52 protein-coding genes (2 of these 52 only partly in view) are annotated in these 57,671 nt (G+C 35.7%); 32 read left to right on the top strand and 20 right to left on the bottom strand.

Annotation, left to right across the window (positions count from 1 at the left end; translation table 11 throughout):
* Window positions 1–407 carry the 5' portion of a lipocalin family protein gene (locus PXC01_RS11230; protein ID WP_276472392.1) on the bottom strand. The gene continues 73 nt to the left of window position 1, outside the view, so 407 of the gene's 480 nt are visible here — the first part of the coding sequence; its start codon is at window positions 405–407; the stop codon falls past the left edge of the window.
* Window positions 408–666: 259 nt separating this feature from the next.
* Window positions 667–2,643, bottom strand: coding sequence for an alpha-ketoacid dehydrogenase subunit alpha/beta (locus PXC01_RS11225; RefSeq protein ID WP_276472391.1), 1,977 nt, complete (start codon window positions 2,641–2,643; stop codon window positions 667–669).
* Window positions 2,644–2,765: 122 nt separating this feature from the next.
* On the opposite strand from PXC01_RS11225, the gene PXC01_RS11220 reads away from it, so the two are divergent.
* The 6 genes from PXC01_RS11220 (at window position 2,766) to PXC01_RS11195 (ending at window position 8,887) form a co-directional block, all read left to right on the top strand.
* Window positions 2,766–3,716, top strand: a complete 951-nt coding sequence (locus tag PXC01_RS11220; RefSeq protein ID WP_276472390.1) for an isopenicillin N synthase family dioxygenase — start codon at window positions 2,766–2,768, stop codon at window positions 3,714–3,716.
* 5 nt (window positions 3,717–3,721) lie between these two features.
* Window positions 3,722–4,051 (top strand): translation initiation factor, encoded by a 330-nt coding sequence (locus tag PXC01_RS11215; protein ID WP_276472389.1) that lies wholly within the window; start codon window positions 3,722–3,724, stop codon window positions 4,049–4,051.
* A gap of 108 nt (window positions 4,052–4,159) precedes the next feature.
* The gene (locus tag PXC01_RS11210) at window positions 4,160–5,092 is read left to right on the top strand and encodes a DUF1835 domain-containing protein (protein WP_276472388.1); all 933 of its coding nucleotides are present in this window, start codon (window positions 4,160–4,162) and stop codon (window positions 5,090–5,092) included.
* A gap of 1 nt (window position 5,093) precedes the next feature.
* Entirely contained in the window at window positions 5,094–5,960 is an 867-nt protein-coding gene (locus PXC01_RS11205; protein WP_276472387.1) for a nucleoside phosphorylase, read from the top strand.
* A 58-nt stretch (window positions 5,961–6,018) separates the two neighbouring features.
* Window positions 6,019–8,055: a polyphosphate kinase 1 gene (gene ppk1 / locus PXC01_RS11200; RefSeq protein ID WP_276472386.1), complete on the top strand. Its 2,037-nt coding sequence runs from the start codon at window positions 6,019–6,021 to the stop codon at window positions 8,053–8,055.
* Window positions 8,042–8,887: a substrate-binding domain-containing protein gene (locus tag PXC01_RS11195; RefSeq protein WP_276472385.1), complete on the top strand. Its 846-nt coding sequence runs from the start codon at window positions 8,042–8,044 to the stop codon at window positions 8,885–8,887. The genes ppk1 and PXC01_RS11195 overlap by 14 nt, the downstream gene beginning before the upstream one ends.
* 1 nt (window position 8,888) lies before the next feature.
* On the opposite strand, the gene PXC01_RS11190 is transcribed toward PXC01_RS11195, so the two are convergent.
* On the bottom strand, window positions 8,889–9,317 hold the full coding sequence (locus PXC01_RS11190; protein WP_276472384.1) for a response regulator: 429 nt from the start codon (window positions 9,315–9,317) through the stop codon (window positions 8,889–8,891).
* A gap of 81 nt (window positions 9,318–9,398) precedes the next feature.
* Window positions 9,399–10,064, bottom strand: a complete 666-nt coding sequence (locus tag PXC01_RS11185) for a uracil-DNA glycosylase (RefSeq protein WP_276472595.1) — start codon at window positions 10,062–10,064, stop codon at window positions 9,399–9,401.
* A 153-nt stretch (window positions 10,065–10,217) separates the two neighbouring features.
* On the opposite strand from PXC01_RS11185, the gene PXC01_RS11180 reads away from it, so the two are divergent.
* The 3 genes from PXC01_RS11180 (at window position 10,218) to PXC01_RS11170 (ending at window position 14,180) form a co-directional block, all read left to right on the top strand.
* Window positions 10,218–12,389, top strand: coding sequence for an endonuclease MutS2 (locus PXC01_RS11180; protein ID WP_276472383.1), 2,172 nt, complete (start codon window positions 10,218–10,220; stop codon window positions 12,387–12,389).
* Between the two features lie 159 nt (window positions 12,390–12,548).
* Complete coding sequence (locus PXC01_RS11175) at window positions 12,549–12,953, top strand: thiol-disulfide oxidoreductase DCC family protein (protein ID WP_276472382.1); 405 nt, start codon at window positions 12,549–12,551, stop codon at window positions 12,951–12,953.
* A gap of 132 nt (window positions 12,954–13,085) precedes the next feature.
* Window positions 13,086–14,180, top strand: coding sequence for a DUF748 domain-containing protein (locus PXC01_RS11170; protein WP_276472381.1), 1,095 nt, complete (start codon window positions 13,086–13,088; stop codon window positions 14,178–14,180).
* An 11-nt stretch (window positions 14,181–14,191) separates the two neighbouring features.
* On the opposite strand, the gene PXC01_RS11165 is transcribed toward PXC01_RS11170, so the two are convergent.
* Both PXC01_RS11165 and aroC read right to left on the bottom strand, forming a co-directional pair.
* Entirely contained in the window at window positions 14,192–15,493 is a 1,302-nt protein-coding gene (locus PXC01_RS11165; RefSeq protein WP_276472380.1) for a dicarboxylate/amino acid:cation symporter, read from the bottom strand.
* A gap of 60 nt (window positions 15,494–15,553) precedes the next feature.
* The gene (gene aroC / locus PXC01_RS11160; RefSeq protein WP_276472379.1) at window positions 15,554–16,618 is read right to left on the bottom strand and encodes a chorismate synthase; all 1,065 of its coding nucleotides are present in this window, start codon (window positions 16,616–16,618) and stop codon (window positions 15,554–15,556) included.
* A gap of 229 nt (window positions 16,619–16,847) precedes the next feature.
* Between aroC and PXC01_RS11155 the strand changes: the two genes are divergently transcribed.
* Window positions 16,848–17,720, top strand: a complete 873-nt coding sequence (locus tag PXC01_RS11155; protein WP_276472378.1) for a UDP-2,3-diacylglucosamine diphosphatase — start codon at window positions 16,848–16,850, stop codon at window positions 17,718–17,720.
* Here PXC01_RS11155 and PXC01_RS11150 read toward each other — a convergent pair whose 3' ends face one another.
* Window positions 17,721–20,636: an FAD-binding and (Fe-S)-binding domain-containing protein gene (locus PXC01_RS11150; protein ID WP_276472377.1), complete on the bottom strand. Its 2,916-nt coding sequence runs from the start codon at window positions 20,634–20,636 to the stop codon at window positions 17,721–17,723.
* A gap of 90 nt (window positions 20,637–20,726) precedes the next feature.
* Between PXC01_RS11150 and PXC01_RS11145 the strand changes: the two genes are divergently transcribed.
* Window positions 20,727–21,206, top strand: a complete 480-nt coding sequence (locus PXC01_RS11145) for a hypothetical protein (RefSeq protein ID WP_276472376.1) — start codon at window positions 20,727–20,729, stop codon at window positions 21,204–21,206.
* Window positions 21,207–21,309: 103 nt separating this feature from the next.
* Window positions 21,310–22,428: a TlpA disulfide reductase family protein gene (locus PXC01_RS11140; RefSeq protein WP_276472375.1), complete on the top strand. Its 1,119-nt coding sequence runs from the start codon at window positions 21,310–21,312 to the stop codon at window positions 22,426–22,428.
* Window positions 22,429–22,504: 76 nt separating this feature from the next.
* Here PXC01_RS11140 and PXC01_RS11135 read toward each other — a convergent pair whose 3' ends face one another.
* Both PXC01_RS11135 and PXC01_RS11130 read right to left on the bottom strand, forming a co-directional pair.
* Entirely contained in the window at window positions 22,505–24,169 is a 1,665-nt protein-coding gene (locus PXC01_RS11135; RefSeq protein WP_276472374.1) for an LVIVD repeat-containing protein, read from the bottom strand.
* A gap of 127 nt (window positions 24,170–24,296) precedes the next feature.
* Window positions 24,297–24,947, bottom strand: a complete 651-nt coding sequence (locus tag PXC01_RS11130; protein WP_276472373.1) for a rhomboid family intramembrane serine protease — start codon at window positions 24,945–24,947, stop codon at window positions 24,297–24,299.
* A gap of 57 nt (window positions 24,948–25,004) precedes the next feature.
* Here PXC01_RS11130 and PXC01_RS11125 point away from each other — a divergent pair, with 57 nt between their 5' ends.
* A complete protein-coding gene (locus PXC01_RS11125; RefSeq protein WP_276472372.1) occupies window positions 25,005–25,901 on the top strand; it encodes a lysophospholipid acyltransferase family protein in 897 nt (298 codons plus the stop codon).
* Between the two features lie 71 nt (window positions 25,902–25,972).
* Here PXC01_RS11125 and glmM read toward each other — a convergent pair whose 3' ends face one another.
* Complete coding sequence (gene glmM, locus PXC01_RS11120) at window positions 25,973–27,361, bottom strand: phosphoglucosamine mutase (RefSeq protein WP_276472371.1); 1,389 nt, start codon at window positions 27,359–27,361, stop codon at window positions 25,973–25,975.
* 95 nt (window positions 27,362–27,456) lie between these two features.
* Between glmM and PXC01_RS11115 the strand changes: the two genes are divergently transcribed.
* The 4 genes from PXC01_RS11115 to PXC01_RS11100 all read left to right on the top strand — a co-directional run bounded on the left by PXC01_RS11115 (window position 27,457) and on the right by PXC01_RS11100 (window position 31,509).
* Complete coding sequence (locus PXC01_RS11115; RefSeq protein ID WP_276472370.1) at window positions 27,457–28,053, top strand: acyl carrier protein phosphodiesterase; 597 nt, start codon at window positions 27,457–27,459, stop codon at window positions 28,051–28,053.
* A 62-nt stretch (window positions 28,054–28,115) separates the two neighbouring features.
* Entirely contained in the window at window positions 28,116–29,807 is a 1,692-nt protein-coding gene (gene ggt, locus PXC01_RS11110) for a gamma-glutamyltransferase (protein WP_276472369.1), read from the top strand.
* A 61-nt stretch (window positions 29,808–29,868) separates the two neighbouring features.
* On the top strand, window positions 29,869–30,567 hold the full coding sequence (locus PXC01_RS11105; protein ID WP_276472368.1) for a hypothetical protein: 699 nt from the start codon (window positions 29,869–29,871) through the stop codon (window positions 30,565–30,567).
* Window positions 30,568–31,083: 516 nt separating this feature from the next.
* On the top strand, window positions 31,084–31,509 hold the full coding sequence (locus PXC01_RS11100; RefSeq protein WP_276472367.1) for a GNAT family N-acetyltransferase: 426 nt from the start codon (window positions 31,084–31,086) through the stop codon (window positions 31,507–31,509).
* Between the two features lie 9 nt (window positions 31,510–31,518).
* On the opposite strand, the gene PXC01_RS11095 is transcribed toward PXC01_RS11100, so the two are convergent.
* Window positions 31,519–32,286: an XRE family transcriptional regulator gene (locus PXC01_RS11095; RefSeq protein WP_276472366.1), complete on the bottom strand. Its 768-nt coding sequence runs from the start codon at window positions 32,284–32,286 to the stop codon at window positions 31,519–31,521.
* A gap of 139 nt (window positions 32,287–32,425) precedes the next feature.
* On the opposite strand from PXC01_RS11095, the gene PXC01_RS11090 reads away from it, so the two are divergent.
* The 4 genes from PXC01_RS11090 (at window position 32,426) to PXC01_RS11075 (ending at window position 35,769) form a co-directional block, all read left to right on the top strand.
* Complete coding sequence (locus PXC01_RS11090) at window positions 32,426–33,685, top strand: putative DNA modification/repair radical SAM protein (protein WP_276472365.1); 1,260 nt, start codon at window positions 32,426–32,428, stop codon at window positions 33,683–33,685.
* Between the two features lie 208 nt (window positions 33,686–33,893).
* Complete coding sequence (locus tag PXC01_RS11085) at window positions 33,894–34,670, top strand: TIGR03915 family putative DNA repair protein (RefSeq protein WP_276472364.1); 777 nt, start codon at window positions 33,894–33,896, stop codon at window positions 34,668–34,670.
* A gap of 91 nt (window positions 34,671–34,761) precedes the next feature.
* A complete protein-coding gene (locus PXC01_RS11080; protein WP_276472363.1) occupies window positions 34,762–35,220 on the top strand; it encodes a DUF3291 domain-containing protein in 459 nt (152 codons plus the stop codon).
* Window positions 35,221–35,361: 141 nt separating this feature from the next.
* Window positions 35,362–35,769, top strand: a complete 408-nt coding sequence (locus tag PXC01_RS11075) for an OsmC family protein (protein ID WP_276472362.1) — start codon at window positions 35,362–35,364, stop codon at window positions 35,767–35,769.
* Between the two features lie 8 nt (window positions 35,770–35,777).
* Here the strand turns inward: PXC01_RS11075 and PXC01_RS11070 are convergent, their stop codons facing one another.
* A complete protein-coding gene (locus PXC01_RS11070; protein WP_276472361.1) occupies window positions 35,778–36,782 on the bottom strand; it encodes a sugar kinase in 1,005 nt (334 codons plus the stop codon).
* Between the two features lie 180 nt (window positions 36,783–36,962).
* On the opposite strand from PXC01_RS11070, the gene PXC01_RS11065 reads away from it, so the two are divergent.
* The gene (locus tag PXC01_RS11065; protein ID WP_276472360.1) at window positions 36,963–37,604 is read left to right on the top strand and encodes a GyrI-like domain-containing protein; all 642 of its coding nucleotides are present in this window, start codon (window positions 36,963–36,965) and stop codon (window positions 37,602–37,604) included.
* A 31-nt stretch (window positions 37,605–37,635) separates the two neighbouring features.
* Entirely contained in the window at window positions 37,636–38,676 is a 1,041-nt protein-coding gene (locus tag PXC01_RS11060) for an alpha/beta hydrolase (protein WP_276472359.1), read from the top strand.
* A 9-nt stretch (window positions 38,677–38,685) separates the two neighbouring features.
* Here PXC01_RS11060 and PXC01_RS11055 read toward each other — a convergent pair whose 3' ends face one another.
* The gene (locus tag PXC01_RS11055; RefSeq protein ID WP_276472358.1) at window positions 38,686–39,216 is read right to left on the bottom strand and encodes a hypothetical protein; all 531 of its coding nucleotides are present in this window, start codon (window positions 39,214–39,216) and stop codon (window positions 38,686–38,688) included.
* Window positions 39,217–39,371: 155 nt separating this feature from the next.
* On the opposite strand from PXC01_RS11055, the gene PXC01_RS11050 reads away from it, so the two are divergent.
* Complete coding sequence (locus PXC01_RS11050; RefSeq protein WP_276472357.1) at window positions 39,372–40,415, top strand: ThuA domain-containing protein; 1,044 nt, start codon at window positions 39,372–39,374, stop codon at window positions 40,413–40,415.
* Between the two features lie 4 nt (window positions 40,416–40,419).
* Here the strand turns inward: PXC01_RS11050 and PXC01_RS11045 are convergent, their stop codons facing one another.
* A complete protein-coding gene (locus PXC01_RS11045) occupies window positions 40,420–40,896 on the bottom strand; it encodes a nuclear transport factor 2 family protein (RefSeq protein ID WP_276472356.1) in 477 nt (158 codons plus the stop codon).
* 123 nt (window positions 40,897–41,019) lie between these two features.
* Between PXC01_RS11045 and panB the strand changes: the two genes are divergently transcribed.
* The 3 genes from panB (at window position 41,020) to PXC01_RS11030 (ending at window position 43,176) form a co-directional block, all read left to right on the top strand.
* Window positions 41,020–41,838, top strand: coding sequence for a 3-methyl-2-oxobutanoate hydroxymethyltransferase (gene panB / locus PXC01_RS11040; protein ID WP_276472594.1), 819 nt, complete (start codon window positions 41,020–41,022; stop codon window positions 41,836–41,838).
* A gap of 77 nt (window positions 41,839–41,915) precedes the next feature.
* Window positions 41,916–42,614: an RluA family pseudouridine synthase gene (locus PXC01_RS11035; protein WP_276472355.1), complete on the top strand. Its 699-nt coding sequence runs from the start codon at window positions 41,916–41,918 to the stop codon at window positions 42,612–42,614.
* Window positions 42,615–42,645: 31 nt separating this feature from the next.
* Entirely contained in the window at window positions 42,646–43,176 is a 531-nt protein-coding gene (locus PXC01_RS11030) for a DUF4252 domain-containing protein (protein WP_276472354.1), read from the top strand.
* Window positions 43,177–43,185: 9 nt separating this feature from the next.
* Here the strand turns inward: PXC01_RS11030 and PXC01_RS11025 are convergent, their stop codons facing one another.
* Together PXC01_RS11025 and PXC01_RS11020 are read right to left on the bottom strand one after the other, a co-directional pair.
* Window positions 43,186–44,052: a DMT family transporter gene (locus PXC01_RS11025; protein WP_276472353.1), complete on the bottom strand. Its 867-nt coding sequence runs from the start codon at window positions 44,050–44,052 to the stop codon at window positions 43,186–43,188.
* A gap of 9 nt (window positions 44,053–44,061) precedes the next feature.
* The gene (locus PXC01_RS11020; protein ID WP_276472352.1) at window positions 44,062–45,606 is read right to left on the bottom strand and encodes a hypothetical protein; all 1,545 of its coding nucleotides are present in this window, start codon (window positions 45,604–45,606) and stop codon (window positions 44,062–44,064) included.
* Window positions 45,607–45,751: 145 nt separating this feature from the next.
* Here PXC01_RS11020 and PXC01_RS11015 point away from each other — a divergent pair, with 145 nt between their 5' ends.
* On the top strand, window positions 45,752–46,924 hold the full coding sequence (locus tag PXC01_RS11015) for a 2-isopropylmalate synthase (protein WP_276472351.1): 1,173 nt from the start codon (window positions 45,752–45,754) through the stop codon (window positions 46,922–46,924).
* 2 nt (window positions 46,925–46,926) lie between these two features.
* Window positions 46,927–48,045 (top strand): 3-isopropylmalate dehydrogenase, encoded by a 1,119-nt coding sequence (gene leuB / locus PXC01_RS11010; protein ID WP_276472350.1) that lies wholly within the window; start codon window positions 46,927–46,929, stop codon window positions 48,043–48,045.
* Between the two features lies 1 nt (window position 48,046).
* Here the strand turns inward: leuB and PXC01_RS11005 are convergent, their stop codons facing one another.
* Complete coding sequence (locus tag PXC01_RS11005; protein ID WP_276472349.1) at window positions 48,047–49,270, bottom strand: TlpA family protein disulfide reductase; 1,224 nt, start codon at window positions 49,268–49,270, stop codon at window positions 48,047–48,049.
* Window positions 49,271–49,397: 127 nt separating this feature from the next.
* On the opposite strand from PXC01_RS11005, the gene pheT reads away from it, so the two are divergent.
* Window positions 49,398–51,827, top strand: coding sequence for a phenylalanine--tRNA ligase subunit beta (pheT, locus tag PXC01_RS11000; protein WP_276472348.1), 2,430 nt, complete (start codon window positions 49,398–49,400; stop codon window positions 51,825–51,827).
* On the opposite strand, the gene PXC01_RS10995 is transcribed toward pheT, so the two are convergent.
* Window positions 51,828–52,400 (bottom strand): fasciclin domain-containing protein, encoded by a 573-nt coding sequence (locus tag PXC01_RS10995; protein ID WP_276472347.1) that lies wholly within the window; start codon window positions 52,398–52,400, stop codon window positions 51,828–51,830.
* A gap of 203 nt (window positions 52,401–52,603) precedes the next feature.
* On the opposite strand from PXC01_RS10995, the gene PXC01_RS10990 reads away from it, so the two are divergent.
* Complete coding sequence (locus tag PXC01_RS10990; RefSeq protein WP_276472346.1) at window positions 52,604–53,326, top strand: hypothetical protein; 723 nt, start codon at window positions 52,604–52,606, stop codon at window positions 53,324–53,326.
* A gap of 8 nt (window positions 53,327–53,334) precedes the next feature.
* On the opposite strand, the gene PXC01_RS10985 is transcribed toward PXC01_RS10990, so the two are convergent.
* Window positions 53,335–54,459, bottom strand: a complete 1,125-nt coding sequence (locus PXC01_RS10985; RefSeq protein WP_276472345.1) for a hypothetical protein — start codon at window positions 54,457–54,459, stop codon at window positions 53,335–53,337.
* A 32-nt stretch (window positions 54,460–54,491) separates the two neighbouring features.
* Window positions 54,492–56,114, bottom strand: a complete 1,623-nt coding sequence (locus tag PXC01_RS10980) for an ABC-F family ATP-binding cassette domain-containing protein (protein ID WP_276472344.1) — start codon at window positions 56,112–56,114, stop codon at window positions 54,492–54,494.
* A gap of 179 nt (window positions 56,115–56,293) precedes the next feature.
* On the opposite strand from PXC01_RS10980, the gene PXC01_RS10975 reads away from it, so the two are divergent.
* Window positions 56,294–57,671: the 5' portion of a transaldolase gene (locus PXC01_RS10975; protein ID WP_276472343.1), read on the top strand. Its footprint extends 5 nt past the window's final position; only the first 1,378 of its 1,383 coding nucleotides appear in the window; it begins with the start codon at window positions 56,294–56,296; the stop codon falls past the right edge of the window.

The raw sequence follows: 57,671 nt of genomic DNA, 5'->3' as shown, positions 1-57,671 counted from the left end.
GCGTATTCTGTAAGGTTCTCTATATTTAAACGATATCCTACGCCTCCAGATATATCTTGATTTTTCTCATTAATAAATTTAAACTGCAACTGGCTCGTATAGTTTTCTTCACGCTCAACTACAGACCATCTAATATAACGATCGCCACCGGTACAAAAAGTAGATGGACTAATTGTATACCTTCCCGTACTGTTGTTATCACGAAAGAACCATTCACTGCCTTCTAGGCAAATATCTTCTACATCATTGAACAAAACAGCTTTTACATTACCGGTATTGCCTTCAAAGGACACATTGTTCAATGCCCATGTGCCACTTAAAAGGTTACGCTTTTCTCTCGCATTTTTAGAAACTGAACAAGAGGATGCCAAAAGCACAATGCTTAAAAGCCAAATCATTTTTTTCATAAGTAATTATTTAGGTTTGATTCATATACGTTTTAAATCATTTTTTAGATTAAAAATCAATATTTAATCGACCAAATGACATGGCAAAGATGTAGCTAAACCCAAAAACCTATTACCTCTTTTAATACTATTGTTAACGGGTTTACTTAATGAACTGATAGCTAACAACCTAAAATGGATACTTGATAATGCTGAAATGAGGATACTAAAGTTAATTCTAGAAGCTCTATATAAATGGTTTGAATTAAATACAAATTATTTAATATGCTATTAACTCTTTTAAATCAGCTTCAAACCTTGATTTTGCCAGATATTGCTGTTCTAACTTTGTATTAAAAGGAATTGGAGTATCTAAACTACCCACCCGTTTTATTGGTCCGTCTAAATATTCAAAACAGTTTTCAGTGACCATTGCCGAAATATCACTTGCAATACCACCAAAGAGACTATCTTCTTGAAGAATTATTAATTTTCCAGTTCTCACTACAGAATCAAAAATGGCCTTGGTGTCCAATGGCTGTAATGTTCTTAGATCTAATAAGTCTGCACGTATTTCCGGATTTTTTTCTAAAACCTCCAAAGCCCAATGTACACCTGCGCCATAGGTTACAATAGAAATTTGATCACCTTGCTTTAAAATACTGGCCTTACCTAAGGGCAAAGTATAGTAGTCTACGGGCACTTCTTGATAAAGACTTCTGTACAAACCTTTGTGCTCAAAGAACAAAACGGGATTAGGATCTTCTATTGACGTTGCCAATAACCCTTTTGCATCATAAGGAAAAGCTGGATATACCACTTTAAGTCCTGGCGTTTTTGTAAACCAAGCTTCATTTGTCTGTGAATGAAAAGGACCAGCGGCAACACCGCCACCACAGGGCATTCTTATAACTACATCCGCTTTCTCGCCCCATCTGTAATAACTTTTTGCCAAATAATTTACTATTGGGTTGAAACCACTACTGGCAAAATCCGCAAATTGCATTTCCATAACGGCTTTCATTCCATTAATGGACAAACCCATTGCCGCAGAAACAATGGCAGATTCACATATGGGGGTATTGCGCACGCGTTCTTTACCAAAATCGTTTACAAAGCCATCCGTAATTTTGAATACACCACCATACTCGGCAATGTCTTGACCCATAATTACTAGATTATCAAACTTCTTCATAGATTGTCGCAACCCCTCTGAAATGGCATCTATAAATCGTATATTGGTAACAAATCTACTTGGTCTAATTTCTTTTAAATCAAATTTTTGATATACTTCATTTAATTCTTTACTTTCACTTGGTCTAATTGCATCTTCGGTGAAGGCTATCCTTAAATGCTCGTCAATTTCAGCTTTAATATCCGCCTTATAATTTGTAATACTTTCTTTTGTCAAAAGTTTTTCTTCAACAAGATATTGCGTATAATTTTCCAATGGATCTTTCTCTGCCCAAGCATCTAAAAGTTCTTGAGGTACATAGTGCGTACCGCTAGCTTCTTCATGTCCCCGCATACGAAATGTTTTAAATTCCAATAATACCGGTCTAGGGTTTATTCGCATATCCCTGACCAAATGAGAGACCTTAAAAAAGACTTCCAATATGTTATTGCCATCTATGATATGAGATTCCATTCCGTAACCAACTCCCTTATCCGCTATATGTTTACACCTAAATTGCTCATTTGTTGGTGTTGACAACCCATAACCGTTGTTCTCTACACAGAAAAGCACGGGCAGATCCCAAACTGAAGCCACATTTAAGGCTTCATGAAAATCTCCTTCGCTAGTAGCTCCTTCTCCCGTAAAAACTGCGGTAATCTTTTTCTCGTTTTTTAATTTATGGGCAAGTGCAATACCATCGGCCACACCTAATTGCGGACCCAGATGTGAAATCATTCCCACAATTTTAAAATCTTGGCTGCCAAAATGAAAGCTGCGATCCCTACCTTGGGTAAAACCGCTTGCCTTACCTTGCCACTGGGCAAATAATCTGTAAAGGGGTATTTCCCGTGTAGTAAAAACACCTAGATTTCTATGCATTGGCAATATGTACTCATCTTCATTTAAGGCCATAGCAACCCCTACAGAAATTGCTTCTTGACCAATACCACTAAACCATTTAGAAACTTTGCCCTGCCTCAATAGAACCAACATCTTTTCTTCTACCATACGAGGCTTAAGCATTGATTTGTAAAGCTTTAACTTAACATCGTGAGCTACCTTAAAATCAGTATAATTCATTGATTGGATCAATTTTGGCTATTAAAACATAAATGTAACGAAATTACCTATAGCAACTATCGATTGTAACAACGCCAATAACTGGACAATAATTATTAATTTTACTTAAAATCTTTATAAATATGAGCTTAGTACCCAGTGTTGATTTGAGGGATTTTCTTTCTGAAGACCCTAAAAGAAAACAAAAGTTTATTGATGAAATTGGAAAAGCGTTTGAAGATATAGGGTTTGTGGCCCTAAGTGGACATTTTCTATCGGAAGAATTTGTAGATACCTTATATTCAGAAATCAAAAAATTCTTTGATTTGCCAAGTGATGTAAAAGACAGCTATGAAATAGAAGGTATTGGTGGTCAACGTGGTTATACCTCTTTTGGTAAAGAGCATGCCAAAGGTAGAAAAGAAGGAGATTTAAAAGAGTTCTGGCATTTTGGACAATATGTTGAAGATAATGAACAATTAGAAAAAGAATACCCGGCAAACGTCATTGTCAAGGAGCTTCCCAAATTTAACGAAGTAGGTAAAGAAACCTATAAAATGCTAGAAAAAACAGCCAGATACGTTTTACGTGCCCTAGCGTTACATCTAAATTTAGATGAATATTATTTTGACGATTTCATTAAAAATGGAAATTCAATTTTACGACCAATACACTACCCCCCTATTACAACTGAACCTAAAAATGCGGTAAGAGCGGCAGCCCATGGAGATATAAATCTCATAACTCTGCTAATGGGGGCTCATGGTAAAGGTCTTCAGGTACAAAACCACGATGGAGAATGGGTTGATGCCATTGCAAGACCCGATCAATTGATGATCAATGTTGGGGACATGCTTAGCCGCTTGACCAATAATAAATTGTTATCAACTATTCACCAAGTAGTAAATCCTCCAAGAGAGTTATGGGGAACTTCCAGATATTCAATTCCGTTCTTTATGCATCCGGTTAGCGAAATGCCCTTAAATTGCCTTGAGAACTGTATTGATGAGGACCACCCAAAGTTGTACGAAGATATTACGGCAGGTGAATTTTTACATGAAAGATTAATAGACCTTGGGTTAATCAAAAAGTAATAACTATGGACCTCAAAGACCAACTAAAAAATTTATTTCCCGATCACGAAATAGAGGAAACACCTGTTGAGAAAAAAGCGGACAATGCCATTTGGCTTCAAGACGACCCGATTATTTGTAAATATGAAAAACGCAAAGGAAAACCGATAACTATATTAGAAGGATACACCGGTGCCGATGAAGATTTCAAAAAATTGGCCAAAGAATTGAAGACCAAACTTAGTGTTGGAGGCAGTTTTAAAGACGATAAAATTATTATTCAAGGTGATTACAGAGACAAAATCATGGCTATACTTAAGGATAAAGGCTTCGCGGTGAAGCGTGTAGGCGGTTAATAATGCTAAAAACACTACCTTGAAAGTTCTATTTGTTTTCTGTTAAATTATTTTATAACGTTGTTATTAGTATTATTTTTAATTTAATCAAACTAAATCAAACCTGGTATGAGTTCTCTCTTGCACATAACCAATGGCGATGTTTTCACAGAACGTCTTAAAAAATTAAATTTAGATGGCGATGTCATCACATGGCGCGAAATGTTATGTGAAGGTAAAACGCTACCCAATGTAGGTACGGAATCTTTCTGGAAAGCTCGTTTTGAGTTTCTGCATAAAAACTACAAAGTTTCCAAGTCATGGTTTATTGAAAAGACCCTTAAAGAATATAGATCCTTATGTAGCCATAAGCAACAAGACCATATTGTACTATGGTTTGAATATGATCTTTTCTGCCAGGTAAATATGCTAGCGGTAATTAGTTGGTTGCTAACGCATAGAAAATACGCTCAAATATCTTTGGTCTGTAGTGGCAAGGAAGATAATTCCGATAAACTATATAGTCTTAACGAGCTTACGGACGACCAATTGTTGAGTCTTTATAAGAATAAAAAAATATTGTCCCAAGATGATACGGAATATGCCGATTATGTTTGGCAATTGTATTGCAGCAACAATCCTATTCGTTTAGAAAACCTAACGGACTTCAACGATTATCAGTTTGATTATCTAGGTGATGCCGTAAAGTCTCATTTAAAGCGTTTCCCTAGTATTAATAACGGTTTAAACGAAATGGAGAACACCATTTTACAACTCGCTATTGACAAAAAACCAAAATCAAAAACGGAATACATGGATATTCTGCTTAAAAACCAGGGTAACTTAGGATTTTCCAACACGCAATATGACCGTGCACTAACAAGGTTAAAACCTTTGATAACAAGCCTTAACCCCGTTAGACTTTCTAAAAAAGGAAAAGAAATTTTGGACGGACAAACTAGTTATTATTCTTGTATTCAAGACAACGATGTGTATTTAGGAGGTGCTTTAAAGTACAATTTCCTATATAACACCAGTACAAACCGAATCTTAAAATTATAGCATGCAACTAAAGCCTGCTGAGCTTATCATCAATGAAGATGGTAGTATCTACCATCTCAACTTATTACCAGAAGATATTGCAACAACCGTTATCACCGTAGGCGACCCGGATAGGGTTCGTCAGGTTTCCCAACATTTTGATACTATTGAAGTAAAAAAGGGAAAACGCGAATTTCATACGCACACCGGGCACTTAAACGGCAAGCGTATATCTGTAATATCTACCGGAATTGGTACGGACAACATTGATATTGTACTAAACGAGTTGGATGCTCTGGTAAACATTGATTTTAAAACAAGAACGCTTAAAGAAAAACATACTTCTTTAGATATTATACGAATTGGAACAACCGGAGCTATACAGCCAGATATTCCTATCGATTCTTTTCTGATCAGTAAATACTCCATAGGTTTTGACGGCTTGTTACATTTCTACGAGCATGATAAAATCAACTATCCTGAAATAGAAGATGAATTTATTGCACATACCGCATGGAATGCCCATAAAGCGAGACCTTACGTCCTCTCATACTCGGAAAAACTTGGAAAGCGGTTCAGCGATAATCGTATACGATTAGGCTTTACAGCAACAAACACCGGGTTTTACGGACCCCAGCAACGACAATTAAGAATCAAGCCCAGCCAGATGGAGTTAATGGAAAAATTATCGACCTTTAAATTCAAGGAGCTCAAATTGACGAACCTGGAGATGGAAACTTCGGGTATTTATGCCCTGGCTCAACTGTTAGGTCATGAGGCAGTTTCAATGAACTGTATTTTAGCCAATAGGTCAACGGGCGAATTCTCCATTACCCCAACCGAATCTGTTGACAGATTGATAGAATTTTGTCTAAAACGATTGGCTTAACTAACATTCTTTTACAAAATTTTACTATAGTACTTCTTATTTTTACGCAAACCCTATCATGAAAAAAGACAACTTTAAGCATAGAGATATAAATTGGCTTTATTTTAATGAACGTGTTTTGCTTGAAGCCAAAAGTAATGACACCCCATTGTTGGAACGTTTAAAATTTTTGGCCATATTTTCGTCTAACCTAGATGAATACTTTAAAGTACGTGTATCACAACTTCGCCAAATAAAGCAATTGGACAAAAAATTTCGAAAGAAATTAATGTTTAAGGCCAACACTACCTTACAACATATACTACAAACAATAAACCAGCAACAAGTTGAATTTGGCAATGTTATAAAAAACACGCTTTCCGAATTAGAGAAGCATGATATTTATATTCGAAATGCTTCCAACTTTACAGATGAACAAGAACAATACGTAGCGTCTTTATTTGACAAGAGTATCAAAGAATTGTGTGCGGTGCACAAGGAAAATTTAGAGTTAACGGACGGAGCTCTGTACATGGTGGTTTCGCATCCTAACCAAGAATATAGTATTGTTGAGATACCTACCCTCAACCAAGATAGATTTATTAGCTTACCTGGAATTGGACATCAATTTTGTTTTCTGGACGATGCCATTAGATTGAATATTAAAAAATTGCTACCTGAAAAAGAAATTATAGGCTGCTATTCCATTAAACTTTCCAGGGATGCGGAATTATATCTAGAAGACGACTATTCCGATATTGAACTAGTAGAAAAAATTTATAATTCGCTGGATAAACGCTTATATGGACAAGCCACGCGATTACTTTACGATGAATCTATGCCAAGCTGGTTAATAGAATCCCTTAAGTCCGATTTTGACCTGGGTACGGTAGATCTTTCCCCAGGAGGTATCTATCACAACTTGTCAGATTTCTTTTCTTTCCCTCTTCCGGAAGGCACAGAACATTTACAATATCAAGAAAAGCCGTCTCTACCACATCCTAAATTATCTTTTAGCGAAAACATTTTTGAAAGTATCGCCCAAAAAGACCAATTGGTACATTTTCCGTATCAAGATTTTAAAGTTGTTGAAGATTTTTTGAGTTCTGCAGCTACCGATATAAATGTTACCGCTATAAAAATGACTATTTACCGTATTGCCGAAACTTCTTCTTTGGCAGATGCTATTTTAAAAGCATTAGAAAATGGTAAGGACGTCACCCTATTCGTAGAAGCACAAGCTAGGTTCGATGAAGCCAACAATATAAAATGGGGACGTATTTTTGAGGAAAAAGGTGCCAAAGTAATTTTTAGTATACCACAAGTAAAAGTGCATTCTAAAATAGCCATGGTATTAAGAAAGGAAAACGGCAAATTAAAACGTTATGCATACATTGGTACCGGTAATTTCAATTCCAAAACCTCTAAAATTTATTGTGACCACGGCCTATTTACAGCTAATAAGAAAATTACAAAAGATTTAGGTCAGGTTTTTCAGGTCCTAGAGCGCAAAATTATTGTGCCAAAGCTAAAACGTCTATTGGTTTCTCCGTTTAACACTAGAATTACTTTCCTGAACCTTATACAAAACGAAATAAATGCTGCTAGAGAAGGCAAAAAAGCTTCAATCACAGCCAAAATGAACAGTCTAGAAGATTCTGACATGATCAGGGCGTTGTATAGAGCTGTAAATGTAGGAGTTAACGTAAGACTTATAGTTAGGGGCTTTTGTTGTTATTTGACCGCAAATAATAGCCTTACGGAGGGTATGAAAGACAATGTATATATCACCAGCATAGTAGATCGTTATTTAGAACATGGTAGAATTTATGTATTTGAAAATGGTGGGGATGAATTAATGTATATTGGTTCTGCTGACTGGATGACCCGTAATCTTGACAGACGAATTGAAGTATTGACGCCAATTTTAGATGAAGACATTTTTGATGAATTAAAACACATTCTTACCCTTCAACTGAAGGACAATCAAAAGGCCCGTATATTGGATTTAGATAACTCTAACAGAAAAGTTGAAAAATTGCCTAATGAAAAAAGTATACGTTCTCAATATGCCATTTACGATTACCTTAAAAACAAATTAGATGAAAACCGTTAAGATCATAGGTGTGCCAGAACACTTTAACCTACCATGGCATTTAGCCATTGAAGAAGGTGCTTTTGAAGAAAGAGGTATTAACTTGGAATGGACGGAAGTTCCTGAAGGTACAGGCAGAATGAGCCAAATGCTCAGGAATAACGATACCGATCTGGCTATCATTTTAACCGAGGGTATCGTAAAAAGTATTACAGAGGGCAATCCGGTAAAAATTATTCAAGAATATATTGCATCTCCCCTTCTTTGGGGTATTCACGTAGCTGCAAAAAGTTCTTTCAACTCTTTAGACGATTTAAAGGATACTACAGCTGCCATAAGCCGTTATGGTAGTGGTAGCCACCTAATGTCCTATGTTCAAGCAACAAACATGGGCTGGGACACTGAAAATTTGAAATTTAATATAATAAACAACCTTGACGGGGCCGTTGAGGGTCTTTCTACAGGTACGGCAGATTATTTCATGTGGGAGCGTTTTACCACAAAGCCTCTTGTTGACAAAGGGATTTTTAAGCACTTAGGAAATTGCCCTACACCATGGCCATGCTTTGTTTTGGTGGGTACGAATTCTTTTCTGAAAGAAAATGGAAACATACTGAATCATATCCTTGAAATAATTAATATGTATACGGCAGAATTTAAACAAATTCCTAGAATAGACAGTACCTTGGCAAATCGATATCACCAAAAATTGGAAGATATTCAAGAATGGCTGGACATTACGGAATGGAGCCAAAAACAATTACCGGAGCCTACATTGACCAATGTTCAGAATACGCTAAAGAAATTGAATTTGATTGACAGTATTCTTCCCTCAGAAGAAATATTGAATTGAATTAAATTGCGGCTAGACTATAATGTTTTTGAATTAAAGCCTTAAAGGTTTCATCAGAAAGTGGTTTCTGGGCAAAATCCGCAATATGCTTGTTATCAATTGCACGTTGTTTATCCTCTTTATTATCACTTATGGTAACCAGAACAATGGTAATTTGATCTTTTAATTTTTTAGGCACTAAATCTTCGTAAGCATCCATAAACTGCCAGCCATCCATAACGGGCATTCTTAAATCTAACATGACCATACATGGCAATTCCAATTGCTCTTGACCTTTACCAAGTATAAAATCTATAGCTTCTTGACCATTTAAAGCAGAATTGATATTTACATCCATATCTAATTTATTGATAAAGATGGAATGTAAGAAGTTACTGGCATCATCATCGTCTACCAATAAAATGGTATTTAGTCTATCTAAATTATTCATTTTGAGTTGTTGTTTAAGTTAGAATCTTAGATTGTACCCTTAAGTACAAGCTAAATTTAATGCTTTTAATAAATATCTAACTTACCACGCTATACATTTATTGCCCAAATTGGTCAATATTTTATTACAAGATGAAAAATGTTCGTTACCAAACCAATAGCCACGATTTGCACTTAATGGTGAAGGATGGCCCGATGTCAATATATGATGTTTATTGGTATCTATAAGTTTTACCTTTTTTTTTGCATATCCGCCCCAAAGCATAAAAATTACATTATCTCTATTCTTGGACAATTTGGAAATCACTGCATCCGTAAATACCTCCCAACCTTGTCTTTGATGACTTCCCGGCTCATGAGCCCTTACGGTAAGCGTAGCATTTAATAGTAAAACACCTTGTTTTCCCCATTTCTCGAGATTGCCACTTTCAGGATAGGGATTACCTAAATCACTTTCAATTTCTTTAAAAATGTTGACCAATGATGGTGGATGCTTAATTCCCTCCTTGACCGAAAAACATAAACCATTTGCCTGATCAGGACCGTGATAAGGATCTTGACCAATAATCACCACCTTGGTGTTCTGGAATTTGCAATGATTGAACGCGGAAAAGATATTTGAATATTCCGGATAACAGGTATGTTGCTCATACTCGCTTTTTACAAATTGCATCAAGTTTTTATAATAGGGCTTATCAAACTCTTGTTCCAGTTCATTTCTCCAACTTTGATCTAAATAAACATTCATAATAGTATCGTATTCCATTTCAACATCAAAGTTACTATTAACCATGTCAAAAGTCAATGCACTAACGAACACCTATTACCTGTTTTAGCCAGTCGAATACTATCTACAAAATATCATTGCCAATGCGTACCTTTGCAACTCATTAAAAAGAACGTGGCAAACATACATTCCAAAACATTACAAGACTTAGAATTCCCTTCTGTACTGCAACAAGTTTCTACTCGTTGCCATACAGAGCTGGGCAAACAAGCAGCATTGAACATAACACCTTTTATAACGGAAGAGGTCATAAAATTAGAACTGGGCAAAACTGCAGAATACCTGTCTTCGTTTATAAGCGAAAATCGAATCCCCAATCATGGATTCGACTCCATAAATGCGGACCTGAAACTCTTAAAGATAGAAAATACAACACTAGAACTACAGGGATTTAAAAGAATTGCAAGCATTTGTTCCACAGTAGTTGAACACCAAAGATTTTTTAAAAAATTCAAGGATTATTATCCCCTATTGCATGATTTTGCTTTGAGATTAGAGCAAAATACTGAAATCCCAGTACTGATCAATAACGTAATAGACCGGTTTGGAGAGGTCAAGGACAATGCCTCCAATGAATTATTGGTCATTAGAAGACAGATCAATGTAGTTCGTGGAAAAATCAGCCAAAGCTTTGGTTCTGCACTAAACAGCTATCAATCATCTGATTATTTAGACGAAATTAGAGAGTCCGTTGTTGAGAACAGAAGAGTGCTGGCGGTGAAGGCAATGTACCGTAAAAAAGTAAAAGGTGCGGTTATGGGTACTTCTAAAACAGGCAGTATTATTTATATAGAGCCTGAGGCGGCCTTAAAATATAGCAGAGAGCTCAACAATTTGGAATTCGAAGAAAAAGAAGAAGTTCAACGCATTCTTAAGGAGCTAACAAATCAAATAAGACCATTTAGAGCACTTTTAAGCGATTATCAAGACTTTCTAAGTCAAGTAGATGTTATTGCGGCAAAAGCTAAGTACGCGCAAGATATCAACGCTTTATTGCCCAATATCAATTCAAACAATAGATTATTTCTACGTGATGCCTATCACCCGCTGTTATTCTTGAACAATAAGCGCAAGAATGAAAAAACCTATCCACAAACCATTGAGCTTCATCAAGAAAATAGAATCATAGTCATTTCCGGTCCTAATGCCGGTGGTAAAAGTATTACCTTAAAAACCATTGGGTTACTTCAAGTAATGCTTCAAAGCGGAATGCTCATTCCTGTTCATGAAAGAAGCGAAGTTTGTTTCTTCAAAAAGATTTTAACCGATATTGGAGATAACCAAAGTATTGAAAACCACCTAAGTACATACAGTTATCGCCTTAAGAACATGAACCAATTTTTAAAACGGTGCGATGATAACACCTTATTTCTAATTGATGAATTCGGTACCGGTAGTGATCCTGAACTAGGCGGTGCGCTTGCAGAAGCCTTTTTAGAAGTTTTTTATGAAAGAGGTTCATACGGTGTAATTACCACCCACTACGCCAACTTGAAGGCACTTGCCAATGAACTGCCGCATGTGACCAATGCCAATATGCTTTTTGACGGTAAAACACTTGAACCTACTTTTCAGCTGATCTTAGGACAAGCAGGAAGCTCATTTACATTTGAGGTCGCCCAGAAAAATGGTATTCCATATTCGCTTATCAACAAGGCGAAAAAGAAGATTGAACGCGGCAAGGTCCGATTTGATGCTACCATTGCCAAACTACAAAAAGAACGTAGTAAAATGGCGCAGACCGGCTCTAGGTTAAAAGAGGAAGAAGACAGGGCCAGGGAAGAAAATGAAAGGTTAGAAAAATTGAACGCCAAAATAAAGTCAAAACTAGAGAACTACCAAGAACTCTACGATCATGATCAGCGTATGATACAATTGGGCAATAAAGTTAACGTTGCCGCTGATAAATATTTTCAAGACAATAAGAAAAGACCTTTAGTTTCTGAACTATTAAGAATAGTTGAAACCGAGAACAGCAAGCGTAAGAAGAAGACCGCAAACCAGGCAAAGGCAGAACGTGCTAAAAAAGCAAAAGTGGCCCAGGAAGTTCAAAAAGAGGTAAAGGTAATTCGAGAAAAAAAGAAGGTTGAAAAGAAAAAAGCCCTTTTCAAAGAAAAAAACAAGCCAAGACCAGTATTTAAAATTGGTGATCGTGTTCGCATGCTAGATGGTAAAGCTGTTGGCAGCATTGACTCCCTGGAAAAAGGCAAGGCAATTGTTAACTATGGCATTTTTACCACTAATGTTAGCGTTGATCAATTAGAAATGGTAGAAAAAAAGAAATAGTAACTCAATTTCAACTAGTTACATTAAATCGTATACGATTAAAAAACAGATGTAATACGCATATCTAGAGCTACCGACTATTATTCAAAAGCAGTTTTAAATTAAGAAATTATAAATATGTTGTGAATAGTTGTTTGTCTTTTGTCTTAATTTTACAAAGTGGAATCAAATAAAAAAATTATTCTTTTTGATGGCATTTGCAATCTTTGCAATAGCAGTGTTCAGTTTGCCATTAAAAGAGATGAAAATGACATTTTTAGATATGCTGCCCTACAGAGCGAAACCGGTAGAAGGTTATTGGAAGAACGAAGTATTGACACTAAGAAAGTGGACTCTATAATTCTTATTGAACCTAACATTGCTTACTACACTAAATCTACCGCAGCACTGGAAATTGGAAAAAATTTAAGAGGCTTGCGTACTATTTCCTCCATTTTACTGTGGCTTCCCGAGTCTTTTCGCAATATCGTATACGATTTTATAGCCGCAAACAGATATAAATGGTACGGTAAAAAAGAAGCTTGCATGATTCCTACTGAGGATTTAAAACGTAAATTTATCTAAATACCGCCTTTAGACAATTAGAAAGCTATTTTTAATTCTAACCTTAAAATTTTTACTTCTATCGCCTTGTATATCAATAGTTTTAATTTAAAACGTTTATATTATAAATGTTTTAAATAAATTTTGAATTAGATGAACGAGGTACATAAATCACGCTACAAGAAGAAGAGATACATAATCCCCATCCTATTGGTAGTATTTCTGCTTATACTTCGTTTATCTCTGCCCTCTTTAGCAAAAAATTACGTTAACAAAGTACTTGCAGATATACCTGGTTATTACGGTCATGTTGAAGATATAGACATATCGCTGATCCGCGGAGCATATACCATTCATGGAATGTACTTAAACACGGTCAATGGCAATAACGAGTTGCCTTTTTTGGATTTTAAAGAGACCGATATTTCAGTAGAATGGAATGCTCTTTTTCATGGAAAAATAGTAAGCGAAATTGAGATGACCGAACCTACTATATTATATGTATTTGAAGACCAACAAGATACTACTGGTGTTGCAGATACCGATGACTGGTCAAAAGCACTTACAGATTTAGTACCAATTGATATAAATCAATTTACCGTTAAAAATGGCAAATTTGCTTTTCTACAATTACAGGCAGACCCTAACATTGATCTACATTTGACCAACGTACAATTATCTGCATCAAACCTTAGAAATGTGGTAGAAAAGACAAGGACTTTACCTTCTAATATTCACGCCACAGCAACTTCAATAGGAAATGGAAACGTTGTTCTAGATGGCAAGATGAACCTGGTAAAGGAAATACCTGATATGGACATTTCTTTTAGCTTGGAAAGTGCCAACGCTAAAGCTCTTAATGATTTTACAAATTATTATGCTGGTATTGATTTTGACGAGGGCTCTTTTGATCTCTTCGGCGAACTTGCCATTGCCGATGGTTATATGAAGGGATCGTTTAAACCAATTTTAAAAAATGCAAAACTTATTGGTAAAGATGACGGATTTTTAAAAACCCTTTGGGAGGGATTTGTCGGCTTTTTTAAGTTCATTTTAAAAAATCATAAACAAGATACCCTTGCGACCAAAATACCCGTTGAAGGCGATTTAAACAATGTGAAAACAAAGGTTTTACCTACCGTTACAAGAATATTTAGAAATGCATGGATCCAGGCCTATAAAGATGTTGTTGACAATGACCTTAGTTTTAAGGATGCCACTGACGGCGCAGATAAACTTAAAGATTAAAATAGATGTATTTACTTTTTGTAGTTATCATCCCAATTCTTAATTTTTGGTTCATGTAATTTCCCTACAGATTTAGCCACCATCATAGAAACAGATGCATCACCGGATACATTTATGACCGTTCTACACATATCCAAAGGTCTATCTACGGCAAATATTAAAGCTAAGCCCGCTTCCGGTATACCTGCTTGGGCAAGAACTATGACCAACATGACCATACCTGCCCCAGGTACTGCCGCACTACCTATAGAGGCCAAAGTTGCGGTAACTATGATCCCTAGTTGGGCGGACAAGCTCAACTCCATTCCAAATGCCTGTGCTATGAAGACAGCTGCTATAGCTTGATAAAGACTAGTACCATCCATGTTTATTGTTGCTCCAATTGGCAATACAAAACTTGTTACCTCCTCATCTACACCCAAATGCTCCTCAACCCTTTCCATGGTTACCGGTAAGGTAGCAGCACTTGAACTTGTGGAAAAAGCAAGCAGTTGAGCGGGTGACATACCTTTCATAAACGTATTTGGCGATGTTTTGGTAAATACCCAGACCATTATTAAATAGACCCCTAACATTAGCGAAAGTCCTAAAACCACGCAAAAGGCATACCACGCCAAAGCTTTGAATAAATCTAAACTTGGCGATTCTACTATTAAAGCGGCCAGTAACGCAAATACACCGAACGGTGCGGCCAGCATAATCAAATCGATCAGTTTTAGAATAACTTCGTTAAATCCGTCAAAGAATTTTTTTACCGGTGTAGCCTGTTCTTCAGGTATTAGAATAAGTCCTATACCAAAAAATATTGCAAAGAAAATTACCTGTAACATATTACCGTTATCTGAAGCAGCCTTAAAAATATTACTAGGAACCAAATCTTCTAAAGCCTGTAACGGTCCTGCTTCTTTTTGCTTATCGGCTTTGCTTTTAATTGCATCCGCATCACCTTTGTAATTCTCAACAAGTTCTACCCTGGTTTCTTCCGTAATGGAAGCACCAGGTTTTACAATATTTACCACTCCTAATCCTATAGTAACAGCAATTACGGTTGTAGCAATATAAATACCGATCGTACGACCGCCCATTTGGGAAAGCTTGGAGATATCCTTTAAATCGGATACACCTTTGATCAATGAGCCTAAAATAAGAGGAACCGCTATAAGTTTTAATGAATTGATAAAAATGTTACCAAAAGGTTTGATCCAATCCGAAATGAATTTTGGTCCCCATTCCAATTGAACCATTGCCAAAGCAAATAAAACACCTGCCATCATTCCTATCAGTATTTGCCAATGCAACTCAAGCTTCCTCATATATAAATTAGTTTAGGGAAGTAAGATAGTATTTTGCTAGGAAAAGTGCTAAAAAGGAACCTATAATTTAATGGTCCTGTTCATTAGAGTATAGTCCGCCAAGACCAAAGCAGTCATCGCCTCAACAATAGGTACGGCCCTTGGCACAACACAGGGATCATGTCTTCCCTTACCTTGAGTCTTAACCATATTCCCCTCTTTATCAATAGTTTCGTAACCCTGGATCACTGTAGCAACGGGTTTAAAGGCTACATTAAAATATATATCCATTCCGTTGCTTATACCGCCTTGTATACCCCCACTGTAATTTGTTTTTGTAGAGCCATCATTATTAAATTGATCATTATGCTCGCTGCCCGTCATCTTTACACCGTCAAAGCCGCTACCATATTCAAAACCTTTGACCGCATTTATGGATAACATTGCCTTACCCAATTCTGCATGCAACTTGTCGAATACAGGCTCACCTAAACCAATCGGTACATTTTTAGCTACACAGGTAATAATTCCACCAATAGTATCTCCGTCCTTTTTAATAGACTTAATATAATCCTCCATTTTTACCGCCATTTCCGGGTCGGGACACCTAACTGCGTTAGATTCTGTCAACGATAGATCCAAATCTGTATAATGTTTGCCCAAACTCATATCTCCTACTTGAGAAACGAACGCCTGTATTTCTATTCCTTTCAAAAATTGTTTTGCAATAGCGCCCGCCACTACCCTACTGGCAGTTTCCCTAGCAGAACTTCTACCTCCGCCACGGTAATCCCTAAATCCATATTTCTGATCATAAACGTAATCTGCATGAGATGGTCTGTAAGAATCTTTAATATGTCCGTAGTCTTTAGATTTTTGATTAGTATTATGAATTGCAAATCCTATAGGTGTACCTGTTGTCTTTCCTTCAAATATTCCTGAATAAAACTCTACTTCATCCGGCTCCTTTCTTTGGGTAACAATGGCGGACTGCCCAGGTTTACGACGATCAAGATCTTTTTGAATTGCAGCGAAGTCCAAAGATATTTCTGAAGGACAGCCGTCTATAACTCCCCCAATTGCTTTTCCATGAGATTCTCCAAAAGTGCTGACCCTAAAAAGGTTTCCAAAAGTATTTCCGGCCATAATACGTACGTTCTATATGATATTTTACTTATTGTAAAAAACTACAATTTAATTGACATCAAAGGTAAATGTTAAAAGCATGAAAGAAAAATTTAAAAAGCGCTTAATATTAGCTTAACCTTACTCTTTTGTGATAATGATTATTTAACCTAAAGATTAATAATTGTTGACCAACTAAACTACTGTCAACTATAGCGTTAGCATTAATTTTGACCTAAAATTTATCCCCTTGAAAAAACGACGTCTTGAAATAGCTGTTTTATCGGATGTTCATTTGGGTTCCTACGCTTGTCATGCAGAGGAACTATTGACCTATCTATCTAGCATAGACCCGAAAATCTTAATTCTAAACGGTGATATACTTGATGCAAAGAAAATGCGTAATAACTACTTTCCCCCTTCGCACTTAAAAGTAGTAAAGAAGATTTTCTCTTTAGCGGCAAAAGGTACCGTCGTACACTATATTACCGGTAACCGAGATGAACCTTTTCGTAAAATAGATGACATTTATATGGGCGCCATACAAGTTTCCAATAGGCTAACACTTAAACTTAATGGCAAAAACACGTTATTCTTTCATGGTGATATTTTTGACTTTTCATTTCGTCACTCACAGTGGCTATTAAATTTTGGAGAATTTGGTTTCGATGCACTATTAAAATTGGCAAAACTAAAGACAAAGGGGTTAGAACTTTTTGGAAAGAAAAACAAACCTTTTACAAATCCAGATTTAGAACAGGGCGATCGTGACCCGGAGCAAATTGTCTTATTCGAAAAAAACGTAGCTAAAATGGCAATAAAGCAACACTATGACAATGTTGTTTGTGGTCATAGCCACGCACCTAACAAAAAACTTTTTGAAACTAAAAAAGGAGAATGCCTATATCTAAACTCTGGCGATTGGGTAAAACATATGACCGCCCTAGAATATTCTTTTAAACGTTGGAAATTGTACCGCTATGAAAATGACAAGCTAGCTTCATTTTACATGGACGAGGAACTTAAATCTATGGATATGAACGAATTAATTGCGACCATAACCGAACGTAAGGCCAGAAAACTAAAAAATCAGAAAGAAAAAGACGGTCTTAACGATTTATAATTACAATAAAGCCTCTTTTAAAATACTTACCGGATGTTTTGCTATTCTCTTAGTACCATCAAATATTTGATGCCTGCAACTAGTGCCATTTGCCGCAATAATTGTTTCAGGAGTTGATTTATTTACTGCCGGAAATAATTTTAACGACCCAATTTTCATACTGGTCTCATAATGCTCTTCTTCATACCCAAAAGAACCCGCCATACCACAGCAGCCAGAAGCTATAATGGTTACCTTATAATTTACGGGAAGATTTAAAACATCAAAAGTTACTTTTTGATTACTCAATGCCTTTTGATGACAGTGATTATGAATTTTAATATCCCTAGCTTCATCGGTAAAATTAGATGAACTTAAATTACCTTCCGCTATTTCATTTGCCAAAAACTCCTCTATTAAAAACGAATTGTCAGCTATTGCCTGTGCTGTTTTCTTATCTGAGGTTAAACGTTTGTATTCATCCCTAAACGATAATATTGCAGAAGGCTCCAAACCTAAAACCGGTAAATTTGCCTCTGCGAACTTCTTTAACTCCAGAACATTTTTAACTGCCAATTCTTGAGCTTGCCTTAAAAAGCCTTTTGACAAAAATGTTCTACCGCTTTCTGCATAGTACAACTCTACTTTGTACCCTAAAGCCGTTAAAAGTTCAATGGCATCTTTACCTACTTCAATATCTAAGTATTTCGTAAATTCATCAATAAATAAAATTACCTTTTTATTTTTTTTAGTATTTTGATTATTAGATTTTTGAAGATGCTTATCAAAATTAAAGCTATAAACTTTTGGAAGACTCCTTTCTTTGGCAACTCCGCTAGTTTTTTTCAATAAACCGCCAATCAATTTAGAATCGTACATGGCATTTGTAAGCGCGGAAACCTTACTTCCCAATCCGTTCAACTTTGTATTATAGGCAAATAATTTTCCTCTTAAGGAATAACCATTAGCCTCTTGATACTGATATAAAAACTCTGCCTTTAGGGTAGATACATCTACGTTACTTGGACATTCGCTAGCACATGCCTTACAACTTAAACAAAGATCAAAAGCTTCCTTGATCTCAGGACTATCAAAACTATTTTTTGCCGTACTATTAGGGTTTGTCAGAAACTCCCTTAACGTATTGGCCCTTCCTCTGGTAGTATCCTTTTCATTCTTGGTCGCATGATAGCTTGGACACATGCCACCCTTCATATGATGGGTTTTCCTGCAATCACCACTGCCATTACATTTTTCGGCAGCTTTGAGAATACCTTCACTGTCCGAAAAATCCATTAATGTATTGATATCCGGCTCTTTACGATCCACCTCATAACGAAAAGATTGATCCATTGGATAAGCATCTACAATCTTACCCGGATTAAATATACCCTTTGGATCAAAGTAAGATTTAATTCTTCTTAGCAATTGATAATTCTTCTCACCTATCATTACAGGTATAAATTCCGCACGAACAATCCCGTCGCCATGTTCACCACTAAAAGAACCTCTAAATTTTTTGGTCAGTTTAGCCACATCTGTAGTTATGGCACGGAAAAGACTTACATCGCTTGATTTCTTTAAATTCAGAATAGGGCGCAAATGCAATTCGCCAGCACCTGCATGTGCATAATACACCGCACTTTGCCCATAACCTTTCATAATCACGGAAAACTCTGTAATAAAATCCTTTAAATCCGGCAAAGCCACTGCAGTATCCTCTATACAGGCTACGGCCTTCATATCACCTACAATATTTCCCAATAGACCTAAACCTGCTTTACGCAACTCAATGGCTTTGGGAATCTGATTGCCATATAGGACAGGGTTGGCGTAACTAAGACCTGATTCCGCTATAGTTTTCTGCAAAGAAGCCACAGATGCATTCAATTCCTGTTCGGTATGTGCCGATACCTGTAACATTAACAGCGCTGCCGGATCGCCTTCAACAAAAAACCGATTGGCCAACTGCGCACGGTTATTTTTGGTACAATCTAAAATGACCTTATCCATCATTTCACACAATTGCAAGGGGTGTTCCATTACCGGAACTACATCCATTAAACAATCTTCCAAAGAGGTATAATGCGTAACTACCATTGCCGACAATGCTGGCGGAAGGTCATCTAATTGAACCGTAATTTCGGTGGTAAAAGCCAATGTACCCTCACTGCCACATAATAATTCCGCCATATTAAAATACGGCAATTCACCTCCCAGCACTTCTGATTTTAATAATTCGTCCACGGCATAACCGGTACTCCTTCTATGAATTTCAGGTTTTGGAAAATGTTCTTTTATTTCAGAAGCTACTTCTTTATCAACTAGTTCATTAAATATGTTATTATAAAGAGATGCTTCAAGTGAATTACCTTGTTGTTTTTGTTTGAATTCAGCTGCTGAAATTCTTCCAAATTGAGCTTCACTACCATCTGACAATATGGTTTTCACAGAAACAACCTTATCTCTAGTAACCCCATATTGTATGGATGTGGTGCCCGATGAATTATTACCTACCATACCGCCGATCATACATCTATTAGAAGTAGATGTGTTAGGACCAAAAAACAGACCGTAGGGTTTCAAGAACTGGTTCAGCTCATCTCTAATAACACCTGGCTGAACGGTTACCTGTTTCTTTTCTTCATCTACCCTAATAATCTCTGCAAAATACTTTGAGACATCCACTACCAGACCATCACCCACGCATTGTCCGGCCAAAGAGGTACCAGCAGTTCTAGGAATAAGTCCTATTTCTTCCTTAGTTGCAAATTGTATTATTTTTTTGATATCATCAACACTCTTTGGAAAAGCGGCCCCTAAAGGTATTTTTCTATATACGGACGCATCTGTAGCGTAAATGGTCTTGGTAAGATTATCAAATCGTACATCTCCCTCTATATCTTGTTGTAACTTTAACAGCGAATTATTATCCAACGTAACACAATTTTGATTGCTAAATTAAGTTTTATTGTGTGAGCTACATTACAAATTAGCTCATTTTTCATCACAAAAAAATACAACTATATGAAGATTTTAAAGGGTATTACCGTATTGGTTTTTATGGCAACCTGCTCGCTTTCCGCTCAAGAAATAGCTAATCACGCCTTAGGATTACGATTAGGGGATAGTGACGGATTTGGAGCAGAAGTCAGTTATCAAAAGTCATTAACTAGGGACACCAGGCTGGAGTTTGACCTAGGTTGGAGGGATAGTAGAAATTTTAATGCCTTTAAAATTGCAGGACTTTACCAATGGGTAAGACCCATTGAAGGTGACTTTCAATGGTACTACGGTGTTGGTGGCGGATTGGGCAATGTTGATTTTCCCGGAGACGATGGAGGGCTATTTGTTTTTGCCGCAGGCGATGTTGGTATTGAATATAATTTTAACATACCACTGATCCTATCTTTAGATTTTAGACCAGAACTAGGTGTTGTAGGCTATGACGGATTCTCTGATAATTTTGATTTTGATATTGGATTAGGTATTCGCTATCAATTTTAATACTAAATAAAACAATATTAAAAAGACCTTTGGCCATTGGACCAAGGGTCTTTTTTTATATCCTATATATAAGTACATTTGCAACTTAACCTAAGTGAAATTTATGAAAAATAGTATTTTAATACTGCTTGCAGGCGTCTTATTGTTCAGCTGTAATTCAAAACCGGAAGGCTTTACCCTTAATGGTAAATTAAGAGGTGAAATGACCGATGGAACTCGTGTTTTTTTGAAGAAAATAGGAGAAAACAACCAACCTATGGAAGTAGACACGGCTACTACCACCAATGGTGAGTTTACCTTTACAGGTACTGCTGATATTCCTGAGCTTCACTACATCTTCGTTGAACAGTTGCCGGGCTATACCGCAGTTATTTTAGAAAATGGGGAAATACAATTTAGCGCTCAAAGAGATAGTATGGGTTTTGCAGATATAGGCGGAACTTTTCAGAACGACACTTTTGCTGATTACATGGAACAGTCCAGGGAAATATCGTTACAAGCACAATCTATACAGCAAGATATGAAATCTGCATCTGGCGAAGCGGCATTGGCACTACAGGACGAGATGAAAGAGTTGCAAGAGGAATATAAAACTTTTGAGCTTGACTATGTAAAGAAGCATCCTAGGGCACTAATCTCTGCTTTGGTGCTGGACAGAGCAGTTGCTACCAAAGCAATTGAACTACAAGAAGCCGAGGAAATTTACAAGACATTATCCGATGAAATAAAAAACTCCAAGCCCGGAAAACAGATTTTAGAAGGTATTGAAAAGTTAAAGGCTTCTGAAGCTGCCGGTAAAAACTCAAGTATTGGCGCAAAGGCTCCAGAATTTTCAGGTCCAAGTCTTGATGGAACAGAAATTGCACTAAAGGATGTTATGGGTAAAGTAACCCTAATAGATTTTTGGGCCGGTTGGTGTAGGCCTTGTAGAGCAGAAAACCCTAATATTGTTGCAGTTTACAATAAATATCATGACAAAGGATTAAATATACTTGGAGTTTCTTTAGATAGAACGGAAGAAGCTTGGAAGAAAGCAATTGCGGAAGATGGATTGGAGTGGAACCATATTTCCAATATTTCTTATTTTGATGATAAAATTGCGAAGCTATATAATGTTGACGCTATACCTGCGGCTTTTTTACTAGATGAAAACGGGATTATTGTTGCCAAAAACTTAAGAGGACCCGCCTTAGAAGCTAAAGTGGCAGAATTACTCAACTAGATTTTAAAGTAATAAATAAAAAAAAGCCCAAACATTTCATGTTCGGGCTTTTTTTTATGTCCTCATATCAAAATGATCAAAACACATCTCTTACATCTCTAAAGGTACCTTCTATCGTAGTATTAGCTGCTCTAGTAACTCTACCAAAGATATTTACTACAGAGTCATCTCCTATAAATTCAATGGAAGCACCATCATTAAGAATTAAATCGCCATAAATGGTCAAATTACCTTCTACCCTTAATGTTGCACCAGAATTAATGGTTACATTTCTTTGTCTATTATTTCTACCAACAACCAATGTACCGTTCATTTCAAACAATCCATCTGCGTTTACATTAACACCATCCCTTACGGTCCATGATCCACAAAGCAATAAATTTCCTCCAACATTTATATTGTTAAATCTTTTAGAACCTCTATAAGCAAGGGTATCATCGTTATTAACGTTTAAATAGGAACTACCTGAGTATGCATTCAAATCCTCACATCGTGTAACCAAACTATCATCTGGCCTATTTAGTTTTATAATCTGAAAACCTTGTTTTCCTGAAGCTGCAAAAATATAATCGCCTTTTGTAGCTACATAGTTAATAGAACCTGTAAGCTCAATTACACCTACACCAACCGTATTATCATCATTGGTTTCAGAAAGACTTAATCCTCCTGCACCGTTTGCCATTAATAACACATTTTCATTGACGGCTACACCATTGGTCACTATTTCTCCCGGCTCGGCATTTTCGGGACTCGTCAATATTGGCAAATACTCTACAAAGCTACCTGAAGTTGCATTATATACACCTGCTCCTCTGGTTCCTTCCGAAACAACAATATTGTCATTTAAAAAATCCAATGTACGTTTGGCATCTATTCCAAAATCGGAATCTATAGCAATACTACGCGTGGTATTCAAATTCTGATCTAAAAAGTTCACTCCTTGCGCAGCGTCCAAAACAGCCATTTCATTACCATTATAAGCAACGGAACGTAAATCTGAAAATGCTGCCTCGTTCAACACACTTAAATCATTTTTATCATAAACGACCACAAAGCCATCTTGACCACTTGTAACCACTACATTATTATTGATTATACGTACATCTGTTGCATTAAAGCCCTCTTGAAAACCATAAGTAATGTTAGATATATTCATTCTACCACCACTAACAGCTATTTTGGCCACAAGTGAATTTGCCGTTGCGGTAACGGACTGTTCCGCATCTACGCCACCTGCAACATATATATACCCATTATCATACGCAATGGAATTTAAATCGGCATTCGTATAATATACTCTTGACGTAACTCTAGGACTCGTTGGATCACTAATATTTATAACATCAATGGCACCAACATAGTCTAGACCAACCGTATTATAAGATACATAACCATAATCACCATCTAAGGCAACATGTGTAGCCGCTAAATTTTGTCCGTTAGTAAATGTAGGAGGCTCTATTTGAGCAACTAGAGAAAGTGGATAATCACCTGCTTGTTCCTCTTCATCTTTACCGGTAATACTTGATTTTTTTCCGCTGACCGACGGATCTTCAAAAATATCCAATACACCGGCACGCTCAAAACTAATACTGTTATCTAGTTTAGATTGATCTGTTTCACTTACTAAATTGTCTTCAGGGTTTTCAAAAATTGTGGTTTCATCACTACAACTTGCCGCAAAAAAAGATGCAGCAATTGATAAAAACCATACTTTTCTTACAGATAGGTTTGATTTCATTTAATTCGGGGTTTTGGCTTTAACGTACCGAATTGCCCTCTTGTTGTCTATACACAGAGAAATACGATGAAATGCATGTTTTTAAGGTAAAAAATACACTTCATCGATAAATACTACTGAAAGTGGTCTAAATCTTACCCATTTTTTCAAGTACTATCAATAAGATAATCGGTAAGGCAAGCAAGCCTACCATAAGTGTCTCGGTCTGTAAAAGACTTGGCATAAATAAAAGTGTAGTCAGATAACCCCCTATTGCACCACCAAAGTGTGCGGTATGCCCAATGTTGCCCAAACGTTTTTTCATACCATAAATTGAATATAATAAATAACCAATACCTACCACGTAGGCCGGTACGGGGATTGGAATAAACATAATACCTAAACGCATATTAGGCTGAAGAAGAATTGCTGAATACAAAATACCGGTTACGGCACCACTGGCACCTACTGCGGAATAGTACGGCTCATCCTTATGAAAACTTAGCGCTAATAAACTACCGCCTACAAGGCTTATTGCATAAATAATCAGAAATTTTGTTGTGTCGAACCAATTAATTACAACGCCTGCAAAGAAATAAAGTGTCAACATATTAAATAGCAAGTGAGAAACATCTACATGTAAAAAACCTGATGTGGCCATCCGGTCTTTTTGCCCCGCTTTAATTGCACCAATACTAAATTTATAACGTTCAAAAAAAGTAGTATCATTAAACCCTTTTATTGACACTAATACATTTGCCGCTATTATTGCTATGGTCGCTATATCAATGTTGTACATTTACTGCCCTTTATTTGGCGTCAAATATAACTATATTTGTCCATAATTTTTTTGAGAATGCAACTATTGGCCTTTGTTTTAATCTATCCTTTTTTATGGGTCGTTTCCATTTTGCCACATCACCTTTTTTATGGTTTATCCGATATTGCCTGTTTCTTTATCTATCGTGTTTTTGGTTATAGAAGAAAAGTAGTTCAAGAGAACTTAAATTTGGTCTTCCCCGAAAAGTCTCAACAGGAAATTGAGCGTATTGAGAAGAATTTTTACAAACACCTTTGTGATATGTTCCTGGAAATGGTCAAAACCATGAATTTGAGCAAAGAGGCCGTTGCAAAAAAATACCAGCTGGTCAATCCTGAAGTTTTGTTGGAAATAGAAAAAGAGCGTAGTATTATAATTTTATGCGCTCATTACGCCAATTGGGAATGGAACGTAAGTATCAACAATTACGTTAATTCTAAAGGCTATGCGGTCTATCAAAAAATAAACAATTCTTATTTTGACAAATTCATTAAAAAAGTTAGGGCACGCTGGAATACCGTATTGATTACACAGGCCCAAACAGCTAAAACGATTATTCAAAACTACCGAAACAATGTAAGGGCAACCTACGGCATGGTGAGCGACCAATCTCCGCAAGCACACAAAGCTCATTATTGGACAGATTTTATGGGAATTACGGTACCTATATTCAATGGCGGCGAAGCTTTGGCCCGTAAGACAGGGATTGCTACGGTATTTCTAAAAGTCAGTAAAGTAAAACGAGGTTTTTATAAGGCAGAATTTATTCCTATATCCATTAACAGCAAAGAAACCAAAGAGCACGAAATAACCGATAGGTTCCTTAGACTTACAGAAAAACAAATTAGAGAAAAACCGGAATATTATTTATGGACGCATAAACGCTGGAAACATAGGGGCAAAAAACCTGCGTCATTTGCAGATGTAAATTAAAATCATAAAAAAACCGGTTATAGCTGAACTATTTCCGGTTTCTTTTTTATCTCAAATTTTAGGAGTATGCCCTACAAACCTGCAATTGTTTTTATCTCACCAATAATTCTATCCGCTAGTGCATCAGCTTCAATTTGACTCTTGGCTTCTGTATAAATTCTTATTATAGGTTCTGTATTTGACTTTCTAAGATGAACCCAGTTTTCCTCAAAATCTACCTTTACACCATCAATGGTTGAAATTTCTTCGTTGACATACTTTTCTGCCATAGATTTTAAAATACCATCAACATCTAAACCAGGTGTCAATTGAATTTTCTTTTTACTCATAAAATAACTTGGGTAGCTGGCCCTAAGCTCCGCAACGGTACCGCCTTTTTCTGCCATTAGCATTAAAAACAATGCCGTACCCACCAAAGAATCACGACCATAGTGACTTTCTGGATAAATAATACCGCCATTACCTTCACCACCTATTACTGCATTGTTAGCCTTCATTATAGTAACAACGTTAACCTCACCTACAGCTGCAGCTTCATAAGTTCCGCCATGTTTTAGGGTAATATCCCGTAAGGCTCGCGAGGACGACAAATTGGAGACCGTATTGCCCTTTGTTTTACTTAAAACATAATCCGCACAGGCAACCAAGGTATATTCCTCCCCAAACATTTCACCATCGTTGCTAATGAACGCCAAACGGTCAACATCCGGATCTACAACAATACCAAAATCAGCTTTTTCTTTTACCACCAATTCGCAGATATCCTCTAGGTGTTCTTTTAAGGGCTCTGGATTATGAGGAAAATGACCAGTAGGATCGCAATACAGTTCTACCACTTCTACACCAAATTCCTTTAAAAGTTTTGGTATGGCAATTCCACCTGTAGAATTTACCCCATCCACAACAACCTTAAACTTAGCTTTCTTAATCACTTCGGCGTCTACCAAAGAAAGATTTAAAACTTCGTCTATATGTATATCTATATAACTGTCATTCTTGTTGATAATACCTAAATCATCAACCTCAGAGAAATCAAAATCTTCCTTCTCCGCTATTTCCAAAATCTTGGCACCTTGTGCAGCATCTAAAAATTCACCCTTTTCATTCAAAAGCTTAAGTGCATTCCATTGCTTTGGGTTATGACTGGCAGTTAAGATGATACCACCATCTGCATTTTCCATAGGCACCGCAATTTCAACGGTGGGCGTGGTAGATAAATTTAAATCTACAACATCAATACCTAAACCCACCAAAGTAGAAACTACAAGGTTTTGAATCATCTCGCCAGACAAACGTGCATCACGACCTATAACCACTTTTAACTTATCTTTTTTGGAATAGTCTTTTAGCCAAATGCCGTAAGAAGCAGCAAATTTTACCGCGTCTATAGGTGTAAGATTGTCTCCTGGCTTTCCCCCAATAGTGCCCCGTATTCCTGAAATAGATTTTATTAGTGTCATATAATCTTAATAAGTTTTTTGCAAATATAAACGGATCATACTTACCACTATTGCCCTTCTTTGTAAATTCGAACTACTAAGCTTAATTTAATCCAATGAATTTTTTAGCACATATTTATCTTTCTTTCAACGATAAAGAAATTACTATTGGCAACTTTATAGCCGATAGTATTCGTGCCAATAAGTTTGAACATTTACCCATTAAGGTACAAAAAGGCATAAAATTACATCGCCATATAGATACCTATACAGATAGTCATGTTATACCAAAGTTGAGCAGTAAGCGGCTTCATGCAAACTACAGCCATTACAGTAGAGTTATCGTCGATATTTACTATGACCATTTTTTGGCAAAGAATTGGTCTAAATATTCTGACGTTCCGTTAGATGTTTTTGTAGATAATTTTTATGACCTCTTAGAAGATAATTACGAGATTCTGCCTATAGGAGTCAAAAAGATGATGCCTTATATGATTGCCGATAATTGGATATATAACTATTCTAAGATGGACGGGATAGCTCGCGTGCTTAATGGTATGAACCGTAGAACCAACAATAAGTCCAAAATGAATTTTGCCATTCTAGACCTTGAAGAACATTATGATGCTTTTGAGGCCGAGTTTACAGCGTTTTTTGAAGAACTTATTACTTTTTCAAAACAAAAATACACATCATTATTAACAAAAAAATAAATATTATTTACTATTAACCAAATATTTAAACTCATTTATTTAAATAACCAATATAACCATCTATGAACCAATCAAAATTTATATTCTGGTTAGCTGCATTTGTAATATTAGGCAGTTGCAAAGAGAATCCTGCGGTACCAACAGGTACGGTAACGGATAAAGCAATGGTAGTTTCGGCACGTGAAGAAGCTTCAAAAATTGGTAGTAACATCATGCAAAAAGGCGGTAACGCTTTTGATGCTATGGTAGCTACAGAAATGGCTTTGGTAGTCGCCTACCCCTTTGCAGGTAATCTTGGCGGCGGCGGTTTCATGGTCTACAGACAAGCAAACGGTGAAGTCGGTGCTTTGGATTATCGTGAAAAAGCACCTTTATCCGCTCATAAAGACATGTATTTAGATTCATTGGGCAATGTAATTCCCGGCAAAAGCACATTAGGAGCTACTGCCGTTGGGGTACCGGGTACGGTTGCCGGTATTATTGAAGTACACAAAAAATTCGGCTCTCTCCCCTTAGAAGAAATTATGGCTCCCGTTATTGCTCTAGCGGAACGCGGTGTTGTCGTTACCGCTAATCAAGAAAAAAGACTATCCAGCCAAAGAGATAAATTTATTGAGGTAAATGGTGACAGCACCAAATTTGCAACTGTTTACAAAACAAACGACACCATTAAATACCCGGCATTGGCAAATACTTTTAGAAGTATTGCAGAGCATGGAAGAGACGGATTTTACAAAGGTGAGATTGCCAAGAAACTGGCAGCATTCATTCAAGAAAAAGGTGGTTACGTTACTGAAGAGGACTTAGAAAAATACCAGGCGGTATGGAGAGACCCAATTACTTTTGATTATAAAGATTTGCACATCATTTCCATGAGTCCGCCAAGCAGTGGCGGCGTAACCATCAATCAGATATTCAAAATGATGGAAAAATATGATGTAGCAAAACTAGGTCACAATACCCCTAAAATGGTACAATTATTTACCGAGGCATCTAGAAGAGCCTATGCCGATAGAAATTATTTTTTAGGTGACCCCGACTTTGTTAAAATTCCATATGACAAATTATTAAGTGAGGACTACCTAGCCGAAAGAATGGCCAATTTTACATTTGACAAGGCAACAAAATCTTCTGAGGTAGAGCATGGTAAAATTGATGTTGTTGAAAGTATGGAGACCACCCACTACTCTATAGTTGATCAAGATGGTAATGCTGTTTCCGTAACAACTACCTTAAACGGTGCGTATGGCTCTAAGTTATATTCAGATGAGCTTGGATTCTTTTTGAACAATGAAATGGATGATTTCAGTGCCAAAGCAGGTGTACCAAATATGTTTGGTCTAGTAGGTGCAGAAGCTAACAGTATTGCCGCCGAAAAAAGAATGCTTAGTAGCATGACCCCTACTATAGTTGAACGCAATGGAAAATTATATATGGTAGTAGGTACACCAGGCGGATCTACGATTATTACCGCCGTTGCACAAACTATTCTAAACGGATACGAATTTAAAATGAGCATGCAAGAAGCGGTTGACGCTCCACGTTTTCACCATCAGTGGTTACCTGATATGGTCATTTTTGAACCAGACGGATTCTCCGCCAGCTTAAAGGATGAACTTAAGGCCAAAGGCTATATTATTAATGAAGAAAGAACACCTATCATTGGCAAAGTAGATGCCATTCGTATATTGGATAATGGAAAGCTTGAGGGCGGTGCCGATAAACGTGGAGATGATGCAGCCGTAGGATTTTAAACTTATTAAACAAACTTTTATTATTTTATAAATTTTTACTATACAATAATTTATATACATTATGATTAAGAAATTATTTAAGCTAATCGGAATTCTATTTTTACTTGGATTAATAGGTTATGGAATTCTTTACTACCTCTATAATGAGCCATTACCTACAGGGGAATCTGGACCTGAAGCGGACGCTTTGGCCTATAGAATGTTAGATGCCCTTAATTTTAAAAATTATAATAACACTAAAATTTTAGAATGGTCTTTTCGTGACGACCACCATTACAAATGGAATAGAGAGAAAGAGATTGTTACAGTTTCATGGGACAATATAATTGTTCAATTAGACTTGATCACCCCTTCTTCTAGTACGGCAAGCATAAATAACGAATCTGTATCCTACGAAAAAACACAGGACCTTATTGAAAAAGCACAAAGTTATTTCAACAATGATTCTTTCTGGCTGGTAGCACCATTTAAAGCGTTTGACCAAGGCACAGAGCGCTATTTAATAGATATGGAAGATGGTTCAGAAGCACTATTGGTTACTTATACGAAAGGTGGAGATACCCCAGGTGATTCTTATATGTGGATTATTGAACCCAGTGGAAGACCTAAAAGTTTTAAATTATGGACAAAAATAATTCCTATAGGTGGAATTGAGGCTAGTTGGGAGGAGTGGGTTAAAACCGAAAGCGGAGTGTTTTTACCAACACAACACAAACTAGGACCGCTTTCAATTTCTATGGGCGATGTTATTGGTCGCTAACACATATTGCAAATCGTTATTAGAATTTTATAGCACTGATAATTTGTTCTAACAAGAGAAAAACTCTTTTGAAGATTTTTTCTATTTAGAACCTTGTTCAATGATAACTCTGCCGTAAAACCTGTACCATGATTTTTGACTTTTTGCGTTGCTAGTTTTTATTTTTCAAGTATTTAAAGGATTCATTCTAAATTTAGTTTGCTTGGATGTTTTATAAAATGAACAAACCGGAGTACTTGTAAGCGTGGAAAGTCCATAGCTTACCTAAGCTTTACCAGCTATATTGCAAAAGTTTAATGGAAACCAAAATGCTTTAAACTTTATTAACAAATGGTACAGATGGCTCTACTCATTCTTTGAAAACCATAAAATTTTGCCAAAGCGCATAACTTTAATTAAATATATTCTTAGCTTATAAATGGAATTTAAACTCAGCAAGCATAAATGGTATAAGAAGTAATACCAGATTATATTAGATAGAGTAAATGAAGCTACTTCAATTTTTGAAATATAAATATGGAAATTAAATTAATAACGCTTAACGAAGTCACCTCTGAGCTACAATCCCAATTGACCGAACTATACAAGCAACTTAATTCGGAATTAACACAATTGGACATTGCCACAGCATTGTCCGATTACAATACTACTGAAGCCGTAGTTTGTTTGGTAGATAAAAAACTAGTAGGTATTGCCATGATGGCAAAATACAAAGTAGTATCAGGACATAAAGGAATGATTGAGGATGTAATTGTATCATCAGATTATAGAGGTCAAGGTATTGGAAGAAAACTAATGGAAAAACTTTTAGAACGTGCTGAAGCATCAAAACTAGACGATGTATTACTATTTAGCGGTCACCATAGAACTGCTGCCATAGCGCTTTACAAAAGCTTAGGATTTACGTTAAAAGAAAGCGGAATATATATTAAAAAAAATTAAAGTATTTATTTAATTAACCTTCTTAACATGTTGTAATTGATCTTTTAACTCTTTCATAGACTCTTGAAGCTGTCGCAGCAATCCACTATCCGTTGTAGCATCTACATTGAACGTAATTTTACTGCTCACCTCCCAAATTTCTTGAATTTGAAAAGGTTTTATATCATAAGGAGGGTATGTTTCGTTTAAAGAAATCAGTGTTACATTATTTGAATTTGGTCTTTTCTCCACCTTTTTTACCATTATAGAATCTTGCAAAACCACTACATACATTTTATTCGCACTTACATAATCTATATGTTCAATTGCCCTGGCCAAAACCCATTCACCCGGATGTAAATTGGGCAACATACTATCTCCCTCTACTTGAAAGCCACGATAAGTAGCATTTCTAAATTCGGGTATAGGCAAATCAAAAGCAGGTAATTGCTGATACCAACTGGTATCCGAAATATTTTGAGGATACCCGGCCGCAGCTTTAGCATTCACCAACACCATGTTATCCCTATTAGCGGAATCAACCGTTACAACTTTGGGTATAACACTTGTCTTTGACGTTTCTAAATATTGTTCTTCACTTTCGCCAAAAAGCCAAAGCGGATTAATTTTAAATTGCTTTAACAACTCGGAAACCACTTTACCTGAAAGTTTTGTTCTGCCCCGTTCTATATCAGCAGTGGTATTAGAGACTCCGATCAACTTGGCAAAATCTGCCTGGGTATATCCTAATTCCCGTCTCAAATCTGTAAACCGTTTTAACGTCAATTCGTTTTCCATAATATAGCTCGTTATCAATCAAGTATTTAGCATTCTCGATACTTCAAATATAGTGAATATGGATTATATCCAAAAAATAATTAGGAATATTTCCATAATTAGGAATATTTCCATAATTTTGGATTAATTACTAATTGCTATGGATTTTAATCGAATTAAAGAAAAATTGAACATTTTGGCAGATGCCGCTAAATATGATGTGTCTTGCTCAAGTAGCGGCAGTAATCGGAAAAACAAGAATAATGGTTTGGGCGACACCGGTACCGGAATTTGCCATACCTATACAGAAGATGGGCGTTGTGTCTCCTTGTTAAAGATATTATTAACCAATCATTGCATTTTTGATTGTGCATATTGTGTTACTCGTAAAAGTAACGACATACAAAGAGCTGCTTTTAAAATACAAGAAGTAGTAGACCTAACCATTAATTTTTATAGAAGAAATTATATAGAGGGTCTTTTCTTAAGTTCCGGTATTTTCAAAAGTGCCGACCACACTATGGAACGACTTATTGCCGTAGCTAAAAAATTGCGTGAAGAAGAAAATTTTAACGGCTATATTCATTTAAAGTCCATACCTGGTGCCAGTGACGAACTAATGTATGAGGCCGGTTTATATGCTGACCGTTTATCGGTCAACATTGAAATCCCCACTATTTCCGGCCTTAAACTATTGGCCCCAGATAAAAAACATGAAGATTTCATTAAGCCTATGCAAAAGGTTAAAGATGAAATTATACGTTACAAAGAAGAACGTAAAATCATTAAAAGTACCGCCAAATATGCTCCTGCAGGTCAAAGCACCCAAATGATAGTTGGTGCTACAGGAGAAAGTGACAAGGACATTATGTACTCTGCCACACATTTTTATAAAAATTATAAAATGAAACGTGTTTATTACTCTGGCTATGTTCCTATTTCTACAGATAGTAGACTACCGTCATTAGGCTCAGAAGTTCCAATGCTTCGTGAAAACAGGTTATATCAGACAGATTGGCTCCTTCGTTTTTATGGTTTTAGTGTAAATGAAATATTGGATGCTGACAATCCAAATTTAGATATGGATATTGACCCCAAATTAATGTGGGCACTACGTAACCTAAATCATTTTCCGGTAGACATTAACAAAGCAGAACCACGAATGCTGGCAAGAATACCGGGAATAGGTATGGGCTCTGTACATAAAATAATAAGCGCAAGAAAATATCGTAGTTTAAATTGGGAACATCTTAAAAAAATGGGAATTGCGCTCAATAGAGCTAAGTATTTTATTATCTGTAATTCTAATGATTGGGAACGTAGAGATTTAGACGCACCTAAAATTAAAGGAATGATTTTACAATCTCAAAACGGTAAATTTAAAAAGCAATATAACAATCAATTATCTCTATTTAACTAAAGTATAACTTAACTATAATTTTATGACTATGGAAAATCTTAACAGCCCATTAAATACACAAAACATTTCAATTTTGAACATTGTTTTAAACCGTAGTCAGAGTCAAATTTTAACTTTAGGATACCAATTGGTATTATTAAAAACTAAAATTAAAAAAAGACTAAAAATCATTACTCGTATATTTTTTTTCAACTTCTAAAACTATAATATGAATACTTCAAAAATTCTAGTTTACGATGGTAGTTTCAATGGTTTTTTGACTGCTGTTTTTATTGGCTTTGAACAAAAATTAGCTCATGCCGACATTCAAAAAAACAGTCAATTTCAAAAAGGACTCTTTGCCGAAACCGAAACAATTTTTACAAATATTGAAAAAGCACAGCGTGTTTGGAATGGTGTACGAAAAAAAAATAATTCGGCAATTAAGAATATTTACTTTGCTTTTTTAAGTGAGCAAAATAATATTGAGGCACTACTCTATCACTACATACAAAAATTAATGGGTGGCAAGTATTTGGGCTCAACAGATTTTGGCGATGATGCAATTTTGAAAATAAATCAAATAGCTCATAAAGTAGGTAGAGAAAAACACAGAATGGAAGCCTTTGTTCGATTTCAACTCACTAAAGACGATGTTTATTTTGCCAATATAGAACCAGATTTTGATGTGCTACCACTAATATCAAAACACTTTAGAAATAGATATGCCGATCAGCAATGGATTATTTATGATGTTAAGCGCAAATACGGGATATTTTATGATTTACAGACCGTAGAAATCATATCACTTGATTTAACGGATATTCACACTAATAGTATTGAAAAAAGCGCTGTATTTACAGAGGAAGAATACAATTATCAAGACTTATGGAACAACTATTTTAAAAGTACCACTATTAAGTCTAGAATCAATACCAAATTACATGTTCAACATGTACCAAAGCGTTATTGGAAATATTTATCTGAAAAAAAGGAAGCCGTGTAGATTTATAATTCATTTTTGTTAATTTGGTAATTTACCTTGGTATAAATATGTAATATATTTTATTGAGCTCATATTTATAAGCATTGATTACATGGAGAACCATTACCAATTAGCACAGATCAATATTGCCAGAATGAGGGGAGTAAGCATTAACGACCCAATTATGAAAGAGTTTGTCGACAACTTAGATAAGGTCAACCAGCTAGCAGAACAAAGTGAAGGTTTTATATGGAGACTTAAAGATGAAACCAATGATGCTTCTAGCTTCAACCCTTACAATGATGAACAAGTAATTGTAAACATATCTGTTTGGGAATCTATTGAAACTTTAGAAAAATTTGTATACAGAACTTTCCATACCAATTTCTTAAGAAGAAGAAAAGAATGGTTTTTAAAATATGGTAAGGCATCTAATGCAATGTGGTGGATCAATAAGGGTGATTACCCTACTGTGCAGAACGCTGTTGCTCTTCTTGATTACCTTCAAATAAACGGTGCTTCAGAAAAAGTATTCGATTTTAAAAACAAGTTCTCATTCCCTAACCCCTAAATTCTTTTTTCCTGCTTTTATGTTTAACTGAATAAGTGTGACTTTAATCAGTTTTTAGTAGCGCATTGAATTGTAATTTTACAGTACCAAATATTACAATGGTATACCAATAAGGTATTGTTACAATATAAAAATTGCTACATGAACTATAGAATAAATGCTAATTCTAAATCTAACGATGACGCTACAATTCATATTAAAAAATCCAGTATAGATTTTGTAACTACCAATTCAACTTCAAAAAGTCTTCCAAATCCTGCGGAATTATTTTTGGGTTCTTTTGCTGCTTGCATGTTAAAAAATGTTGAACGTTTTTCTAAAATGATGAAGTTTGAATATCAGAAAACCGATTTAGAAATTAACGCAGATAGGCTTGAAAATCCACCGAGAATGGATAACATTGTTTACAATTTAATTATTTATAGCAATGATGAAAAACTAAATACAGGACTTTTGAAAAAAAACATTGAAAAACACGGTACTATATACAACACGGTAAAACGCTCATGCCAAATTACAGGCATGATAAAAGTTGAAAATTTACAATAGTCTTAATTCTATCGTACCAATCTGCCCGTAATATTGCCTGCAATTATATTGTTGACCTCATTTACGGTTGCAAAATTTACATCACCTTCATAAGTATGCTTTAAAGCACATGCTGCACTGGCAAACTCCATGGCTTTATAATCACCATATTGTTGTAACCCGTAAATCAATCCTGCAGCAAACGCATCACCTGTTCCTATACGGTCAACAACGTGGGTTATATCTATATCCTGCGTCTCCCTAAACTCTTTACCATTCCACATTCTTGCCCTTATTTTATGCCAAGAAGAATTTAATGAAGTTCTAATTTTATCAAATACTTTTTCAATGCTTGGAAATTCCTTCATCAGTTGTTTACTAGCCGCTATAAAGTCATCGTTTTCATACCCAAAGTCGGTTCCCAAAACCTCATTAATTTCATTTACGCCACCAATAAATATGGTAGAATAATGCAATAATTCTATTAATGCTTCTTTTGGATCTTGACCATATTTCCATAAACCACTACGATAGGTAGGGTCGGCAGAAACGGCAACACCTTTTTCTCTTGCTAATTTTAGTCCTTCTTTCAAGGTAACATAAGCTCCCTCTGACAATGCAGGTGTTATACCCGTCCAATGCATCCACCCTGCATCTTCCAATGCATTTTCCCAATTTACTTTAGAGGGCTCTATTTCAGAAAATGCTGAATGGGATCGGTTATAGGATATCATGCTGGGCCTTATTACTGCGCCTACTTCTAGAAAATAAACACCCAAAGGTCTTTTAGACTTTACAACTGCAGATGTATCTACCCCAAATTTTTGAATATAGGTCAAGGCAGTATCTCCAATAAAATCATCGGATACGGCACTAATGTGTTTTACATTGCCTCCAAAATTAGAAATGGAAATTCCCACATTTAACTCCGTCCCGCCAAAATAAAACTCAACAATATTGGATTGAACGAATTTTTTGTTGCCTCTAGGTGAGATTCTCATTAATACTTCACCGAACGTAACCACCTTACCCATGATATAAATTTTATTCTAAAATAGCCAATGCACAATTAAAAACAAGTCTTATTATAAAATATAATAAAACAGCTAACAAATGAATAATAACTGCGCGATAGAGCTTTATACAGTACTATAAACTACAAGTTAATTATATGAACCGTGCAACCTTTTGCCTTATTTACTTACTTTGTTTATATGAAGGCGATAGTAAAACATGAATGGAGAAAAACGGAAAAAGGTATTTATTTGCCTAAGAGTACCCCAAAACTGGTAACCATACCAAAGTTTAAATATTTAAGTATCCACGGAGAGGGTAATCCTAATAGTGCAACTTTTACAGAATATATACAGGCACTGTACAGTCTTGCATATGCTATTAAAATGACATTAAAGAAAACTGATGTCTTACCAGAAAACTATAGCGATTGGACAGTTTACCCGCTTGAAGGTGTATGGGACATCTCTGAACGTGCCAAAAAGAATTTTAACGGTATAATAAATAAAAATGAGCTAGTTTATAATTTAATGATCAGGCAACCAGAATTTATAGGTTTGGATATTTTTAATGAAATACTTGAAAGCACCAAAAAAAAGAAACCACAAAGACTTTTAGAACGTATACAATTCACTGAAATAACCGAAGGTCTATGTGTACAAATGTTACATATAGGCAGCTTTGAAAATGAAATTAAAACGTTTAAAGTAATGGAAGATTTTGCCAATACAAACAACTTAAAACGAAAGTCAAAGGTTCATAAAGAAATATACTTGTCTGATTTTAGAAAAGTTTCTGAAGAAAAACTTAAAACAGTATTACGCTTTCAAATACAAGACTAAATACTATTTAGTTATAATCAATATATACGAAATGAAATTAAGATACATTGTGTTATCAGCTCTACTGCTTATAGCGTATATGGGCCATGGGCAAACCAAAATTTCCGAACATAAGTATGTTAGTATTGGCGGTATTGAACAATGGGTATCCATTAGCGGAAATGACACCAATAATCCCGTGGTGTTGCTGGTTCACGGTGGTCCGGGAAGCACCATGAGCTATTATAAAGAAAATGTCTATGCTGGTTGGATGAAAGAGTATACCATAGTACATTGGGATCAACGAGGCTCCGGTAAAACATTTGGTATTAATCGACCTAAAGAAATGAACAATGATTTTTATACCAATAATCTACTTTCATTTGAACAAATGACCAATGATGGTATTGCAGTTTCAGAGTATGTATTAAATCGATTAGATAAGAGCAAATTAATATTGATCGGCACTTCTTGGGGCTCTATATTGGCGACACAAATGGCGCAAAAAAATCCAGATTTATTTCACGCCTATCTTGGCCATGCTCAATTTGTAAATTTTACTAGAAATATTAATAATGCCTATTATGAAGTTTTTAAACTTGCCAAAGAAAAGTTAGATGATCAAGCCGTAAAAAAACTTAATGATCTGGGCGCACCACCATACCAGAGAGCAAAAGATTATGGTCAGCTACTAAATGTGGTGAAACGGTTTGAAAAAGAACATTCAGAACCTGTACCCTTTAAATGGCGAAAAATTGCAGATGAATATGACAACAACCATGATAGTAAAAATAGATACGATGGCGATGATTATACTTTCTTAAATCTTGTGGGCGATGAGTATTTGGGGGTACCCGCAATGACCACGCACATTAATTTTGATAAAACAGCAGTAACATTTAAGCTACCGGTTTATTTAATTCAAGGAGAAAATGACGTTTTATGCCCAAAGGAATTGACCAAACCTTATTTTGATAAAATTAGGGCCCCAAGAAAAGAATTTGTAATCGTTTCAAAAGCGGCCCATATGGTAAATGAAGCTATTGTTAAAAAACAATATGAAATTGTAAAAGCGCTTCGTGTTCAAAATTGAACCGGAAATCTATTTACCCGATTTCTCGCCAACAAAATGATCGCTTTTTGCCTTAAAAAGAACATTAAATGTTGTTAAACTACCGTAGATACGAGTAATGTACTGTTGCAAATCTATTTTCTCTTGATCATCTAAATTCTTGCTTGAATTTATTTTTTGCTCCATAACCCGTATACGGTCACGCACCATCACAATTTTATGAAAGAACGTATTTATTGGAATTTCTTTATTGCTCACACCTACTTCCCCGGGCTCTAAAATTAAACTTCCACCCTTCCACTTATCGGCAATGGCCACTCGCTGCGTTGCATCACTCCATTTTTGCAAAATAGCTACCAAAGAACTTTCTACATCAAAAAAACTAACGGTATCCACTTCATTTTCAATTGCTTCAACAACCTCTATATCCGCATCAATTTCTATGGTCTCCAATCCTTTATCAATGAATGTGACCCAATACATATTGCTTGAAACATTGGTAATTACTCCTTTGCCGTATTCTTTATGTATTATTCTTGACCCTATTCCTAATATTTTCATTCTGCTGTGCTTTAATTTCCATGCTAATTTAAGATCAGTTTTTATCTTCAGCAAAAAGATGTCTACTTTTTACCCTATACTTATTGTACCAAGTTTTTTGTCATCTTAACTTCTTCATGTACATTTAAAGTCAACAATAATCGTAACCCATCAATATGAAAAATTTAATGGCAATAATTTTATGTAGCTTAATGTTCACCGCTTGTGGCGAGAAAAAGAAAGAAATTGCCGAACAAGCCCAACCACCTACTAAACTAAAAGCATTAATTATTGATGGACAGAACAATCATTATGTGTGGCCAAAGACTACCATGATGATGAAAGATTATTTAGAGCAGACTAATTTATTCACGGTAGATATTCAAAGAATGGATTCAATCTGGTTGGGCATAAAATATAATAAGACAAGACCTGAAAGCTATACTTCTTTCATAGAATCCTATCCTTTGAACGATAAAGTATATCACATATCTGAAAGTCCTATAAAAACTTCTGATTTTAAATTCCCTTTTAACGATTATGACGTTATAATTTCCAATCTAGGGGCCGATTCTCCTCTGTGGCCAGAACAGACCAGAAAAGATTTTGAGGAATATATGAAAAACGGTGGAGGTCTAGTGGTAATACATTCTGCCGATAACGCATGGGGAGACTGGGAAGAATATAATAAAATGATCGGTTTAGGAGCATGGGGAGGTCGTGATGAGAAATCCGGACCATATGTGTACTATGATGCTAACGGGGAATTGATAAAAGACACCTCTGAGGGAGTCTGTGGTTCTCACGGTCCTGAATATGAGTTTGAATTGACCAATAGGGCACCGGATCACCCGATTATGAAAGGTATTCCTGAAAAATGGCTACATACACCCGATGAAATGTATGAGCGCATGAGAGGTCCTTTTGAAAATGCAACCATATTGGCGACGGCATTTGCAGACGTAGAAAAGAATGCCCCGCCTTGGGACCCTTCAATTACAGGTTTAGGTCAGAATGTTCCTCAACTCATGGCCATTAATTACGGTAAGGGTCGTATTTTTCATTCTACCTTAGGACATTTTGATTATTCTATGGAGTGTGTAGGTTTTATAACTACGTTACAACGCGGTACCGAATGGGCAGCTACAGGCAAGGTTACCCAAAAGATTCCTAAAGATTTCCCATCAGTGGAGGCCTCCAGTTCCCTATCATGGAAATAGATTTTTAATGTTGATCGGATATTGTTTTACAGTCTTCTCTTCTCCTAGAATCTAGCAAGTGGATGATTTTCCATGCATCTTTTTCTTTCATTAACTGAAAAGAATTAACACCGCAGTGACTGAACTCGCCATTATACCAAAATTCGTATGGGGCCCAGACTTGGGCAATACCCCCGTCTATTTGCAATTTATAATCCAATATTTTTTCGTGAAAAGGTATTGAATCCGGTGTGGAAGACATGAAATATATTAAATCCTGAATACCGTTTTTTCGGTAATCCATTTTACCTGATTCATTTAAGGTAACTACGGTCTGCATTAAAATATCAGATTTAACTACACGTTTCATTGCATGTTCATTTTTACCATTTAATGCGTAAAAAAAAGTTTCAACCGCGTATTTAACTTTTACCTCTTCATCTGCTTGTGCCTTAATTAGGTTGATAAACAAGAATGGTAAAAGGAAAGCAAAATATTTCATGGATTCTTATAAAAAGTTACTTGCGGTAAAAATAATCAAATTTAGCACCAACACTTTCCAATGGATTCTATTTAGATCTCGTTAAAACTCCTTACTTTTATGGCTCTTAATCAATATAAAAATATGTCTGTAGCCAAAAAAGAATACAAAAGAGTAACGGTGAAATCACTTGTAGATATGAAGAAGAATGGAGAAAAGATCTCTATGCTTACTGCATATGACTATTCCATGGCCAAAATTGTGGACGCTGCCAAGGTAGATGTTATTTTAGTTGGCGATTCTGCCAGTAATGTAATGGCTGGTCATGAAACAACCTTACCAATTACCTTAGACCAAATGATTTACCATGCATCATCGGTCATTAGAGCTATAGACAGAGCTTTGGTAGTTGTAGATTTACCTTTTGGTAGTTACCAAAGTGATCCAAAAGAAGCTTTACGTTCTGCAATTAGAATTATGAAGGAAAGTGGTGCCCACGCTGTAAAATTAGAAGGTGGTGCTGAAATTAAAGAATCCGTAAAGAGAATTCTAGCAGCAGGAATACCGGTAATGGGACATTTAGGCCTAACGCCACAGTCTATATACAAATTTGGAACCTATACAGTTCGTGCAAAAGAAGAGGAAGAAGCGGAAAAACTGATGGAGGATGCAAAATTATTAGAAAAGTTAGGATGTTTTGGTTTGGTATTAGAGAAAATACCTGCTCAACTCACAAAAAAGGTTTCTGAAAGTTTGACCATTCCTACTATTGGAATTGGCGGAGGAAAACATGCTGACGGTCAAGTTTTAGTGGTGCATGACCTATTAGGTATGACCCACGAATTTAACCCTAGATTTTTACGTAGATACATGAACCTTTACGAGGAAATGGGGAAGGCAATATCAAATTATGTCAGTGACGTAAAAAGTCAAGATTTCCCTAATGACGAAGAGCAATATTAAACAAGACCCACTATCCAAGCACTTTAAGGATATTGTAAATTTATACTGTTGAAAAGTTAATGAGATAAGTCTGAAATTTGTCAAAAAAACAACATTCTACCGTAGATAATCTTCAAGTTCTGTTTGAAGACAACCACTTGATCGTAATCAATAAACGGCCAGGAGATATTGTACAAGGTGATAAAACCGGGGATAAACCTTTAAGCGACGCCGTTAAGGCTTTTCTTAAAAAGAAGTACAATAAACCAGGAAATGTTTATTTAGGCGTGGTGCATCGTTTGGACAGACCTACATCGGGCATTGTAGTGTTTGCAAAAACTTCTAAGGCATTGCCCAGGCTAAACAAAATGTTCGCGGAAAAAGATGCCAAAAAAACATATTGGGCAATTGTAAAGGATAGTCCTACCGAACCCCAGAAAAGACTGGTTCATTGGTTGAGGCGAAACAACAAACAAAATAAATCTTACGCTAACATTAAAGAGGTTCCGGATAGTAAAAAAGCTATTTTAAGCTACAGAATATTAAAAAAACTTGATCGCTATTTTCTACTTGAAGTAGACCTGGAAACCGGTCGTCATCATCAAATACGCTCTCAACTTACCGCAATAGGAAGCCCTATAAAAGGAGATTTAAAATACGGTTTCAGCAGAAGCAATGCCGATGGAAGCATACATCTACATGCTAGAAAATTAAAGTTGATGCATCCGGTAAAAAAAGAACCTTTAGAAATTATAGCACCTCCTCCTATTGACCCTATTTGGAATGCATGTCTATAATTTTCTTACTTTTAACTTAAACACTATAACCATGTTAAAGAAAATATTCACCTTTATTTTATTTGTAAGTATAACTTCATGCGGCAGTTATAATTCTATTGACTCTTTTTACGATGCCCATAAAAATGACAATCAGGTAACCGCTATACGCGTACCACAGTTTATGCTTTCAATGATCAGCGAAATTTCGCCTGAAATGAAAGCTATGGTCGGCAATGCCAAGGATTTAAGATATATGCAATTTCCGAGTGCAACTTCTAGCAAAACACAATTTTTAAATCAGCAGATGAACGGCATTACCGGCAATTCTTTTATAGAAGTTTTTAGAAAAAATGACAATCTAAAGCGTAACGTTGTCTCGATCAGAGAGAAAAAAAACCTAGTTAAAGAAATTCTTATCTATAACAACGATAGCCAAACAGGTTCATTTCTATATTTCAACGGAGACTTTGATCCGGTAAAAGTTAGGGAAATGGCAAAAAACGAACAGTTTACCAAATTTGGAGACAACATCATTAATCAGTTCGGAGCAAGTACACCTGGCATCAATTCTCAAAATTAAAACATATCTCTAAGTCTTCTTTTTTGAGCGAATACTTTCTATTACAACAGAACTTAAAATCAGTATTCCTCCTAAAATTGTTGTACCCTTAGGTATTTCAGACAAAAAAACAGCTGCAATTAAAATACCGTAAACAGGCTGTACACTGCTTAAAATGCTAACTGTTGTAATATTAAAGTGTTTAAATGTCATTAAAAACATGGTATGACCAATTGCCGTGGTCAACACTGCTAATGCTACCAAAACCTCCCATTGATTTACTATTGCATCTGTTGAAACGGTTAACAGAAAAGGAAATAAAATAATACCTACAATTGCTGTTTGATATGTCATTAGCACAGTTCCATTATATTTAGAAACTTTTTGCTTTAATATAATGTTTCTTAATGCATATGCCAATGCAGAAAAAACCCCAAATGCAATGGCAATGGTATACGAATTTTCAAAATCTAGTGTAGGACTCAGAAAATACATTCCGGTCAGCACCAAAAAAGCAAGAAGCAAATGCATCAATTGAAATTTGGTTTTAAGAAGAATTGGCTCTAAAAATGAAGTAATTACAGGATATGTGAAAACGGAAAGCATACCAATTGCTACGTTAGATAATTTTAACGAATAAAAATAGGTTACCCAATGCGCGCCCATCAATAATCCGCTTAAAAAAATTACAAGTGCGTCCTTTTTATCGATTTTTAAGTTAAAGTCTTTCCATTTACAATAGAGCACTAAAGCAACAAAAGCTATAACCGCCCTAGCACCAATTGCAACTGGTACCGGTAACTGAACATAACGCCCTAAAGCACCTGAAGTAGCTACAAATAGCATTGCCAGGTTAATTTCAAGCAAATGTTTTACATGGTTGCTTTTCTTCTGCATGAATTTTACTTAACGGGATTTTGCCAACGCTTTTTCTCTCATTATTTGAGAAACAGGTTTGTTCTGTAAGTGACTCTCTAACCACGATAAAATATCCAAATACAGAAAAGCCCTCTTTTCATACGGATGATCCTCGTACTTTTTAAGTTCGTTGTACAATTTTTGAAATTCTGCCTTTAATTGATTAGGGTAAATACCACCCAAACTCCTAAGAAATTTGATCATTTCCTTTTGTACGGCATGCATATCGTCCATTTTTAAAAGAAACTTATAGGTACTTTTTAATTGTACTTCTAAATGATAATCCATACCAGCTTCATAATGGGCAACCAAACTTAAAACACGTGCAAAACACATAAGGTCCTCACGCATTTTTAAATTTTTATTTTCAATTATCTTTTTTAAATATTGAATACAAGTTTTATTATCTCCAATACCAAAATATAGACAGGCAATTTTATAGTACAATACCATTACATGGTGCACATCTATTCTATCACGATGTTTGTTTATACCGTATTCAATAATTTTAACCAGATACAACCCTTTTTCAAAGGTGCCTTCAAGAAAATGCAAGTTTAGTTTATTGGCATTTAAATACATGAATACCAGTGAGTTGATATTGTCATTATCAGGAAACTCCTTTTCCTTGATCGTATTTTCTAAACGCTCTAAAACTTCTTTAAATTGAGAACTATATTGCACATAAAAAAGTGATTCCAATAAATAATGATTCCCTTTTAAAAAGAATACAGGGTTTAAATAAATCATGTCTTTATTATCGTAGAAAAGATCTACCCATTTACTTGCATATTTAAAACACGATAAAAAATCTTGCGTCAAAAAACTATACCATAAATGAGCCTTATACAGCCACAATTTTTCCCTAAAACCCAAATCCTCTAAATTATATAGAGGCAAATGGTCGTTAAAGTACGTTTTCACCTTTTGATAATCTTCATCGCTACGGGCATAACCAACTTTGAGCATCATACCATAAAGCTGTAAAGACAGATTTGACAGCTTACTGGTCATTACATTATGACCGGACAATTCTTTGGCCTGTATGGCAAGTTCATTTGCGCGGTCAGGTATACTACGAGTAATGTACTGAGTTTCAATAATTTTTTCTAACTCTACTATTTCGTACGCTATGTTCTTCTCTTCGTTCTCAATGGCAACACCCTTTACCTTATCTAAAATTTTTAAACTCTGCTTGTAAAGTCCTTTTTGATATAAGATAGTAGCAAAATCTAACTGCTCACGAATTTGAACCCTTATGTTCTGATTGACCGGATTCAATCTTAAACTTACCAAAATCTGCTTATACAGGTGAGCCTTTAAATTAGATAGCTGTGCTTTCTTGACGATTCCACTTTGTAAAATTATTTTTTCATCATACTGCTTAATTTTATCCAATAAATTGAACAATGCCAAAAATTTGGCATCGGTATTCACCCCTAATCTGCCAACGTAAAGCTTAAATTGACGTTTCTCAGATTTAGAAAGTGATTTAACTAAAACGAACAAAGCATCTTTATGCGCATTTGTCATCGTAAAAAAATGAGTTTAAATAATTGAAATTCAATGTTTTATACACCTAAAAAACTAGCTTAACGTTGTAAACAAGTTTACATTTTTTATAAGCATTATGTTTTAGGTTATATATTCGTTTGACGAGTAAAACTACGTAAATAATATGAGTAAAGATATCGTTCAAATATTTGACACTACATTAAGAGACGGGGAGCAAGTGCCGGGCTGTAAATTAGACCGTGAACAGAAACTGGTCATTGCAGAACGCCTAGATGTATTGGGGGTTAACATAATTGAAGCTGGTTTTCCCGTATCTAGTCCTGGTGACTTTCAATCTGTTGAAGCTATAGCCAAGCTCGTAAAAAATGCCACGGTATGTGGTTTGACGCGTGCTGTCAAAAATGACATCGAAGTTGCGGCCCAAGCTTTAAAACATGCTAAAACACCAAGAATTCATACAGGTATAGGTACATCTGATTCTCATATAAAATTTAAGTTCAATTCTAACAGAGATGCTATTATAGAACGTGCAGTTTCTGCGGTCAGCTATGCAAAGACATTTGTTGAAGATGTTGAATTTTATGCCGAAGATGCCGGCCGTACGGATAACGAGTTTTTGGCACGTGTTTGTGAGGCCGTAATTAAAGCTGGCGCTACCGTTCTTAACATTCCAGACACTACCGGTTATTGCTTACCAGATGAATATGGCGCTAAAATTAAATACTTACGTGAAAACGTAAAAGGAATAGATAAAGCTATTCTTTCTTGCCATTGCCATAACGATCTAGGTTTGGCAACCGCAAACTCTATTGCAGGTGTTATAAACGGAGCAAGACAAATTGAATGTACCATTAATGGAATTGGCGAGCGTGCGGGCAACACTTCCTTAGAAGAGGTGGTCATGATCATGCGACAGCACCCTAACCTAAATCTAGACACGACCATAAACAGCCAATTATTGTATGACACCAGTTTAATGGTTTCTCGCAAAATGGGTATGATGGTACAACCCAATAAAGCTATTGTAGGAGCGAATGCTTTTGCACATAGCTCTGGCATTCATCAAGATGGTGTTATCAAGAATAGAGAAACTTATGAAATAATTGATCCTGCAGACGTTGGCGTTACAGAATCTTCTATTGTATTGACTGCAAGAAGTGGTAGGGCCGCTTTGGCCTATAGAGCCAAAATAGTAGGTTACGAATTAACAAAAACGCAACTAGACGATGTATACCAAGAATTCTTGAAATACGCCGACACTAGAAAAGAAATTAAAGATGATGACATTCATCAAATTATTGAAACATCAAATATAGATTTACAAAGTATTAGCTAATTATGCATTTAGACATTGCTGTTTTAGAAGGAGATGGAATTGGACCTGAGGTCGTTGCACAATCTATTAAGTGCTTACGCTCCGTAGAAGAGACCTTTGGCCATAGCTTTACCTTTAAAAAAGGACTTATAGGCGCAACTGCGATCAAACAGACCGGCAGCCCATTACCAAAAGAGACCTTAAAACTTTGTAAGAATACCGATGCAACATTATTTGGTGCATTAGGCTTACCGGAATTTGATGACGACCCCAAAGCAAAAATTTGGCCTGAACAAGGTCTACTTAAATTACGTAAGAAATTAGGACTGTTCGCCAATATTAGACCCGTAAAAGTTTTTCCTTCACTGGTAAAGCAATCACCATTATCAAAAACCCAAGTCCAAAATACAGATTTAGTTATTTTTAGAGAACTTGCCGGTGGAATTTACTATGGGGACAAGTCTATTGATGAAGAAAAAAATTCTGCCACGGACACATGTACCTACACAGAATCTGAAATAAGCAGAATTGCACATTTAGCCTTCAAATCTGCACGTTCCAGAAAAAAGAAGGTAACTCTCGTAGATAAGGCCAATGTGCTAGAAACTTCTCGTTTATGGCGACGTGTAGTACGTTCCATATCCGAAAGCTACCCAGATGTATCCCTCAATTGCCTATTTATTGATAATGCAGCTGTACAGATGATTTTAAATCCGTCACAGTTCGATGTAATTTTGACCGATAATATGTTCGGTGATATTTTATCAGACCAAGGTAGTGTAATAGCTGGCTCGATCGGTCTTTTACCTTCTGCATCAGTAGGACTTGAACATGCAATGTTTGAACCCATACATGGCTCTTACCCAAATGCGGCAGGGAAAAATATTGCGAATCCCGTTGCTTCCATTTTAAGTATGGCGATGTTGTTGCAGCATTTTAAAATGAACGAAGAATCCGATGCCGTTGTTGCCGCTGTATTAAAGTCTTTTTCCAAAAAAATTGTTACTCCAGATATTTTAGGCAGCTCTAAATACGGTACCAATTATGTTGGAGATTTCATTGCCGATAACATCATGGAACTAGATGGAAGCTTCAATATAAACGATGAAAATATAGGATTGGGAAAATCTACGATCATATAACCTATTCATTGCTCAATTCATCAATCATTGTAGAGAAATGAGTTTTAAATTCCTCATATTTCTCTCCGGTGGCAGGACCGTTAAAACCAGTATGAATTTTTCTAACATCCCCTTTTTTATCAATAAATATTGTAGTTGGGTAAGACAACACATGGTTTAGCATCGGTAATTTTTCTTGAGCTTTTTGCTTATCATAAGTCCCATATTGCGCCAGTAAAATTGGATAGGTCACCCCTACCCTTTCCTTTAATCTTTTTATACCCTTTATAGCCAATTCTTTTGTTTTGGCAGATTCGAACGCCAAACCAATTACTTCTATATCTTTATGCTCTTTTAAATACTCTACCAAAAATTTTGTTTCGTCTAAACAATTTGGGCACCAAGTTCCCATTAATTGTATAACTACCACCTTGTCTTTATATTTCTCATCATCTAAAGAAACCATTTTCCCCTCCAAATCAGGAAATGTAAACGCCAATTTATCATAACCTTTATTAAGAAAGGTCAATGAATCCGGATCAGGCAATTCAAACCCGTCATTTCTGGTTGCAACGAACGGTTCCTTAAAATGATTTCCTGAGTAAAAAATACCGTTCATAGTAGAATCTGTAATCTTTGCATTGAAAAGAAACGCATGGGCACCGTCAAAAGCCGATAATTTTAATGAATCTCCATCAAGTATACCATCTAAATACCTGTAGTCACCTGTAGTAGTTCTAAAAGTACCCGTTACCCTATTGTCCTCCTGTAGAAAAATACCTTTAGCCACATATTCTTCTTCTACATTAGGGCTAAAATATGTTTCCCAAATACCTGAGACATTCTTATTGGTATTATCGTTCTTGGCAGTAAAACGTTCCGCCTTTCCTTGCACGGCCTTAAACGGTACTATTCTATCCAAACTTTCTTTAATGAATTTACCTTTAATGCTATTCTTGGTAAAGGTACCTGCTAAATAACCTTCAAAAACAGGTGTACGCATTACAATGGAGTCTCCTTTTATTTCAATCTCATCTACATTAATAACTTCTTCCGCATTAAAAATTTGCATTGCATAATCGCCGTTATCATTTTTATTGACTTTTAGATTAAATGGCAATACCTGGTTGTCCATTATTTCTAACTCCACAACCCAAAGACCTTCGGACAAGCCCTCGTTTTGCTTATCCTCCTTACAACCAATAAATAACATCAAAACGGCCAGTACTGCAACACCAATTCTCATAGTTCATTTTTAAATTAACTTCTAATAAACAATTAAAATGGCAGAATTAAAAATTAAAATAAAGACTATACAGCTTATTGAATGTATTAGGGCATTGTTTTATCTTTGCTACCAATAAATTTTTTGAATGAAAATATCATATAACTGGCTTAAACAGTTCATACAAATAGATTGGGAATCACAAAAAACCGGAGAACTTTTAACCGATTTAGGCTTGGAAGTTGAAGGTATAGAAAAATTTGAATCTGTCAAAGGCGGATTAAAGGGCATTGTGGTAGGTCATGTATTAAGTTGTGAAAAACATAGCAATGCGGACAAGTTGAACGTTACCATGGTAGATATAGGTTTAGATGCACCGGTACAAATTGTATGTGGCGCTAAAAACGTAGCTGCTGGCCAAAAAGTTCCGGTAGCAACGATCGGGACAACACTTTACACTCCCGAAGGTGAAGCATGGACCATTAAAAAAGGAAAGATTAGAGGAGAGGAAAGCTTTGGTATGATTTGCGCAGAAGACGAGTTAGGTCTTGGTAATAGTCACGAAGGCATTATGGTACTAGAAAAAAGCCTAAAGGTAGGCACACCTTGTTCTGAAGTATTTAATATTGAAGAAGACGAGATTTTTGAAATTGGGCTAACACCTAACCGAGCCGATGCCATGAGCCATTTTGGTGTTGCAAGAGATTTAAAAGCCGGACTTAAACAGAAGGAAATTACCAAAGAACTGATTACGCCTTCAACAAGTCATTTTAATATAAACGACAGATCGCTTAAAATTGATGTAGATGTTTTAAAGCCTGAATTGGCGCCACGCTATTGCGGCATTACGTTAAGCAATTTAATCGTACAGCCTTCACCTACTTGGCTACAGAATAGACTTAAAGCTATTGGGCTTACCCCAAAGAACAATGTTGTAGATGCTACGAACTACGTTTTACATGAACTTGGGCAGCCGTTACACGCTTTTGATGCAGCAAAAATCAAAGGAAATAAAATAATTGTAAAAACATTAGAGAAAGGAACAAAATTCATTACTCTTGACGGCGTAGAAAGAACTTTACATGAAGATGACCTAATGATTTGCGACGCCGAGAAACCTTTATGCCTAGCGGGTATATTTGGGGGATTAGGTTCAGGAGTAACCGAGGAAACCACTTCTATATTTTTGGAAAGTGCGTACTTCAATCCTGTTTCCATAAGGAAGTCAGCTAAGAGACATACTTTAAATACCGATGCTTCATTTAGATTTGAAAGAGGTATTGATATTGAAAATGTTGAATACAGCTTAAAACGTGCAGCTCTATTAATCAAAGATATTGCAGGAGGGGAAATAACCTCTGATGTCTATGACCTTTACCCTAAAAAATACCCTAATTTTGAAGTGTTCTTGGCTTTTGAAAAAATTAATAAGCTTATAGGACAGGAAATTCCCCAAGACACCATTAAATCAATATTGGCTTCTCTAGATATTAAGGTTAAAAACGTTACCGAGGCAGGTATGGGTCTTGAAGTGCCTTCTTACCGTGTAGATGTTCAGAGACAGGTAGATGTTATTGAAGAAATCTTAAGAGTTTACGGTTATAACAATATAGCATTTGGTCAGAAATTAAATGCATCTATCGCTACAACCGAGGCTGCAGCTGACCATACCGTTCAAAACATTGTTGGTAACGCTTTGGCAGCAAAGGGGTATTACGAAATTTTGACCAACAGCTTAACGAACCCGGACTACACCTCAATTTTAAACAAGGAGAACGAGGAGCACAAATCCATAGAGATAATCAATCCTTTAAGTGGAGACTTATCAGTACTTAGAAGAACGTCTTTATTTTCTGCTTTGGAGGCTGCCAGCTACAATATCAATCGTAGAAAACCTAACCTTAAATTATTTGAATTTGGTAAGACCTATTTTACAAAAGGTGATAAAAGGATTGAACCAAAATACTTAAGTATCCTAATTAGCGGAGACTCAATACCAGTTAGTTGGACAAATAAACAGATTGCCACAAGCTTTTTTGAACTAAAATCCATAGTAGAGTCAGTGCTTATTAGATTAGGATTATCCAATTTAAAAAGTACACCAACCAATGCAACAATATTTTCTGAAGGCTTATCATTTACACACAAGAAAAAAGAATTGGTTTCTTTTGGGCTGATAAAAAAATCAATTCTAAAGCATTTTGACATAAAGCAAGATGTTCTTTTTGCAGATTTTGACTGGGATGCGGTTTTAAAGCAAATTGATACCGCCCCTGTTTCCTACATAGAAATTCCAAAGCATCCGGAAGTTAAAAGAGATTTTGCACTTTTACTAGATAAGAATGCATCTTACAAAGAGCTTTATGACCTTGCATTTGGTGCAGAACGCAAGTATTTAAAAGACATGACCCTTTTTGATGTCTATGAAGGTAAAAACCTACCGGATGGTAAAAAGTCTTATGCAGTAAGTTTTACTTTACAAGATGATAAAAGTACATTGACAGAAAAGCAAATTGAGAAAATTATGTCAAAATTACAGAACGCTTACGAGCGTAACTTAGGAGCTACGCTTCGTTGATCAAAACCTATCTTGTGGAACAAATACGGCATCTACCTCGTGAATGATGCCGTTAGATTGATTCGCATCCGCAGTGGTAATAGTTGCAGCGTTGCCTGAAGAATCTGTAAGAATTATATCTATACCCTTCATGGTAGCAGTAATTTTCTCACCTTGTATAGTTGTAAATTTTGCCACCCCGTTTCCCCTACACATTGCTTTTAATATTTTAGAGGCGGATAATTTATCCGCTATGATATGATAAGAAAGTATCTCCTTTAATATCTTCCTATTTTCTGGATTATATAATCTATCCACAGTGGATTTAGAAAGTTTATTAAAAGCGAGATTTGATGGTGCAAAAACGGTAAACTCTCCTGTGTAATCCAATACTTTATCCAAGTTTGTAACTCTCAGCCCTCTTAACAAAGTAGAATGGTCTGCAATTGACGCTGTACGTTCCAAAATTGATTGTTCATTGACAATGGTAGAAATTATTTTCTCTAGCTTAAATTTTATTACATTGTCCTGTGCATTGGTATAAAGCCCTAGCAATAGGGCACACAAGGACACGAGGGATGTCCATTTTTTCATGATAGTTGGTTCTTAGGGGCTACTGTTCAAAAATCGATAAACGGATCGATTTCTCCGTTAATATACAATTAGATGTGTTTTACACCTAACCCAAATTATACGCATCAATTATTTTAACATTTTATTAACTTTTAATTAAGTTAAACAAGATTTTAATAAAATTACTAATTGATTAACTTTGAGTGTATTGCTAAAAAAAGAACATGTTTTTACCTAAGACAAACATTGAACAAAAACTTTCAAAAGTTAGAAATAGCAAGGTGCTATCCGATGAGGCAAGGATGAAAGAGGTTTATGACATTCTTTCTAATTTAGACCAAGAATTTGACAGAATTGAGCGAAACATTTCATCGACTAACAATACTATTTATCATAATTTCAATTTAGATTTATTAGAAAGTTCTAAAATCTATCATATTGAAGAGATAAAACAAATTTGCATTGACTACAGATTGCGCTTTCTGGATACCAAATATTTTAAAGGCACCATACCGGCAGAAGCTTTATCAAAAATCAAGAGATTGGAAAAAGAGCATGATCTGGAAATTAAAGCTTTTAAAATTATAGCGCCTTCTAAACTTTTTAAGCTAGAAGATAAAGACGACCCATTATTATTTGCGCCTATTGGCAATGGTTATTATTATTTAATACACCAATGGGGCAATGACCTTCACCCATTACGCAAGTTGTTAATGTGGCCTTTTAAAAGCATAGTAAACCTTGCTTTCTTAGTTCTTCTAATAAGTTTTGTAACTACAATACTTATACCAGATGGATTATTTTCAAAATCAAGCTCAAATGCCCAATTTTGGATTTTATTTTTCTTTATGTTTAAGTGTATAGCCTCTGTAGTAATTTTTTACGGATTTGCTATGGGGAAAAATTTTAATCCTGCTATCTGGAACAGTAAATATTTTAATAGTTAAGACTATAATTATTTTATAAAAATAGAATTGGGTACTCCATCCAAATCAATATTATCAATTAATTTGAAATCGGGTGCAGGAGTTATTCTTAGAATTCCGCCTTTATCGACTTGACCTTTTTTCTGATAACCAATTAGAACGTAATTATTCGCTTCGTCATAGGCAACCGATGTTGTTTGGGCGATATCATATTTTATGTTTAGTTCGGTTTCTGTCAAAAAATTCTCAAAAAGATATACTACCGTACTGTTTTTTGCAAAGTCATAAATAGCGGGCACCTCTGTTATTTCTGCACTTGGAACATTCTTTTGAAAATAGAACTTTCCTGCATTATCCATAAAGAAATCTGAAGTTGTAACAAACCCAGGTTCTGTATTATCACCATATGAAGTGTATGATTTATCTAAAGTCACAGGATCAATAATAGTGTGTAATTTGGGATAGCTAACAATTATCTCACCTACATTATTGGCAAATAAACGCTTAGCATCTAAGCCCAAGTCAAGTTCCATTAAAATTTCATTGGTATTCAAATCAATGGCGGACAGGTGATACTCTTCCGTTACAAACTCATTTAACGTCAAAACAAACAATCTGTTTGATGAAAACAACAAATCTACCGGTTTTTTGTCCAAGATAATTTCTGTTGGACTGTTGACCGATCCAACAAAATAGTTTAAACGAACCACAAACTGTTTATCCTTACCCAACAAATCCCGTTCATATGCTACAGCCACAATTTCATTGAAACGTGCCATGGCATGTACATTGATGTCACAAGCATTTATGTCTTCAAAAAGAGCTACAGATGTAGATTCTGAATTTTCTGAATTAAACCACTGCAACGTTGCTTTACAATTAGTTGTAGCAAAGTAACTTATATCAGTTTTTGTTCTATACTTAATTGCGTTGGAAGGGAAATCGCTAAAAGTGCTTAAACTACTTTTTACAGAAAATTCATCTTCACCAGACCCTAAAACAACTCCGTTCAACACATTGTTATTTTGTAAAAAAACAGTGTATTCTACTCGTAAGTTTGGAGCTATTTCATCTTCAACTTGTTCTGAAGATTTTTGGCAAGCGAAGAAACTTAAGCCCAGCACAAAGCAGGCCACATATTTGTAGGTTTTCATAAAACATCGATTTGGGTTAATCTATTCTATGTTTAATCAGCGTACATTTTATTACGCTGATCTTTTAATGCCTTGTCAGACATATACTCATCAAACGTAGAATACCTATCAATGTTGCCTTTAGGAGTCAATTCTATAATTCTATTCGCTACGGTTTGTGCAAACTCGTGATCATGTGTTGTCAACATAACGGTGCCCTTAAAATTTTTAAGGGAGTTGTTGAATGCCGTAATACTCTCTAAATCCAAGTGGTTGGTAGGTTCATCTAACATTAATACATTAGCACGCATTAACATCATTCTACTTAACATACAACGAACTTTTTCACCACCGGAAAGTACCGTACATTTTTTCAACGCTTCTTCTCCGCTAAATAACATTTTACCCAAAAAACCACGTATGTAAACCTCTTCGCGCTCTTCTTCTGTTTTAGCGTACTGGCGCAACCAATCTACTAAATTTATATTACTGGTAAAGAAATCAGAATTGTCCGCAGGTAAATAAGATTGGGTTGTAGTAACACCCCATTGATAGGTGCCCTTATCAGCTTTCTTATTTCCGTTTATAATTTCGTAGAATGCAGATGTAGCTCTAGAATCCCTTGATATTATAGCTACTTTATCCCCTTTTGCCAAATTAATATTTACGTTATCAAACAACAGCTCTCCTTCTTCAGTTGAAGCAGAAAGTCCTTCTACATTTAATATTTGGTCACCAGCTTCGCGCTCTCTATCAAAAATTATTGCCGGATATCTTCTACTAGAAGGCTTAATATCATCCACTTTTAATTTTGAAAGCATCTTTTTACGGGAAGTAGCTTGTTTACTCTTTGCAACGTTAGCACTAAATCTGGCAATGAATTCTTGTAATTCTTTTGCTTTTTCTTCTGCCTTTTTATTTTGTTGTGCACGTTGGCGAGCGGCCAATTGACTACTTTCATACCAAAACGTGTAATTACCGGAATATAAATTTAATTTACCAAAGTCAATATCACCAATATCCGTACAAACTGTATCCAAAAAGTGACGGTCATGACTTACAACAATAACGGTATTTTCATAATCTGCCAAGAAATTTTCTAACCAACTAATTGTTTCATAATCCAGGTCGTTGGTAGGCTCATCCATAATCAACACATCAGGATTTCCAAACAATGCTTGCGCCAAAAGCACTCGCACCTTCAACTTGGAATCTAACTCTGACATTAAAGTAAAATGCATATCTGCATTGATACCCAAGTTAGACAATAACGCAGCAGCATTACTATCTGCGTTCCAACCGTTCATTTCCTCAAACTTTACTTGTAACTCCCCTATTCTATCTGCATTTTTATCATCATAATCAGCATAGAGGGCATCAATTTCCTTCTTGATCTCATAAAGTGGTTTGTTACCCATGACCACAGCTTCCAATACCGTAAATTCATCGGCAGAGTTATGATTTTGCTCCAATATCGACATCCTCTTTCCCGGCTCTAAATGCACATGACCAGAAGTAGGATCTAATTGCCCTGCAAGAATCTTTAGAAACGTTGACTTACCAGCACCATTGGCACCAATTATACCGTAACAATTGCCTTGGGTAAAGGCAACGTTTACTTCATCGAACAACACTCGTTTTCCAAATTGAACAGAAAGATTAGAAACAGATAACATAAAAACAAAATTTTAAAAATCCGTGCAAAAATACTGAATTTATAGGCTTGACGTACCTAGATTGCCCTCAAATTCCACAAAAGATTTTTAAGTTGGCACTACATAACATTTAACTAGCTATTAACAACATCTGGTGATTAGGTTTCTTAATTTTGACTGTTACCAGTCCCATATATTATATGATAAGAATTTTACTATCAACATGCGTAGCCTTATTAGTGGGTTGTTCCTCCCAAAAGAAAGATTCTGAAACCGTATTATTTGCAGGCGAAATCGTAAATCCTACAAGTGATCAAGTTATTTTATTAAAGGGAGGAGTTAAAGTTGATTCTGCCAAACTTGACGATAGAAACCGCTTTAAGTTTAAGCTGAATTCTATTGAAAACGGATTGTATCATTTTAATCTAGCGCCAGAACATCAATATGTTTATTTAGAAAAGGGCGATAGTTTAATGGTTAGGCTGAATACCATTTATTTTGATGAATCCCTTGTTTTTTCAGGTAGTAATGAGGAAACCAATAATTTTCTTTTAGAATTATTTTTAGCGACCGAAGAAGAGGATTCTGAAATGTATTCTGAATACTATGAATTGGAACCTTTAGATTTCCTAAATAAAATTACATTATTAAAACAGGAAAAGGTCAATAAGTTAAAAGAATTAAATTCTGAAAGCCAACTTTCTGATGAAGCGCTAAAGTTATTGAACGGCAGTATAGATTATACGTACAATAGGTATAAGGAAATTTACCCTTTTAGACATAAAAGAAAAACTGCAGAACAAAATTTCCATGAATTACCTAAAGATTTTTACGGCTACAGGAGTCAAGTTAATTATGGTGACCACACCCTAACTTACCTTAGACCCTATTATGATTTCATGAAAGCCCACTTAGGAAATTTAGCATATATGAGCTGCTTAAATGATTGTGATACCGAACATAAACAAGAGAGCAAGCAACTACATTACAAAAAGCATAAACTACATTTAATAGATAGTCTTGTGGTTGAGAAAGAATTGCGAGACAATCTTTTTAGAAACGTTGCTTTTGACTACCTGTTAAAGAAAAAGGACGCTCCTGAAAACACTGAAATTTTCCTGAATGAATTTAAGAAAGTTTCTAAAAATAATATGCATTTAGAGGAAATAGAAAATCTATATGAGGGTATTGCAAACTTACAGCCAACAAAAATAATTCCTAACTTAGATGTTATTTCTTTTGAAAATGAAACCACAACGCTAACCGATATTACCGCCAATAAAAAAGTCCTTTTTTATTTTTGGTCCGGCACCAACAGTGGACAATATAAAAATATCTTTGAAAGAATAGCATTGTTAAGGGAGAAGAAACCAGACCATGTTCTCATTGGTATTAATATTAAAACGGAGTTTGAGCAATGGAAAAAAATTATTGGCACATTAGGTGTTGATCCTTCATTACAATACCATAGCAACGACTTTAAAGAACTGACTGAAAAATTGGTGCTCTACCCTATGAACAAAGCTATTATAACAGACAATTCCGTTATTGTGGACGGCTTTTCAAATATATATAAGA

This window comes from Maribacter huludaoensis, from assembly GCF_029350945.1.
In the GTDB taxonomy this organism is placed as follows: Bacteria; Bacteroidota; Bacteroidia; order Flavobacteriales; family Flavobacteriaceae; genus Maribacter; species Maribacter huludaoensis.
This window is presented reverse-complemented; position numbering and strand designations above follow the sequence as displayed.

What these genes read in the sequence shown, in the direction of transcription:
- PXC01_RS11135 (WP_276472374.1), bottom strand. Translation starts at nt 24,169, where the DNA reads ATGAAATCAAACCTATCTGTAAGAAAAGTATGGTTTTTATCAATTGCT.
- PXC01_RS11170 (WP_276472381.1), top strand. Translation starts at nt 13,086, where the DNA reads ATGAACGAGGTACATAAATCACGCTACAAGAAGAAGAGATACATAATC.
- PXC01_RS10985 (WP_276472345.1), bottom strand. Translation starts at nt 54,459, where the DNA reads ATGAAAACCTACAAATATGTGGCCTGCTTTGTGCTGGGCTTAAGTTTC.
- panB (WP_276472594.1), top strand. Translation starts at nt 41,020, where the DNA reads ATGTCTGTAGCCAAAAAAGAATACAAAAGAGTAACGGTGAAATCACTT.
- PXC01_RS11100 (WP_276472367.1), top strand. Translation starts at nt 31,084, where the DNA reads ATGGAAATTAAATTAATAACGCTTAACGAAGTCACCTCTGAGCTACAA.
- PXC01_RS11020 (WP_276472352.1), bottom strand. Translation starts at nt 45,606, where the DNA reads ATGACAAATGCGCATAAAGATGCTTTGTTCGTTTTAGTTAAATCACTT.
- PXC01_RS11030 (WP_276472354.1), top strand. Translation starts at nt 42,646, where the DNA reads ATGTTAAAGAAAATATTCACCTTTATTTTATTTGTAAGTATAACTTCA.
- PXC01_RS11065 (WP_276472360.1), top strand. Translation starts at nt 36,963, where the DNA reads ATGAAGGCGATAGTAAAACATGAATGGAGAAAAACGGAAAAAGGTATT.
- PXC01_RS11025 (WP_276472353.1), bottom strand. Translation starts at nt 44,052, where the DNA reads ATGCAGAAGAAAAGCAACCATGTAAAACATTTGCTTGAAATTAACCTG.
- PXC01_RS11195 (WP_276472385.1), top strand. Translation starts at nt 8,042, where the DNA reads ATGAAAACCGTTAAGATCATAGGTGTGCCAGAACACTTTAACCTACCA.
- PXC01_RS11215 (WP_276472389.1), top strand. Translation starts at nt 3,722, where the DNA reads ATGGACCTCAAAGACCAACTAAAAAATTTATTTCCCGATCACGAAATA.
- PXC01_RS11210 (WP_276472388.1), top strand. Translation starts at nt 4,160, where the DNA reads ATGAGTTCTCTCTTGCACATAACCAATGGCGATGTTTTCACAGAACGT.
- PXC01_RS11075 (WP_276472362.1), top strand. Translation starts at nt 35,362, where the DNA reads ATGAACTATAGAATAAATGCTAATTCTAAATCTAACGATGACGCTACA.
- PXC01_RS11085 (WP_276472364.1), top strand. Translation starts at nt 33,894, where the DNA reads ATGAATACTTCAAAAATTCTAGTTTACGATGGTAGTTTCAATGGTTTT.
- PXC01_RS11105 (WP_276472368.1), top strand. Translation starts at nt 29,869, where the DNA reads ATGATTAAGAAATTATTTAAGCTAATCGGAATTCTATTTTTACTTGGA.
- PXC01_RS11145 (WP_276472376.1), top strand. Translation starts at nt 20,727, where the DNA reads ATGAAGATTTTAAAGGGTATTACCGTATTGGTTTTTATGGCAACCTGC.
- PXC01_RS10980 (WP_276472344.1), bottom strand. Translation starts at nt 56,114, where the DNA reads ATGTTATCTGTTTCTAATCTTTCTGTTCAATTTGGAAAACGAGTGTTG.
- PXC01_RS11045 (WP_276472356.1), bottom strand. Translation starts at nt 40,896, where the DNA reads ATGAAATATTTTGCTTTCCTTTTACCATTCTTGTTTATCAACCTAATT.
- PXC01_RS10990 (WP_276472346.1), top strand. Translation starts at nt 52,604, where the DNA reads ATGTTTTTACCTAAGACAAACATTGAACAAAAACTTTCAAAAGTTAGA.
- PXC01_RS11140 (WP_276472375.1), top strand. Translation starts at nt 21,310, where the DNA reads ATGAAAAATAGTATTTTAATACTGCTTGCAGGCGTCTTATTGTTCAGC.
- PXC01_RS11220 (WP_276472390.1), top strand. Translation starts at nt 2,766, where the DNA reads ATGAGCTTAGTACCCAGTGTTGATTTGAGGGATTTTCTTTCTGAAGAC.
- pheT (WP_276472348.1), top strand. Translation starts at nt 49,398, where the DNA reads ATGAAAATATCATATAACTGGCTTAAACAGTTCATACAAATAGATTGG.
- PXC01_RS11005 (WP_276472349.1), bottom strand. Translation starts at nt 49,270, where the DNA reads ATGAGAATTGGTGTTGCAGTACTGGCCGTTTTGATGTTATTTATTGGT.
- PXC01_RS11015 (WP_276472351.1), top strand. Translation starts at nt 45,752, where the DNA reads ATGAGTAAAGATATCGTTCAAATATTTGACACTACATTAAGAGACGGG.
- leuB (WP_276472350.1), top strand. Translation starts at nt 46,927, where the DNA reads ATGCATTTAGACATTGCTGTTTTAGAAGGAGATGGAATTGGACCTGAG.
- PXC01_RS11050 (WP_276472357.1), top strand. Translation starts at nt 39,372, where the DNA reads ATGAAAAATTTAATGGCAATAATTTTATGTAGCTTAATGTTCACCGCT.
- PXC01_RS11125 (WP_276472372.1), top strand. Translation starts at nt 25,005, where the DNA reads ATGCAACTATTGGCCTTTGTTTTAATCTATCCTTTTTTATGGGTCGTT.
- PXC01_RS11115 (WP_276472370.1), top strand. Translation starts at nt 27,457, where the DNA reads ATGAATTTTTTAGCACATATTTATCTTTCTTTCAACGATAAAGAAATT.
- PXC01_RS11095 (WP_276472366.1), bottom strand. Translation starts at nt 32,286, where the DNA reads ATGGAAAACGAATTGACGTTAAAACGGTTTACAGATTTGAGACGGGAA.
- PXC01_RS11205 (WP_276472387.1), top strand. Translation starts at nt 5,094, where the DNA reads ATGCAACTAAAGCCTGCTGAGCTTATCATCAATGAAGATGGTAGTATC.
- PXC01_RS11190 (WP_276472384.1), bottom strand. Translation starts at nt 9,317, where the DNA reads ATGAATAATTTAGATAGACTAAATACCATTTTATTGGTAGACGATGAT.
- PXC01_RS11130 (WP_276472373.1), bottom strand. Translation starts at nt 24,947, where the DNA reads ATGTACAACATTGATATAGCGACCATAGCAATAATAGCGGCAAATGTA.
- ggt (WP_276472369.1), top strand. Translation starts at nt 28,116, where the DNA reads ATGAACCAATCAAAATTTATATTCTGGTTAGCTGCATTTGTAATATTA.
- PXC01_RS11165 (WP_276472380.1), bottom strand. Translation starts at nt 15,493, where the DNA reads ATGAGGAAGCTTGAGTTGCATTGGCAAATACTGATAGGAATGATGGCA.
- PXC01_RS10995 (WP_276472347.1), bottom strand. Translation starts at nt 52,400, where the DNA reads ATGAAAAAATGGACATCCCTCGTGTCCTTGTGTGCCCTATTGCTAGGG.
- PXC01_RS11185 (WP_276472595.1), bottom strand. Translation starts at nt 10,064, where the DNA reads ATGAATGTTTATTTAGATCAAAGTTGGAGAAATGAACTGGAACAAGAG.
- PXC01_RS11070 (WP_276472361.1), bottom strand. Translation starts at nt 36,782, where the DNA reads ATGGGTAAGGTGGTTACGTTCGGTGAAGTATTAATGAGAATCTCACCT.
- PXC01_RS11055 (WP_276472358.1), bottom strand. Translation starts at nt 39,216, where the DNA reads ATGAAAATATTAGGAATAGGGTCAAGAATAATACATAAAGAATACGGC.
- aroC (WP_276472379.1), bottom strand. Translation starts at nt 16,618, where the DNA reads ATGGCCGGAAATACTTTTGGAAACCTTTTTAGGGTCAGCACTTTTGGA.
- PXC01_RS11090 (WP_276472365.1), top strand. Translation starts at nt 32,426, where the DNA reads ATGGATTTTAATCGAATTAAAGAAAAATTGAACATTTTGGCAGATGCC.
- PXC01_RS11060 (WP_276472359.1), top strand. Translation starts at nt 37,636, where the DNA reads ATGAAATTAAGATACATTGTGTTATCAGCTCTACTGCTTATAGCGTAT.
- PXC01_RS11080 (WP_276472363.1), top strand. Translation starts at nt 34,762, where the DNA reads ATGGAGAACCATTACCAATTAGCACAGATCAATATTGCCAGAATGAGG.
- PXC01_RS11225 (WP_276472391.1), bottom strand. Translation starts at nt 2,643, where the DNA reads ATGAATTATACTGATTTTAAGGTAGCTCACGATGTTAAGTTAAAGCTT.
- ppk1 (WP_276472386.1), top strand. Translation starts at nt 6,019, where the DNA reads ATGAAAAAAGACAACTTTAAGCATAGAGATATAAATTGGCTTTATTTT.
- glmM (WP_276472371.1), bottom strand. Translation starts at nt 27,361, where the DNA reads ATGACACTAATAAAATCTATTTCAGGAATACGGGGCACTATTGGGGGA.